The sequence below is a fragment of the Mucilaginibacter pedocola genome (assembly GCF_002013915.1).
GTDB classification, from domain to species: domain Bacteria; phylum Bacteroidota; class Bacteroidia; order Sphingobacteriales; family Sphingobacteriaceae; genus Mucilaginibacter; species Mucilaginibacter pedocola.
The window spans coordinates 57,672-115,342 of the sequence record NZ_MBTF01000012.1 but is presented as its reverse complement, the minus strand read 5'-3'; the positions used below and the strand labels follow the sequence as shown (position 1 = coordinate 115,342).

Here is a 57,671-nt window from a genome sequence, read left to right as displayed (position 1 = left end):
GGCGGCTGCCCTTAAAGTATTTACCCAGGAAGGATGAGTAATTAAGTTGGAAATAGTCCTCAACAAATTGTAGGGCGTCGCGGTAATTCTCGATCATCTTTTTGGCATACTCGCCTACAATGTGTATCTGTTGCCTGCGATTTTGATAGAACTGTTCAAGCTTTTGATAGTCTTCAGCACGATACCTGCGCTTGTTATCAAGTTCCAGCCGTTCAACGGTTAGCTTATTGTAAACCACCAAAAAGCCTCCCTCGATCTTAATGGCTTCTATCCTCGATAAATAAAACAAAGTATCCTCAACATCGGCGATAGTGATGCTTTGTTGAAACATGTTGATGCGTTGCTCGTACGCGTACTTTAATTCGTGCACCGAAAATTCTACCAATATCTCCGGCTTGTCGTTATCAGCAGATGTCGACTGTTCTACTTTTTTATATAAATACTCTACAATAAACCTGGCCAGTTCGTGCCGGGCTGTTATTTTCTCGTTTAACAGATCAGGGGTTAACTGGCTATGGATATAGATCTGGTTTTTTGAAACCTCTGATACCTTTCGCTTTACCCAATTTTTAATTGCCCAAAAGTTGATGGTGGTTTTTATTTTATTGGGCGTAACATCCGCACATCCGCTGTTTTCTATGTGCTCGTTAAGTTCTTTTAATTGCAGGTTGGTTGGTGTTTCGCTAACAGTTCGTGCCAAACATTTTTCGATCTTGTTGAACGTTTCTACTATGGCGAGCGATCGGTTTTTGTTCTCGCCTCGTTTTATAAAGGCGGTAAGGTCTTGGTTGTCGGCAAGTATGTTCTCTTCGCGCAGCAAGTTGATGATGTTGATAACATCTTCTTTTACAATGCCCAAATGGTCACTAATGTAGTCTACTCTCGATTCACCCGCTTCATCGGTCAGCTGTTTACGGCCTTTGCTCGAAAATAGTTTTTTAATGATCCTGATAGCTTTTTCCTTCTGCTTATCTACAAACCGGTCAGACCTCATTATCTTCTCAACGGCCTCATTGGCACTTTTTGCCAATATGCTATTGGCAAATATCCTGGGCGAATTTTGGCCGCGTTTTAAATAGCCCGCGTCTTCCAATGCGGCAATAGCAGTAGTTACGCGGGTCTCTATTTCGGCAACGTTATCATCCCAGCCGGCTATGCGGGCAATTTCCAGCGCGGAGTTGGATACCGTGGATCTAAACCTGGTCAACTCTTTTATTGCCTTCCAAACTTGCTGTATTTCTTTAATAGATAGCTTGGTTTGGTTCAGCATAATAAAATGTTTGTCCAGATCATCGTTATGGAACAATACATAACAATCTGCATTGATATTTTCGTCGCGCCCGGCGCGCCCCGCTTCCTGTACATAATTCTCCAAAGAATCAGAAATGTCGTAATGGATCACCACGCCCACATCTTTCTTATCAACGCCCATCCCAAAGGCTGATGTGGCAACCATTACATCAACCTCGCCTGCCAGGAAAGCGTTCTGATTAGTGGTTTTGGCTTGCGGATCCATTTTGCCATGGAAAGCCTTCGCATTTATACCATCCTCCTTCAATCTTTTGGCAAGCATTTCTGCCCGTTTGGTGCGCGATACATAAACTATGGTGGGGCATTCTTTGTCGGTGATAATATTCCTTACCGTTTGATATTTGGCTTCCTCATCACCTTTAGGCAATACCCTATACTGTAGGTTTTTGCGCGCTGCGCCCGTAGTGAACCGTTCAAGCTGAAGCCCAAGCTTCTGTTCAAAGTAGTCACAAATATCTTCGATCACTTTTTGCTTGGCGGTGGCCGTAAAGCAAGAGACCGGGATAGGCTCGGGTTGGCTTTTTGCCATTTGCAATTGTTTAATAAAATCGCCTATGTAGAGATAATCTACCCTGAATGCCTGCCCCCAGGCCGAGAAACAATGCGCTTCATCTATTACAAAACGTGCAATGGTGCGCCCCTTTAATAGCTTCTCTATGGATCTTGACCGTAGAGACTCGGGCGAGATGTATAGCATGTTAGCCGAGCCATCTTCCACACGTTCGAATGATTTTGCTCTTTCAATGGGATCTAAAAGCCCGTTTATAGTAACCGCAGTGGTAATTTGGTTTTTCTCCAGGTTATCTACCTGGTCTTTCATTAACGATTGTAGAGGGGATATAACAACGGTTAAGGCGTTGGTATTTTCTCCCGCCATCAACGCAGGTACCTGGAAGGTAATGGATTTACCGCCACCTGTAGGGAATACAGCCAAGAAAGATTTGTTATTTACTGCTGCTTCAGCCGCTTTTTGCTGCAGCGGCTCGCCATCGTAAAGGCGGAATGAATTGTAGTTGAAGAATTTTTTCAACCCGAAATGTACGTTCCAGCCCATGTTGCAGTATTCGCAGCCTGTAATACATGGCTTGCTGCGTAAAAGATGTAGCACATTTTCAACGTACGGATAGTTACTTAAAACCCAGCCCGGTATAACATTACCGCGTGGGTTGGCATAAATAAGCGACAGGGCATAGGCGAACTCCACCGGATGGTTGGCTACTAACGAGTGGAGGTTGGCATTGAAGCAAATTTCATCTGCAAAAACTTCCCTGATTAAAGCCGGGAGGTTCGTAAAAAAAGCTTCGTAGTTGAGGTAATTAAAAAACCCGTTAAAGTGTTCGTCGTATTGTAGTAACAGGGAAAAGATCTGTTTCATCCTGTCGTCAAGCCTGTTAAAAGCCGCTACCTCATCATAAAATAACTCTTTAGCTTTAATGGAATCATTCAACGGATTGTTAACGTCGTCGTAATTCAGCTTCTCGTCCTTTATTAGCGCATGGTAGGGTTTTGATGGAAAGAGCAGAGGGGATAGGTACAGGGTATCGATATAGTTGCCCGGTGCGATACCGGCTTGGGCGAGCAAGCTGCCAATGTACTTTATATCGTGATCGATGATATTGTGCCCGCAAATAAATTCTGACCCGCGTATGAATTCTGAAAACGCAGTCGGTGAACGATCATGGAATGGCGCGCCATCTTCCTTTATACCTCCCATATCGAGCACCGCTTTGGTGTTCGGGTTGGTTTCAATATCTATAAAGGTGATGGTTTTCAAATCAGATCAATAGCTTAGGTCAACGGTATATAACTGCTGCCATAGCAGTATGTTAGCACGCAAAATACAATTTTTATTTAAAAACAAGTATTCGGCCCTTCTTTGGAGGAAGGAGAACTTAACTATAAACGCACACAGCCCCGATAGTCATCTACCGGGGCTGTGCCCTTTTAATAATTTTAGAAAAAGTTATTTCAACCCCGCTTTCAGTTTTGCGGCACCAGCGGCGATATCTTTTGGTAATATACGTTCGTTTGTAGCGGAGTCTTCGTCATCGTAGCGCAGGTATTTCCAAGTGCCGGCGGTGTTGGCATCTTTTATGGCTAACAGGTAGTTAATGCCTTTCATACGCACTTTGTTGGCACTAATCTTTTCTACTTTGTTACTGCCGCTTTTTGCTTTAACCATCATATCAAGCAGGGCTGAGTTGGTAGATTCCAGTATCATACTCTGATTATATTTACCCAGGCAAATGGTTCCTGTGGCGGTTTTGGTAACCGGGCTAAGCGTTAGGCCAATGGGTACCTCCTCGTAAACGGTTTTAATACCCATGCTGGTTAGTACACCTTTGGCCATGGCACTCATTTGGGCTTTGGGCATAATTTTAAAGATAGGAGGATAGGTCATGTCAAGCACCTTGTCTATCTCCAGTTTGCGGGTGTAGCCAATAATAGTTTGAAAATCTTTCTGGATGATTTGTGCGTCCTGCGCCATGGCAGTAGTAAGCGATAATGGCAGCAGCAGGCATAAAATGAGTTTCTTCATAAATATTGTTTAGATGTTTAAGGAGACAACGGGTAAAAGGCGGGTTTAGTTTGCGGACTTGCAGCAAAGCCGATATCTCTTTTAAAATTTGGTTACTTAACTTGTAATTAAAACGATTGGTTACAGCGATAGCTGTAACATTTCTTTATATTTAAGCCGTATGCAAATCCATCGGCACATATTAGCTTGTTGCATTTTTATATTGGTTTCTGCAATGGCATCGGCCAAAACTGCAGATCCGTATGCCGAGTTGAGTATAAGCGACCGTTTTCCGTGCAAGGGCCAGCCGGTAACATTTACAATTATCACCCATAATATTACCCCCGAAACTTATAAATGGAAATTGAATGATGTAGTGCAGGAGGCTACCGGTAGAACCTTTACTTTACGCAATAACAGTACTCATTATATTAACCAGGATGATTACATAGTTTGCATAGTTACTGATGCAATAATCAAAAGGGAAATAGCAGCGGTACTTACAGGGGTAAAGGCCTATGGCAACCAGGTAGCAAGTGCTCAAATTTCGTCAGCAGTACCAAACCTAACTTTTTGTAAAGGGCAGGCGCCACAATTTAGTTATAACATCATAAAGGAAGACGACCCCAATTTACGCTGGGAATTTACCTGGCAGGTAAACGGGGCAGATGTAGCTACCGGCACCGGTCCGGGCGCTGTAATTGACTTTCCGGCAAATTACGAATTACACGACGGCGATAAGGTACAGGCAAAAGTTAACTTTAGCGGCAAGTGCATTGTAGAAAATTTAAATTACTCTAACGAACTCACAGTTCACGTTATCGATCCTGCTTCCGCTTCCGTTAGCATTTCGCCGGCAAACGTTAATGGCTGCACGGGCGAAACGCTCACCTTTAAAGCCACTTTGAGAAATATAGGCGGAGTTACTTACAGGTGGATGGTAAACGGCCAAACGGTAGGCTCCAATAGCGATACCTTTGAAAGCGCCGGGCTTATTGATGGCGATAAAGTACAGTGTACGGTTACAAACAGCCAATGCGAAGCCATAGAAGCGCAATCTGAAGAAGTTACAGTAAAACTAATTACAGGTATCACAAACAGTGTAAATATCAGCTCATCGGCAAAAGATAATATTATTGAAAAGGGGCAGCCCATAACGTTTACGGCACAGGCGGCTATTGTTGCCGGTGTAACTTACCAATGGCAGGTTAACGGGATTGATGTTGGTGCAAACAACCCCGTATATACTACAAGTGATTTGAACCTGCTCGACCGCATTACCTGCCTGGTTACCACGCCCGGGAGTTGCCCCGAGGGCGTGCCGATAAAATCGAACGAGATAATAGTTTACAAGTTTGGTGCGATAGCTCCGCCAAATACGTTTACGCCAAATGGCGATGGCGTTAACGATACCTGGAGCATACCTGCGCTGGCCGGGTACCCAAAATGCCGTGTGGAGATATTTAACCGCTATGGCACACTGGTTTATAATTCTGTTGGGTACGCTAAGGCTTGGGAGGGCAAGTTTAACGGCGCGCCATTACCTGTGGGGAGTTACTATTACATTATTTACCCGGATGTTAAACAGCAAAAAATATCGGGGTCGGTGACTATTTTGAGGTAAGGGCTTAGTGCTACCGTACAGCAGGGGTTTTGTATCAATGCAAGTAACGATAAGTTTGGAACCATCGGAAAGAAACAACTATGCAGAATAATGCGAGGCCTATGTACGTCCAGATATGCTTTTTCAAAAAAGATGAATCGTTGTCTACGTATGTTGATGATACGGGCATGTAAATGAATTTCAGCCTGTGCGCATCCCAAATAAGCAAATAAATATTAGCAAACAGCATTAACGATGTGGTGAGCAATATATTAGGAGCATTGAACGATATAGTTATCACAAAAATATTGGCGATAAGTGGAAAGTAGGCCACAGCACCCAACGTGCTGAATTTTTGCGACATCATTAAAAAGCCCGCTATTAATTGCCCCCAACCAATAAAATGCCAGTAGATACCTGCTTGGTACATGGCTTCAAAAAAATGACCCAAAGTGTTCAACGGCGTGTTCTCATCGGGCTTTGGCATAAACCTAATGCCGGCGATTTTAAAAATACTTGCATACACAAAAGCAGCCCCAAGCAAATACCGCAGCCCTATGGTGAGGAGTTGAAGTAAGATATTCTGTTTTAGCCTTGATATCAATTTCTCCATTCGATATATCTTACAGTTAGATACTTGATAGGGCTAATATGTTACTCGTTAGTTTTGTTATTTTGCTGGGCTTTACAACTATCCATAAATATAATATGGCTAACTCTATTCAAAAACTAAGTTTGTACACAGAGAAATACAAAGAGATTATTGATCTGTTAGCATTGCCTATCGACGCAAACAAGCTGCCAATCGTAGGGGAGTGTAAAATCTTTAAATCTTCGGCGGAAAGATACGGGCATGTCATCATAAAGCTTGATTTGGAAACTGATGAAAATCTCGTAAAAGGGGCGTCTGCAGGCCATTATACTTACGAGTGGATGCCTGAAAAAACTTTTGCAGGCCGGGATAATGTTATTGTGCCATTGGACAAAGCTTTTGAGGCTGATATATTGAACGAGCTGTCGTTTTTTACAACCTTATTAGGAATGTTCGATAAAAGCACTCAGTATTTAAGATTTAGTGTAATTGGCGGAAGTTACAGAATCACAGAAAGGCCTTATTTCGCTGCAGCAACGGCGCAAGCTTTAATTCAGATAATGAGAAAGCTAAATGATAGCTAAATTGGCATCTGCTGTAAACAAAAAAGCCCCATCTTTCGATGGAGCTTTTTGCGTACCCAGAGCCGGAGTCGAACCGGCACGGTTTCCCACAGGTGTTTGAGACCAGCGCGTCTACCAATTCCGCCATCTGGGCATTTTGCCGGCAGCTATCTGCCGTAGCGGGCTGCAAATGTAGATAAACTCTCTTTAATTCGCAACAAATATTTTTGCCTGTAGTAAATATTTGCAACTTCATTTAGCCTGCTTTCTTTGGCTGTATCGTCTAAATCTTCATAACCATTTGTTAAAGTGGCAAGTTCGCTGTTTATATCACCCTCAATGGCAAGTACTTCTGTAGTAACTGACGCTAATTGCCCTTCATCTTCAATTTCCATAAGGCGTTCATTTATATCCATCATTTCCATTAAAAAATCTGCAGGTAATTGTGGTTTTGCACCCTCATTTACCAATCCGTGCTGTTTTAAAATGTATTCTGATAGCTTATTTGGGTCGGATAATGTTTGGTAGGCTTTATTATTAAGGGTAGAAAGTTCCAGTATTTCCTGTTGCTTTTCGTCGGCTTCGTTGGCAAAAAAATCGGGATGGTATTTTTTGCTGAGGGCATAAAACTGCTTTTTCAGCGCAGCAGCATCCGGGTGGAAGGTTTCGGGTATGTTATAAAATTCAAAGTAGTTCATGTCTCAAAATTAACGTTTTTAGTTAAGCGTGTGGTATTTGCAAGCCCATGCGTGTATTTTATGGCCTTTGGCAAAACATTTTTGGGCATCTTCGGTTAACACAGGCATCGTTAACTTTTGCATTTTAAGCATCATAATTTAGTATATATTTGTGCACTTGAACACGCTGCCGACAATATGTTTGATCTTCGCCAACATCAAATCGCCAACATTTTTGTGTATGCCTTTTGTGCTCATCAATGCATCTTTAAACCTAAACACGGCGTTATTTAGATCATCCTTATGAATAGATTAAAAATCTACCTGTTATTATTTTTTACAACAATTTGCCTGGCTTTAACGATGCCCGCAAGCGCGCAAAGCATCCCACAAAACCTGTCAAATGTAAACGTAAACGACCTTACCGACGCGCAAATAAAGCAGATTTTGCAGCAGGCGCAGGCTAATGGTTTAACGGATGCGCAATTGCAGCAAGCCTTGCAAGGCCGAGGGCTTTCGGCAGAGCAGAGTCAATTATTGCAAAGCAGGTTAGATGCAGTGCGTAAGGCTACAAACAATACTAATACAGCCACCACCCAGGCCGATGCCCAAGCCATAGCAGTGCCCCGCGGGCTTAACTATAAACCCGACACGGCCGATATCCCCGCTGTGGGCTCTTCGCGTATTTTTGGTGCAAACCTCTTTCGCAATAGTAATATAACTTTTGAGCCTAACCTTAAACTGGCCACGCCGGTAAATTATATTTTGGGCCCCGATGACCAATTGAACATCAATGTGTACGGTGCATCGCTGGTTAACTGGAAGCTCGACGTATCTCCCGAAGGGAATATTAATATCCCCGGCGTAGGCGTGCTAAATGTATCGGGTAAAACCATTGAACAGGCAACCGCTTCTATCAAAACCAAGCTGGCTGCAAACAACTACGCCATTGGCCGCGGCACCAGCGTGCAGGTAAGCCTTGGCAATATCCGTAGTATAAAGGTGATTTTGGTAGGCGAAGTTACTAAACCCGGCACTTATACTTTGCCGTCGCTCGCAACGGCGTTTAACGCTTTGTACGCCGCGGGCGGCCCTAATAGTAACGGCTCATTTCGTCAGATCGAGATCATCCGTAACAACCGCATCATCCGCAGGTTGGACGTTTACGACTTTTTAGTAAAAGGCGACCAAAAAGATAATATAGCCCTGCAAGACCAGGACATTATACGCGTACCCACCTACCGCACCCGTGTTGAACTGGCCGGCGAAGTAAAAACCCCCGCCTTATTTGAAGTATTGGCCGGCGAAACTTTACAGGATGTATTACGGTTTGCCGGGGGCTTTACCGACCAGGCTTACACCGCTCGTATTAAGGTATCGCAAATTAGCGATCAGCAGCGCCGTATCACTGATGTGCTTGAGGCTGATTATAAAAATTATATTCCACTACGCGGCGACAAGTTTACTGTTGATAAGATATTAGAGCGTTTTGAAAACCGCGTTACTATAAAGGGTGCAGTTTTCCGCCCGGGCGAATACGAGTTGCAAAAAGGGCTTACTTTATCGCAACTGATAAAAAATGCTGCAGGCTTAAAAGAAGATGCATTTACCGGCCGCGGTAGTATTACAAGGTTGAAACCCGATAACACTACCGAGCTTATCTCGTTTGACGTATTGGCGGTTATTAATAAAAGTGCGCCTGATATTACGTTGCAGCGAGAAGATATTGTAAGTATTTCATCGATATTTGACTTGCGCGACGAGTACATCGTTTCTATAAAAGGTGAGGTGCGTTCTGCCGGAAGTTTTGCATACGCCGAAAATATGAGCGTGGAGGACTTAATAATTAAGGCCGGTGGTTTTAACGAAGGAGCAAGCCCTAAACGTATAGAAGTAGCGCGCCGCGTATCAAACGGGGACCCTAACTCTACCGCTACCAGCCTGGCACAGGTTTTTACAGTTGATATCGATGCCGGGCTTAAAAATGCAGGCGGTGCATTTAAACTGCAGCCTTATGATATTGTATCGGTATACAGCCTTCCCGGTTACGAAAAACAAAGTACCATCAAAATAGAAGGCGAGGTGCTTTACCCTGGTTACTACACCATTAAACAAAAAAACGAAAGGATATCTGACGTGATTGCGCGTGCCGGCGGGTTAACCGCTTATGCCGATGCCGACGGAGGTACGCTTAAACGCGATAACTTTGCCATTTTGGGTATAAATAAAAACGGTATAGATACCAGCATGGTAGAAAAAGAGCGCCTGGCCAGGCTCAGCCGCCTAAAACAGGCCAATAAAGATTCTACAATAACAGATACCACGCCGGAGTTAAGGAATAATTTTGTAGGTATAGACCTGAAAAAGATAATGGAGAAACCCGGGACTTCTATTGACCTGAGGTTGGAAGATAACGATATAATACGTGTGCCTAAACAGCAACAATTGGTGCGGGTGAACGGCGAAGTTTTATACCCGAGCGCTGTGGTATACAGCAAAGGCAAATCGTTTAACGATTATGTGATGAATGCCGGCGGATACTCTGCACGTGCATCAAAAAAAGGGGCTTATGTGGTGTACCCCAACGGTACGGTACGTGGCACCGGCAAATTCCTGTTTTTTAATGTGCATCCTTCGGTTAAGCCCGGCAGCGAGATATACGTAACCAAAAAACCTGAAAGGCGCGGCTTATCCGCACCCGAGGTTATTGGTATTACAACCGGGCTGGCATCATTAGGCGCTATAATTTTGGGCATTATAAACTTGAGCAAATAATGCAGGAGAAAGTACAAAATAATAAAGCCGAAAACCAAGACGAGGTATCTTTAAAGGAATTAATAGGCTCGCTGAAAACGGATGTTGCTTACCTTCGTTCTAAATGGATGCTTATAATGGCGGTAGGTGTGGTGTGCTGTTTAATAGGACTGGGGTACTCGTTTTACAAAAAGCCCATCTATGTGGCCACATCAACTTTCGTGTTAGAAGAAGGTAATAAAATGGGTGGTTTAAGCCAGTATGCGGGCTTGGCTTCGCTTGCCGGCATCGACTTGGGGAAAGATGGAGGCGGCATATTCCAGGGCGATAATATACTGGAGCTGTACCGTTCGCGCGTGATGCTCGAGAAAACCTTATTGGCCAAAGTAAACATAGGCGGCAAGCAACAGCTGCTTATAGATAGGTACGTTAATTTTAACGAGCTCCGCGAGAAATGGAGAAAGAAGAATGATATCGATTCGATAACATTTGATGGCCCCCCGGCAAATTTTAACCGTACTCAGGATAGCCTTATTACTGATATTGTAGAAACCTTTAACAAAAAGGTGCTTAGTGTAAATAAACCGGATAAAAAGCTGAGTATTATAAAGGTTGAAGTTGCCACCACCGATGAGGCTTTTGCAAAAGAGTTTAATATAAAGCTGGTTGAAACCGTAAACGATTTTTACACCCAAACAAAAACAAAAAAGAGCGGGCAAAATGTTATGCTGCTGCAAAAGCAGGCAGATAGCGTAAAAGCGGTGCTAAACCAGTCGTTAAGCGGAGTTGCTTCTGCTATTGATGCTGCGCCCAATGCCAACCCTGGCATGACGTCTTTACGCGTGCCAAGCCAAAGGCGGCAGGTTGATGTGCAGGCGAGTACCGCCATTTACAGCGAAATTGTAAAAAACCTTGAAGTATCAAAAATATCGTTGAGGCAAGACACCCCATTGATACAACTGATTGATGAGCCGGTTTTACCTCTTGCGGTTAACAAATTGGGTAAAATAAAAGGCCTTGCAATTGGCTTTATTGCCGGAATATTTATAACTGCTGCGGGCTTGGTATTTAGGCGTATTGCAAAACGAATAATGGCTTAAACTTTAATTGATGCTTTTTCTTACCCTGAAAGTTGTTGAAATAAGGCGCGAAACGGATGATACCGTAACGGTAGCCTTTAAGCAACCTGCATTAAAAAAAGTAAAATACCTGGCCGGGCAATACCTCACCTTAACTTTCAGGATAAACGGGCGCAGGTACATCAGGCCGTATTCGTTTTCTTCGGCGCCGGGTGTTGATGCCAACCTCGAAGTAACTGTGAAACGAGTACCGGGCGGGGTGGTATCAAACCATATTATTGATAAGGTAAAGGTTGATGACCTGATAGAGGTAATGCCGCCCATGGGCGATTTTATATTGAACGAGGCCGCTATTACTCCTGATACTCACATTGTGCTTTGGGGCGCAGGGAGTGGTGTTACACCGCTGATGAGTATAGCAAAATATGCCTTGCACAAGAGCATGGGAGGGCACGTTACGCTGGTTTATGGTAACCGCAATGCCGAGTCGGTTATTTTTCAGGATAAAATAGATGCGTTATCGGCAGGCTTCAATAATTTTTCGGCCTGGCATTTTCATACGGCTTTAGCGGTTGCGTCCAATAACCCGCGCCTGGTGCAGGGGAGGATAGACCCCAGCAATGTTTTAGCCGTTATGCATGCCGAAGGTAAACTGGAGAATACGCTCCATTACATTTGTGGCCCCTCTGGTTTAAAGGAATCTGTAAAAGCAGCGCTTGCCGCTTTAGGAATTGAGGGTAAAAACGTATATTCAGAGGATTTTGAAGTGGTGCGCAACCCCACCGATTTTGAGGGCATTATAACCCGCTCAATTGGTATAACCAACAACGGCGAACGCACTGTGGTTGAGGCGGTAAAAGGTAAGAGTATACTGGAAGCCGCGCTTGATGCCGGCATAGATATGCCATACTCCTGCCAAACCGGAAATTGCCTGGTTTGCAAAGGCAGCCTGTTAAAAGGCGATGTGAAAGTGATTGGTGTGGACAAATTACCTGCGGAATTGCAACCCAACCAACGCTTATTATGTTGCAGTTTCCCGCTTACCGATGATGTAGAGATACAAGTTGATCAATAAAAACGATATATGAAGGTTGTATTATTAGCCGGTGGATTAGGTACCCGCCTATCAGAAGAAACCGTACTAAAGCCAAAGCCAATGGTAGAAATTGGCAGCATGCCGGTGCTTTGGCATATCATGAAAATATACTCGTCCTTCGGCTTTAACGATTTTGTGGTTTGCCTGGGCTACAAGGGCTATGTGATAAAAGAGTACTTTGCTAATTACTTCCTCCATAAGTCTGATGTTACCATCGATCTTAGTGACAACTCTATAAAGGTTCACGATTCGCAGGCTGAACCCTGGAAAATTACTTTGGTTGATACCGGTAACGATAGCATGACCGGCGGCCGCATAAAGCGCATACAACCCTTTATTAATAACGAGCCCTTTATGCTTACCTACGGCGATGGCGTGGGCAATATCAATATAAAAGAACTGGTTGATTTTCATAAAGCCGGCGGCAAGCATTGCACCGTTACATCTGTACAGCCATCGGGGCGTTTTGGTGTGTTGAATATTAACGAAAAGAACGAAGTACTCAGCTTTTTTGAGAAACCCAAAGGCGATGGCTCCTGGATAAACGGCGGCTACTTTGTATGCGAGCCACAGGTTTTTGACTACATAAAAGATGGCGACAGCACCATTTGGGAAAAGGCCCCGATGGAAAGCATTGCTGCCGATGGCCAAATGGATGCTTACCGCCACCATGGCTTTTGGCGACCGATGGATACACTGAAAGACAAGCACGACTTAAACGAAATGTGGGATGCGGGCAACGCGCCCTGGAAGATATGGTAAACATGCTGCAAAAGCTTACAGAAGTTTATAAAGGCAAAAAGGTTTTTTTAACCGGGCACACCGGCTTTAAAGGCTCGTGGCTGCTTAAGATTTTTAGCCTGCTTGGTGCCGAAGTAAAAGGGTATGCTTTGGCTCCGCAAAACGAGCTGAACCTGTACAGTGTTATTAGCGGCGATGCATCATGCCAGTCGGTAATTGCCGATCTGCGTAACCGTGAGGCATTGAACGAAGCTGTAGCTAGTTTTCAGCCCGATTTTATTTTTCATTTGGCGGCGCAGCCATTGGTAAGGTTATCTTATGAGATACCTTCTGAAACTTTTGAGGTTAACGCAATTGGTACAGCTAACGTGCTGGATGCTATGGCTAAGTTAAATAAGCCATGTAACGCCGTTTTAATTACTACCGACAAGGTTTACCACAACAACGAGTGGGCATACCCTTACCGCGAAACCGACCGCCTTGGCGGTTACGACCCTTACAGCGCCAGCAAGGCCTGTACCGAGTTGGTTATCGATTCGTATCGAAATTCGTTCTTTAATACCAAGGCCTACGATAAACATCAAAAGGCAATAGCCGTAGGCCGCGCAGGCAATGTAATAGGAGGGGGCGATTGGTCTAAAGACAGGCTGATACCCGATATTGCAAGGGCGCTATCGGCAGGCAAAGATATAGAAGTGCGCAACCCGGCATCCGTACGCCCCTGGCAGCACGTGCTGGAGCCTTTATTGGGTTATTTGCTTTTGGGGGCTAAACTTGCCGAATCGCCGCAGGCTTATTCACAAGCTTACAACTTCGGCCCCGATGTTAATGATGCTTTCCCGGTAAAGCGCATGGTAGAACTGGCTATTGAGTGCTGGGGCAGCGGTAGTTACTACACAAATGTAGACCCCAATCAACCTCACGAGGCCGGCTTGCTGAAACTGGACATCAGCAAAGCCATCGATGAATTAAAATGGAAACCTTTATTTAACGCTACCAAGGCTGTACAATACACTATAGACTGGTACAAGGTTTTTTATACGGATAAGGATGAGGCTGCGGCTTATACCGAAGAACAGATACTGGCATTTTTAAACAGCACGGATGACGGGCAATAAAATAGTACTGGAAGACCTGGAGGCCATACGCACATCGGCTGTTGATTGGCAACGCTTTGCCGGTAAAACAGTGCTTATAACAGGTGCTAATGGTTTTTTGCCTGCCTACATGGTGGAAAGCCTGTTGTATGTTGCCGAAGTGGAAGCACTGGATATTAGGGTTATCGGGTTGGTGCGTAATCTCGCGAAAGCAAAAAAACGCTTTGCCAATTATGCAGATAATATCAACCTTAGTTTTATAGAGCAGGATGTAAGCGCACCCGTAGAATTGCCCGGCAATATAGATTTTATAGTACATGCCGCCAGCCAGGCTAGCCCTAAATATTACAGCACCGACCCGGTGGGTACATTAAGCGCTAACGTGTTCGGCACGCTTAACCTGATGAATTTAGCGCGCGAAAAAAACATCGAATCGTTCTTGTACTTTAGCTCGGGCGAGGTGTATGGGCAGGTTGATGATGAGCATAACCCTGTAAAGGAAGATTATTACGGCTACCTGGACCCAATGCAGGTGCGCGCATGCTATGGCGAAAGTAAGCGCATGGGCGAGAATATCTGCGTAAGCTATTATAAGCAATATGGCATTAGTACCAAAGTAGTGCGCCCGTTTCATACCTATGGCCCGGGCATGCTGCTTGACGACGGGCGTGTATATGCCGATTTTGTTGCCGATATTTTGGCCGGGCGAAATATAGAAATGAAGAGCGATGGCTCGGCAAGGCGTGCCTTTTGTTATTTAAAGGATGCCACCATCGGCTTTTTTACCGTATTGTTGAATGGCCAACCAGGCGAAGCATACAACGTAGGCAACCCACAGGCAGAGCATAGTATTTTAGAACTTGCCGAAACTGTAGTAAAACTTGGCAGCGCGGGCCTTAAGGTTATTAAGGTTGCACCGGTCGATACGAATGGCTACCTGAAAAGCCCCTTGCTGCGCAATACCCCGAATGTAGATAAATTACTAACTTTAGGCTGGCAACCGCAAACCGATATAGCCACCGGCTTTAAACGGACAATTGACAGTTACCTTGCTTAATACCACTAATACTATCCATGAAAATAAGTGACTACATAGCCAACTTTTTAGAAGAAAAAGGAATAAAACACGTTTTTGGTATCATTGGTGCCGGCAACGCGCATATATTCGACTCAATATTTAGTAAAGGCTATACCGAAATAGTTTGTGTGCACCACGAGCAAGCGGCCTGTATGGCTATGCAAACATACTACCGCCTTGCCGGCAAAGTTACCGCCGCCGTGTTAACTACCGGCGCAGGTTCTACTAATGCAACCACAGGCGTAGTAGGGGCCTGGGCCGATTCTATCCCCGGTATTGTTATCTCGGGTAACGAAAACTCTAAGTTTATCGATTTACACAAAGATGTGCGTATGTGGGGCGTACAGGGGTACGATAGCTCGCTGATGGTAGAGAAAGTAACCAAGTATGCCGGCCGTGTACTGCAGCCTAAAGACATTAGCGTAGAGCTTAACAAGGCCTGGGATATAGCTATTGAAGGCCGCCCCGGTCCGGTATGGCTGGATGTGCCCATGAATATCCAGTCATCAGTAATTGATGAAAAAGATATTTTGCCCTATGAAAAACCCGCCGCTGCAACCCCTGCGCCAAGCTTGCCTGAGCAGGTTGGCAGCATAGTTGCCGACTTAAAGGCCGCTAAACGCCCGGTGCTTTGGCTGGGCCATGGTATTAGGCTGGCAGATGCTGTTGATCAGATACAACCCTTGCTGGAGCAATTAGGCAGCCCCGCGCTGGTTACCTGGGCGGGCATTGATATGGTAGATTCGGAGCACCCGCTGGTTTATGGCCGCGCCGGTACTTATGGCCAACGTTGCGCTAACTTTGTGGTACAAAATTGCGATTACCTGCTTTGCGTGGGCACCCGCATGGCCATACCGCAAATTGGCTACGAAATAACCGAACTGGCCCGCCATGCACAAATTGCCGTGGTTGATATTGATGATCACGAACTGGCAAAATATGCATCGCGCTATAAAACTACCGTAGTGGCCGATGCTAAAGATTTTATAACTGAGCTATTAGCACAAACAAAAGACATTGGTGCTGATTATAGCGAGTGGGTAGCCACCTGCAATAAATATCGCGAAGATTTTCCATGGGTGAACCCATTTGACCACCCGGATAAAGATGGCTTCATCAATTCGTACCCTTTTATGGAGAAATTGAATGCGCATTTAAAGGACGATCAAATCATAGTAACCGATATGGGTACCGCCCTGCTGAGCGGACACCAGGTGCTTAGGTTAAAAAAAGGCCAGCGCCTGATGACCTCTACCGGCTTGGGCGAAATGGGCTACGGTTTGCCTGCCGCTATTGGTGCGTCGTTCGCTACCAACCATGGCGAGGTAATGTGCCTCAACTGCGATGGCGGTATGATGATGAACCTGCAGGAGTTACAGGTAATGGCGCACCATAACCTGCCTATCAAGTTGTTCATATTTAATAACGATGGGTATTTAATGATCAAAAATACCCAAAAGGCATTGTTTAACGGCCGTGCAGCAGGTACCGACCAAAAATCGGGCGTAAGCTGCCCCGATTTTTCGGCGCTGGCCGATGCCTTTAAGTTCAAAAGCTTCCGTATACGCACCTGGGAAGATTTTGATGAGGTATTACCGCAAGTACAAGCCCACAACGGCCCGGTTATTTGCGAGGTGTTTACGCATCCGCATCAAACCTTTGTGCCGAAGTTGTCTCTCGCGATTCAAAAAGACGGTACGCTGATATCGCCGCCATTGGAGGACCTTTCGCCTTTTATACCGCGCGAGCAATTGAAAGATATTATGCTGGGTGGGCTGCACCCTAAATCGGCAGCTATAGAGGCTTAACACAAAAACAGGATGAGTAAACTAAGGGTAGCCATATTGGGCAGTGGTAACATTGGTACCGATCTACTGATTAAAATACAACGTTCGGAGTACCTCGAGTGTGTGTTATTCATTGGGCGTAACTTATCGTCGCCGGGTATGGCGAAGGCCATTAGCCTGGGCGTAAAGGTATCCGACCAAAGCATTAACGCCATTGTGAAGGATCCCGATTGCTGCGATCTGGTTTTTGATGCTACATCGGCCCGCGACGCCCAGCACCATTGGGCCATCCTGAAAAAGCTGGGTAAAATTGTGGTGGATATGACACCCGCAAAAGTTGGTGGCTTATGCATCCCCGCTGTAAACCTTAACGATTCCATAGCGCAGCAAAACGTGAATATGGTTACCTGCGGCGGCCAGGCATCTATCCCTATCGCTTACCTCATTGGGCAAACGCACCCGGATATCGAATACATTGAAGTAGTTTCCAGCATTGCATCGCGCAGCGCAGGCCCTGCTACACGCCTCAATTTAGATGAGTATATAGAAACTACCGAAGAAGGGGTAAAGATGTTCTCTGGAGCTAAACGCGCCAAAGCTATTTTGAATTTAAACCCGGCTAACCCCTGCATTGATATGCAAACCACTATTTTTGCCAAGGTGGCCGAGCCGAATATAGAAGCACTTGCGCTGGCCGTAGAAGCCATGGTGAAGAATATCAACTCCTATGTGCCTGGTTATCAATTATTGGTATCGCCCATTTACGAGAACGGGCGCATTGTAGTAATGGTGAAAGCACAGGGCCTGGGCGATTATCTGCCCAAATATGCAGGCAACCTTGATATTATTAATTGCGCGGCCATTGCCGTTGCCGAGGAGTATGCCAAAAAAGCGGCTAACCCGGGCGCTGTTACCTTTTTAGCAAATTAATGAAGCAACATATACTCATCAGCGACCCAACCCTGCGCGACGGTAACCACGCCGTGGCTCACCAGCTATCTGCAAAACAGGTGGCTGTGTATTGCCAGGCTGCTGATAAAGCAGGTGTACCTATTGTAGAGGTAGGGCACGGTAACGGACTGGGGGCATCATCGCTGCAGGTAGGCGAGAGTTTGGAGTCAGACGAAGTATTACTTACAACAGCCCGCAAGCATTTAGGCAACAGTAAACTGGGTATACATGTTATACCCGGCTTTGCCACTATACAGCGCGATCTGCGTATGGCCATTGATTGGGGGGTAGATGTGATACGCGTAGCATCGCATTGCACAGAAGCGGATATCACCCAAAGGCACATTGGCTACTCGCGCGAAAAAGGTAAAGAAACCTATGGCGTACTGATGATGACGCACATGGCCTCGCCGGAATTGCTGGTTGAGGAAGCGCAAAAAATGGAACTTTACGGCGCAGAAGGCATTATTATAATGGATTCGGCAGGGGCGTATTTGCCTGCTGATGTTACTGAGCGCATTGCTGCATTGGTTGATGGATTGGCCATACCAGTGGGCTTCCATGGACACAATAACTTGGGGATGGGTATTGCCAACAGTATTGCTGCAATTGAGGCTGGCGCAACCATGTTAGATGGTACGGCACGTGGCTTTGGTGCCGGTGCGGGCAATGCACAACTGGAAGTACTAATAGCCGTGTTAGACAAAATGGGCTACAGCCACGGCGTAGACCTTTATAAGATATTGGATGCGGCAGATATAGCCGAAAAGGAAATTATGCCGCTGGTGCCGGTCATCAAGTCTGAAAGCGTAGTGAGCGGTTTGGCGGGGGTGTTTTCGGGTTTCTCTAAACACGTAAACCGTATCTCTAAAGAATATAATGTTGATCAGCGCGATGTTTACTTCGAATTGGGGCGCCGTAAGGTAGTAGCCGGGCAGGAGGACCTGATTATAGAGGTTGTATTAGATATTGTTAAACGCCGGAGTTAAAAATGAAAAAGGAAGCAATAGACAATATAAAGGCCGATTGCAGGCAGAGTTTGGCCGGCTACACCGCCTCGCTGGAGTGCCTGCACGGGCAAAGTATTTTGGTTACCGGCGGCACTGGCTTTATTGGTAAGTGGCTCACCGAAGTTATTTCGGTACTAAACGATGAAGAAGGCTTCGGCATAAAGCTTTACCTGCTGGCTCGCGATATGGAAGACTACCGCGCCGAAGTGCCGCACCTTGCTGCCTTAAAATATGTTACGCTGATTGAGCAGGATATACGCAACGTGAGCGTATTACCCGATGATATACGTTGGATAATACATGCCGCCGGTTCGCCCGATAACCGTACGCACGTTACCAATCCGCTCAAAACCATCGAGACCTTTTACAAGGGCACACAGGCGCTGTTGGATGCCTGCTTGCGTTTGCCGGGATTGAACAAATTTGTGCACCTTAGTTCTAACACTATTTACGGGCATCCTGTAAAGATCGTTGAAACCGGTATAAAAGAAACAGAGATAGGTATATCAGACAGTAATAGCGTCACCGCCGCCTACAGCGAAGCCAAGCGTATGGCTGAAACCGTTTGCGCCGTGTACCGTAACCAGCAAAAGTTACCGGTGGTTATAGCCCGCCCGTTCTCTTTTATTGGCCCGTACCAGGGGCTGGAGAAACCATGGGCAATTAATAACTTCATCAGGGATAGTATCCTTAATGGCCCGATACGTATTTTGGGTAACGAGAATACGGTGCGCAGCTACCTTTACGGGAGCGATGTGGCCTGCTGGCTGCTGATGGCGCTGGCTAAAGGCAAAACAGCAGCCACCTATAACATAGGCGGCGATGAGCCTATTAGCCTGAAAGACCTGACAGGTAAAATAACCGCGAATTTCCACAACAAGATAGATGTGCTGGTGAAGTACTCCAAAGCATACCCCGCGCAATCGTCAATCTCTATACCCGATACGTCGGCTATAAAAGAAACCCTTGGCGTAAAGCAGCAAATAGGCTTTGAGGCGGCGTTGAAGAAGACCATTGAGTGGTACAGGAGTTAGAGGACGGAGATAAGAGGTTGGAGTTTAGGAGAAATTTTAAAAATAGAGTTTAGCATTTCGGATTTAGATAAAAATATGACGCACCCCTACAAAAATATTGATGCAGGCGTACAAAGCCAGTTGGCCGCAATTATCAAAAAGAACACTACCCGCGAGATAATTCCCGGCAAAAACTACATTGCGGTAACCGGCAAGGTAATGGATGAGGAAGATATTTTATACGGGGTAGATGCTGCTTTGGATGGCTGGTTGACAGCCGGGCGTTTTGCTAACTCATTCGAATACGATTTTGCCAAATACTTTGGTGCGCACAAAGCTTTATTGGTAAACTCGGGCTCATCGGCAAACCTGGTGGCTTTTTATGCCTTAACCTCACCCAAACTTGGCGACCGTGCCGTAAAACCCGGCGACGAAGTGATTACAGTTGCCGCAGGTTTCCCTACCACGGTAAACCCCATGATACAGTTTGGCGCTATCCCCGTATTTGTAGATGTGGATATCGCAACGCATAACGTACTCTCTGCAGATATTGAAGCCGCCGTATCACCTAAAACAAAGGCCATTATGATAGCCCACTCGTTGGGTAACCCTTTTGACCTGGATGAGGTGATGCGCGTAGCAAAAAAGTATAACCTGTGGGTGGTAGAAGACGATTGCGATTCGCTTGGCGCAACCTACCGCGGGCAAAAAACCGGTACATTCGGAGATATTTCAACCTTCTCTTTCTACCCGGCTCACCATATCACCATGGGAGAGGGGGGCGCAGTTTTAATAAACAACCCTGAGCTGGCCAAAGTTGCCGAAAGTTTCCGCGACTGGGGTCGCGATTGCTATTGCGAACCGGGTAAAGATAACACCTGCGGCTGCCGTTTTTCGCAACAGTTGGGCACTCTGCCCTTCGGGTACGATCATAAATACACTTATTCGCACATTGGCTTCAACCTTAAGGTTACCGATATGCAGGCCGCCTTTGGCGTATCGCAACTAAAAAAAGTGGATCATTTTGTGCAGCGCCGCCGCGAAAACTACGCAGCTTTGTACGAGCGCATGAAGGAGCTGGAAGAAATATTCATTTTGCCGGAGCCAACGCCTCACAGCGAACCATCGTGGTTCGGTTTCCTGCTCACCCTGCGCGAAGGCGATGCTGCCGACAGGCACATGTTGGTGCAGCACCTCGAAGAAAAAATGATAGGTACGCGTTTGTTATTCGGCGGTAACCTGTTGCGTCAGCCTGCTTATGCCAACATCAACCACCGTACGGTAGGCAATTTGGCCAATACCGACACCATCATGAACCAATCTTTCTGGCTGGGTGTATGGCCGGGCTTGAATGAAAGCCATTACGATTATATCCTCGACGTAATTAAAGATTATATAGCATAACAACATAGCCGGGCCTGCCACCGTAAATATCTCATTTTACAGTAGCAGGCCTTTCTGTATCACTGCGCCTTCAAAATAATTTGTATCTTCGCGGCCCCCAACCCGTCTACACGGGTATTTTAAACATTGGTATAATTACCGGGCCCGGCTGCCGTTATATGGCAATTGACTTACCCTGTGCAAAAATAATATTCACTATTTAATCGAAATTTCTAAACAATTTGCTTGTTTTTACATTATCAGTCTGCAAATAAATTATCGAACCATCACAAATGAAAAAAGCGTTAATAACAGGTATTACAGGGCAGGACGGCGCGTACTTAGCCGATTTTTTACTCAAAAAGGGCTATGAGATACACGGCATAAAAAGAAGGAGCTCGTCGTTCAATACCGATAGGATTGATAATTTATATAAAGACCCGCACGAAAGCGATGTCCGCTTTAAATTGCATTACGGCGACCTTACAGATTCTACCAACCTTATCCGCATCATACAACAGGTACAGCCGGATGAAATATACAACCTCGGCGCAATGTCGCATGTTAAAGTAAGTTTCGATACGCCCGAGTATACGGCCAATGCCGATGGTATAGGTACCCTGAGGTTATTGGAAGCCCTTAGGATATTAGGCTTGGAAAAAAAGACTAAGATATACCAGGCATCAACATCGGAGCTTTATGGGCTGGTACAAGCAGTACCGCAATCTGAGTCTACACCGTTTTACCCGCGTTCGCCTTACGCCGTGGCTAAGTTGTATGCTTACTGGATAACCGTAAACTACCGCGAGGCTTACGGCATGTTTGCCTGCAACGGTATTTTATTTAACCACGAAAGCCCGCTGCGCGGCGAAACATTTGTTACCCGCAAAATAACACGCGCCGTAGCCAAAATAGCGCTCGGCTTACAAGAAAAGTTATTCCTTGGGAATTTGAATGCACAACGCGATTGGGGCCACGCCAAAGATTACGTAGAAGCAATGTACCTGATACTGCAACAGGAAGTTGCCGAGGACTATGTAATAGCAACAGGCGTTACCACAGCAGTACGCGAGTTTGTGAGGCTTGCTTTTAACGAAGTAGGCATTACAGTTGATTTTAAAGGTGAAGGTGCTGATGAAAAAGGCTATGTTGTTGCCTGCTCTAACCCCGCTTACCAGGTTGCAATTGGTACCGAGGTGGTTAGCGTTGATCCGCGTTACTTCAGGCCTACAGAGGTAGAGCTTTTAGTGGGCGACCCTACAAAATCATTCGAGAAGCTTGGCTGGAAACCTAAGTATGATTTGCGCGGGCTTATTGAAGATATGATGCAGAGCGACATAAATTTATTTAAGAAAGATGCGCTTTTAAAAGAGCACGGCTACGTAGTAAAAAATCAGTTCGAATAAGGTATTTGTCCACTATTTGGAGCCGGTTGTTAACTAACAAAATAAATAAATTGAGCCTATATTTGTTCCCATTATAAAGCCGACAGCTTTATAATGGGGGCAATTTTTTATATGACCGATACTACTAAAAAGGCGGGTAAGTTCCTGGTAATTATTAACGTAATAAGCTCGGGCGGGCAGGTTTTGCTTATAGGGCTTGTTTACTTTTTTCTTTACCGCATACTGTTAAAATCCCTGGGGGTTGAATTGTTGGGCGTTTGGTCGGTAGTATTATCAACCTCATCGTTGGCAAACCTTGCCAATTTTGGCGTGGCCGATTCTGTTATCCGTTTTGTTGCCCTATACTCTAAAGAAGGCGATAAAGCCAAAATGCGCGAACTCATTTTTACCGCTTCACTATTTTTGTTAGGCTTGTTTTTGCTGATAGGGTGTATTATATACCCTTTTGCCGGGCTTATACTAAACCACATGATACCGGCAAAGTATATTGCCGATGCCATGCTTATACTGCCATACTCGTTACTGTGTTTGGTTATTAATGCGGTTAATGGCGTGTTTTCGTCGGTGTTGGATGGCTTGCAAAAAAATTATATCCGCAGCTTGCTGTTTAGTTCATCATCGTTGTTACTGCTTGGCGCAACCTATTTTTTAGTACCGCATTATGGCTTGCAAGGTGTGGCATTTGCCCAGGTAGCGCAATCGTTATTTACCCTAATAACGTGTATGTGTTTTGTAATTGCCCAAACGGCCTACAACCCTTTACGTTGGGGCTGGAACAAAGCTATTTTTAAGCAAATATTCAGCTACGGAATGAAATTTCAATTTATTTCGCTGGCCAATATGCTTAATGATCCTGTTACCAAAATACTTTTAGGGAAATTTGGGGGGATGGCATTTGTTGGCTATTACGAAATGGCCAACAGGCTTATAATGCAGGCAAGAGGGGTTATTATAAACAGCACACAATCGTTAGTGCCGGTTATGGTTAACCTTGATAACGATGTTGAAGGGGTACAAAAATTCTATAAAAGGATCTTTTCTAACGTGCTGTTCTTTTCTATGGCGAGTACCGCGGCTATTATATTAGGCGGGCGCATTGTTTCTGCTTTATGGATAAACAGTTATCAGCCTGTGTTTTACTATACGCTGGTAGTTTTGGCTCTAAGCCTGCTCATTAATTTATTTACAACGCCGGCATACTTTTATTATATGGCCAAAGCAAATTTGGGCGTATTAATAACCAATCACCTTATTTTGGGTTTTACTAATGCCGCCGCTGCCGCTGTGCTCGGGTTTTATTTTGGCGGTGCCGGGGTAATTGCAGGTTGGGTAATTGCTATCGTGCTCTCAACAATTTATATGCTGCAGCACTTCAATAAAATTTATGGCTTAACCTACGGCAGGTTAATTTTCCGGCGCGATGTAATGTATGCCATCGTTTTGTTTGTGTTAATGGCTTTTGGCGTAGGCAACTTTGTAAAGAGCAATGTTATAATAACCGATATTGCTTTACTTGTTTTAGCATTTGCAACGGTAGCCATCTATTTTGTGAAATTTAAAGTAAAAGATATTTTACGATCGGGCGATGTATAGCCTCAAGTCAAAACTATGGAATTTAAAGTTTACTGCTACATTTGCAACTAATTCCTAACCCGCTTAACACAAGTAATGGCCATTAATAAAACAGGAAAGAAGCTTAGCACAGGTGCCGGTATAAAACCGGGCTTGCTAAAACTAATGCATAACAAACCAATTGCATGAAAAAATTAGCATCGTTATACTATTACCTCTTTTCGTATTGGTGTTATAAACTTATGCTGGGGGCACTTGGCCATAAAGCCCGCATTTACAGGGGCTTAAAATTAGATGGTGGTAAAAACATATTTATAGGTAACAATGTATATATAGGCAGGTTATCGTGGCTTGCTGCAAGCCCTTTAACAAACAAGCAAAACTGCAAATTGGTAATAAACGAAGGGGCTTACATTGGTAATTTTGCCCACATTTACAGCACATCAAGCATCACCATAGGCAAAAAAGCGCTATTGGCAGATAAGGTATATATTACCGATAACCTGCACGGTTATGACGATATAACCTTGCCTTATATAGAGCAGCCCATTAAGCAATTAAAGCCGGTTTTAATTGGTGAGGGCTGTTGGATAGGCGAAAATGTTTGCATTATTGGCGCCAACGTAGGCAAGCAAAGTATTATTGGCGCAAATGCAGTAGTTACCAAAGATATCCCCGATTACTGCGTTGCGGTAGGCTCTCCGGCCAGGATCATCAAACGTTATTGCGAGCAGGAAAAAATCTGGAAAAAAACTACTCCCGAAGGAGTATTCATCAACTGAAATGAAAGTACTTATAACCGGAGGTGCAGGCTTTATTGGCAGCAACCTCGCTCTACATCTGTTAAAACACAACCATCAGGTTACCGTATTAGACAACTTGTTACCCCAAATACACGGTAACTCTCCCGCAGATACATCGCCGCTTTACCAATCTATCACCGGTAAAGTAAACTTTATTGAAGGCACGGTTACATCTAAGGCCGATTGGGAAAAGGCAATTGCCGATAACGAAGTTATTGTACACTTCGCTGCGGAAACGGGTACCGGCCAATCGATGTATGAAATTGAACGTTATACCAACGTAAATATACAAGGTACCGCCATAATGCTCGATTTGCTGGCCAACTCAAAGCACCAGGTAAAAAAGGTACTCATCGCATCTTCACGCTCTATTTACGGCGAGGGCAGGTACTATTCTGAAGAGTTAGGTTATGTATACCCCGGGCACCGCACCCAGCAATTAATGGACGCAGGCGATTTTGAAGTACACTACCCGGGCTGCAGCAAGCCATTGAAACTGGTTGCGACCGACGAAGAATCGAAAATACACCCTTCATCGGTATACGGTATAACCAAGCAAAACCAGGAGCAGATGATCATGACGGTTTGCCCAACAATAGGAATAGCGGCGGTGGCCTTGCGTTTTCAAAACGTTTACGGCCCGGGGCAATCGTTATCAAACCCGTATACCGGTATCCTGTCGATATTTTCTACCCTCATCAAAAACGGAACACCGATAAACATTTTTGAAGATGGTTTAGAAAGCCGCGATTTTGTTTTTATTGACGACGTGGTAGAAGCTACTTATCTGGGCATTACTAAAGATGAAGCCAATAGCCAAACATTTAACGTAGGTACCGGCGTTGCAACTGATGTACTAACGGTTGCTAACACGTTGATAAGCAAATACGGAAAAAGTGTACCGCTTACCGTTACCGGCAACTACCGCCTGGGCGATATAAGGCACAATTATGCCGATATTACAAAAATAGGTAAAGCACTTGGCTTTAAGCCGACTGTAGATTTTGAAACAGGTATAGGCAAGTTTACGGCCTGGGTGAATACACAGCAAATAGGGGCGGGCCGCTATGAAGATTCGCTTGCCGAAATGAAAGAGAAAGGCTTGTTTAAAGGATGAGCCAATTAGGTTTAGTTACTGTACTATTTAAGGCTGATGACGTACTGGAAGGTTTTTTTGAAAGCCTTTCGATACAGAACTTTAAAGATTACCATTTGTATTTGGTGGATAATTCGCCAAATGAGGGTACGGATAAGCTTATACAAACGCTTTCGGCGAAATTTGGCGTAACTAACTACACGCATGTTAAAAATGCAGGTAATGAGGGAGTTGCGCGCGGAAACAATATTGGTATAGAACTATCTGTGAAAGATGGTACCACGCATACCGTTTTGCTGAATAACGATATTGAGTTTTCCCAGCCCGATTTACTATCAGATATGCTTCGGTACGCCATTGAGCATAACGAGCCCATGATAGTGCCGAAGATATATTTTCATGATAACAGGAAAGTGTGGATGGCTGGTGGTGAGTTTTTGCTTTACAAAGGGCTAACCACCCACGTAGGGGAGGGCGATAATGATGGCACTAAATATAGCCGCGAAGCCTATTTTGATTATGCGCCAACATGCTTTATGTTGATAGACAACAAAGTGTTTGAGAAAGCCGGCCTAATGGACGAAAAATACTTTGTTTATTATGATGATACCGACTTTATTTTCCGTACCAACAAACTGGGCTATAAAATAAAACTTCTCCCCAACCTGCATATCTACCACAAGGTAAGCAGTATAACCGGCGGCAAAACCACGCTGTTTTCTATTTACTACGGCACGCGCAACAGAATTTATTTCATCAGGAAAAACCTAAGCGGATTGCAGTACTTTTGTTCGATGGGTTTTACTTTGTTTGCGCGTTTGCTACGTTACCTGCAATTTGATAAAGAGCAGAAAGCAAAGTTGGTAACCGGTTTAAAAGACGGGTTTAAGTTGAACCCGGCGGGAACAAGCCCACTCAAACCATAGCTACACAATGTTATGCAAGGGATACTGATCTTTCTGTGCAGCTCGATCTTTTTGATTGGGCCCTATCTGGTTTGGCCCAGCAGGTACAATATCCTAATGCACTTAAACGTATCATTTATTTTCCTCGCCTACTTTATACCGGCAATTGTTTTAAATGAACAGGAAGATTACCAGGCAGATATTGTAAGCCTTTATGTTATCCTGCTAACCGTAGGTGCCGCTTGCTACGTTGCGGGGTTATTTCTTGGCTTCAAAATAAAAGCGGTAAAAACCAATTTTTCTTTTGAAATTTTGCCACTCGAAAACTATGAAGCTCGTGTAGCCCGTGTAACAAAAATTTTTATTACCGTTGGTATATGCGGTATGGTTACGGGTTATATGATGATGGGCTTTGTACCTATGTTTGCTGCCGATCCGCTGGCGGCAAAGTTTTTCAGGAACCAATACCAGGTGCCATTTTACACTTCCATTATCTACCTTACGTCCTTTTTTATACTAAGTTCCATTATACCAATAGCTTTTATGGTATGGTATAAAAATAAGGCCAAGGTATATTTTCTATTCGCTACCATTACCGCAATTGTTTTGCTGGCCATGTCTTTAGCACGCGGTTCGGCGTTTACAGGCATCTTGTATGCTATTTTGATCATCATGTCTTTCCGCAGCCGTACGTCTTTCGCGGTCGCGCTAATTTTCCTGGTGTTTATTTACAGCTTTAGTTCGGTTTTCTATTTTATTATTGGCGTTAGGGACATAACCGACTTGACCGCCGGAGCTAAAACTGACCATATGTTTTGGCGTGTTTTGTCGTCGGGTACGGTTGATGTAACCGACCAATTGAGTTTTTTGCAAAACTTTGAAAGCTCCCCCATTTGGACTTATGGCCGAACCATTTACGGCGGGCTTATACCAAGCCACTATGAGTGGAACCCTGCGGTATACACTTTAAAGGTGATGAACCCTAATGAAGACGTTACCACCCTTATAAGCGGCGGGTTACGGCTACCTGCGCCTATTTGGGGATATGTATCGTTTCAATGGCCGGGGGTGGTGATCTTTTGCTTCCTGAGCGGCTTTATTAAAGGGGTGATCTTTAAGTACCTTAAAACTTGGATATTTAAATACAGGTCTATATTAACCTCCACCGTGTTGATATTAATATGCCTTAACGTGTTCGAGCAATTTGCTAACTTTTATACGCTGTCGATATACTCGGTTCCGCCGGTGTTTATTTTCATTTTTTATTTGTATCGAGTAAGATTAAGGCCCCGGGTTGATAAAGAAGAAGTTGCTGTGCACGGAAGTTGATAAGGTACGGCGTAGTTAGTAACTATTGTTAAACATCCATTAGTAATTTATAAATGCTCATATTAAATAGCAGATTTTTAACCCAAAACTTAACCGGTGTACAACGCTATGCCTATGAATTATTTAAGCAAATAAATAAACATAGCAGCGGCGTAGAGTACGTATTGCCAAATGAGGCTGTGCTCGATAAGTACGCATTGCCTTTCGGGTTGCCACTGCGTAAAACAGGTAAGTATAAAAGCCATATATGGGAACAGGTTGATCTGCCGGCCTATTTGAAAGGCTTGGGCTCCCCGCTGCTTTTAAACCTTTGCAATACGGCTCCGTTATTTTACAAAAACCAAATAGTAACGGTGCACGATATTGCTTATTTAAGAGGTAATTGGCATAGCCGTGCCTTTAAAACTTACTACAAGTTTGTAATACCCCGGGTTATTAAAAATAGCAGGCACGTTATTACCGTTAGCGAGTTTTCTAAACAGGAGCTGATAGATACCTATAAGGTGCCGAGCGATAAAATATCGGTAGTATATAACGCACCTTTTATTGATGTTGATGCCGGTGCAACTATCAACCTTAATTTAAAAACGCCATATATTTTGTCGGTAGGGTCTATAGATCCGCGCAAAAATTTAAAGCGCTTAATACAAGCCTTTGTTAACTTAAAACAGCCGGGTATAACGTTGTATTTAACCGGTACTTATAACTCAAACTTTAAAGCGGATAAAGAGCTGGATGCCCTGATTACCGCCCATTCCGAACAAATAGTGTTTTTAGGCTACCGCACCGATGCCGAATTGGTTTATTTATACCAAAACGCATTGTGCTTTGCTTACCCATCATTATACGAAGGTTTTGGACTACCGCCAATTGAGGCTATGGCAAACAATTGCCCTGTTATAACCAGTAACATATCAGCCTTGCCCGAAGTATGTGGCGATGCCGCTTTATATTGCGATCCGTTTGATGTTGCAGATATATCAAACAAATTAGCTGCAATGATAAACAGCCCGCAAATGCGCGAAGATCTTATACTGAAGGGGGCCGATAACGCAAAAAGATTTTCTTGGGAGCTCTCAGGAAAGTTGTTGATGGATGTTGTAAACAAATACTTATAACAGTCAAAAATTATTAATTATAAACAGATAGCGATTTATACACGGGCCTGCTTAAACCGTTTGCTTATCATGTTAAAAAAATAAAAATAAATGGGAAAAATAAGAACGCTGCTTGCTTTATCTGTTGTGATGTACCATTGTGGTTCTATTTTCGGCATAACCCTCATAGGCGGTGAACTTGCCGTACAAGCGTTTTTTATCATCTCGGGTTTTTACATGTCAATGGTGCTTAACGAGAAATACGTGGGGGCAAATAACTCTTACAAGCTTTTTTTAAGCAACAGGTTGCTAAGGCTTTATCCTATATACTGGGTGGTGCTTATTTTGACCGTGTTAGGAGGTTTGCTATTGGCGGTAAAAGCACATACAATACATATCGAAAAGTTTGAAGGGTATTTTGCCCTGCAGGGTTACGTGCCTTCAATTGCGTTTATGATAATCAATCAAATTATCATTTTCGGGCAAGATCTGGTGTATTCCTTTGCCATCGACCTATCAAACGGGCATTTGTTTTTTACCACCCTTGCCGAAAACGGAAAACCGCCACTAACCACCTTATTAATGGTACCCCCCGCTTGGACACTGGGCGTAGAGTTAACATTTTACCTGATAGCACCGTTTATATTGCGCCGTAAGCCGGCCATAATAATTTCGCTCATCGTATTGTCGTTTTTTTTGCGTGTATTTTTGCTTTACAAATTTGGTTCGGCGGTAGAAATTTGGATGTACAAGTTCTTCCCAACTTCGTTAATGTTCTTTTTGCTGGGGTATGTATCTTATCGAATGTACCTGCGGTTTAAAAATGTAAAACTGAACGATAAATTGGGCTACATAGTGCTGTTTTTATTACTGGCTGAAACGTTTGCTTACCCGCTTCTGCCCAATTTTAAATCGAACTATTTCCCGTTTTCATTTCCGGTTACCCTGTACCTTACGTCGGTTACTTTGGCCGTGCCGTTTTTGTTTATTTATTTCAAATCGAGCAAGCTTGATAACACAATAGGCGAATTATCTTACCCTATTTACATATGCCATAAATTGGTGTTCTATATTTTAAAAAGCGTACACTTTTTAGCTGGCCCGCTTTTTGGCTTATACGTTGTTATATGCACAATTGTGTTTGCAATACTGTTAACCCGGCTGGTTGCTGTGCCGATTGAAAGGTACCGGCAATCGAGGTTGGTGAAGCAAAAAGCACAACGCTTAGCGTAATTGCCCGGATGAGCATAAATTTAAAGCGGATATATATTAATGAACTAACGGACTTTTAAATACGGCACTAAATAAGAATGAGGATATTAGTTATAGATGAACTTTGCCCGCCGCAACTGGGCGGGATACAGGTTAGGTTTAAGGGGCTTGCTACGCAATGGGCCGCAATGGGGCACGAGGTACATATAACCGCTATTGACCACCTGGGCACATCGCCTGAGGAAGAGGTGATAGACGGTATAAATTATCACCGTATACTAAAAGATACCGAATATTATAAAAACGGGCCTTTCGGCAGGAAGATAAGTACTATATTTAGCTACACCTTTAAGCTGAAGCCTTTTTTTAAACAGCAGTGGGATGTTATCATCTTTTGCCAATTCCCGGTGCTGCCGCAAATTTTTTATAAATTGTTTTATAGGAAACGCGCAAAAACAGCCATCGATTTTGTGGAATACCGCGGCTCTAAACTTTGGAAGGTTATCAATAACATCATCCTAAACGCAGCCGACGAGGCCATATGCATCAGCAACCACGTCAAGCAATGCGTGCTGGAGCATAGGAAAGACCATTTGCATATCATACCCAGCTTTGTTGATACAACGGATGCAGTTTCGGTGAGTAAAAGCAATTACATATTTATGGGCCGTATGGTGGAGCATAAGCACCCCGAGCATGCTGTGCAGGGCGTTTTAGCTTACAATAAAACTTATGGTAAAAATATGCCGCTGCAACTGATGGGCGGCGGCGGTATGCTGAATGATTTGAAAACAGAATACGCAGGTGATGGTTGTATTACTTTTTTGGGTAGCGTTGATGATGACGTAAAACAGCAAGTATTGGCAAACGGCCGTATATTGATATTGCCATCTGAGCGGGAAGGCATGCCTATTGTTGTGATAGAGGCAATGGCCTACGGCGTGCCCACCATCACAACAGATTACCCCGGCAATGGCACGCAGTTTTTTGTTGCCGAGGAGCAATTTGGCAAAGTGGCGCAGCCTGATGTAGACGATATAGCTAAAAAAATAAAGGAAATTGAAGATAATTATGAGGCATACGTAGCGCGCTGTAACGAAATAAAAAGCAACTACGACACCAAAGTTATCGCACAAAAATATTTAGATATCTTCCGCTAAGCCGCGGGAGTACAATAAATTAACCGGTTATAAATTCAAACAGCTCATGAAGATTTTAATTATTGGTTCGATGGGGTTTATCGGCTCGCATGCATACAAATACTTTTCGGCCAAGCACCAGGTTTGGGGTGCCGATGTAGTACCCAACCCCGGCGCCGATAATTATTACCAGCTCGAAAAAACCGATACCGATTACACCCCGGTTTTTAACAAGCACACCTTTGATATTTGCATAAACGCAAGCGGTAACGGCAGTGTGCCTATTTCTATTAATAAACCTGTGTTCGATTTCGAGCTTAACGTAACCAATACCATTAAGCTTTTAGATGCTATACGTATACACAGCCCGGCCTGCAAATTCATCAACATGTCGTCGGCAGCGGTATATGGTAACCCGCCAAGCTTGCCCGTTACCGAAGACCTGCCTTTGAAACCCATGTCGCCCTATGGCTGGCATAAATTATACGCCGAGCAAATTTGTAAGGAGTATTATTACATGTACAACCTGCAAACTATTAACCTGCGCCTGTTTTCGGTGTACGGTGAGGGCTTAAAAAAGCAGCTGTTTTGGGATACCTATCAAAAATGCCAATCGGCCAAAGAGATTGAGCTATTTGGCTCGGGTAACGAAACCCGCGATTTTATATACATAGGCGACCTGATGAAGGCGCTTGAATGCGTGGTACACCGTGGCTTATTTAACGGCGAAGCCATCAACGTATCATCGGGTATCGAAACCACCATAAAAGAGGCTGCTACTATTTTTTGCGCAAGTGTTGATGAGAAGATAAAGCTGAAGTTTAATAATATCGTAAAACCCGGCGACCCATTTCACTGGCGGGCAGATATAAGCACTCTTTGCGGATGGGGGTTTGCCCCGCACACCACCATACAAGATGGGTTGAAGAACACAGCCCAATGGCTTAAACAGTATCACGGTGCATAAGCCTGCTATGTAGGGCCTCCAAAATTCTGCTATATTTGAGGCGTATTACGGCAGCTGCCGTTATAAATTAGCTTAAATGGGTTTCGAAATAAAAAGTGGTATAAAAGTACTGGTGGTTGGCGATGTAATGGTAGATCATTACATATATGGCAACTGTAACCGCATATCGCCGGAGGCCCCGGTACCCGTTGTGGAAATAACCCGGGAAGCCTATACACTTGGCGGTGCCGGCAATGTGCTGAAAAACCTTATTGCCTACCAATGCCATGCAAATATTGCCACTGTTGTAGGCCACGATGATAATGCAGCTATAGTACTAAATGAGCTTGCTGAAAATGGGCTAACCAATGCCGGTGTTGTAAAAGATGCCAATAGGTGCACCATCATGAAAACGAGGGTGCTGGTTACCAATCATCAACTCATTAGGCTCGACAGGGAAATTTCTACACCGTTAAGTGCCGAAAAAGAGCAGGAGATATTGGCCTACTTTAAAAAAGAAGTACCCGGGTACGATTTAGTGCTGGTATCTGATTATAACAAAGGCATGCTTACGCCCGGTTTGTTAAGCGGTATTTTTGCCATTTGCCGCCAGTTGGGTATTACCACAATAGTTGACCCTAAAGGCACCGATTTTAGCAAGTACAAAGGGCTAAATATAATTAAGCCAAACCGCAAAGAAGCGGTTATTGCTTCGGGCATTAACATAACCAATACCGAAAGTTTAACGGCCGCCTGCCAAAAATTGCAGGAGATTACGGATTGCGATAGTGTGGTGATCACCATGTCAGAAGAAGGCATTGCAATGTACACTGCAGGGCAACTCACCATTATACCTACCAAAGCGTTGGGGGTTGTTGATGTAACAGGGGCAGGGGACACGGTATTGGCCTCGTTAGGAGTAGCAATTGCGTCGGGTTATTCATTATACGATGCCTGTAATTTTGCCAACCATGCTGCCGCCGTGGTAGTAAGTAAAGTAGGTAGCGCTACCGCAACGCTCGAAGAAGTAAACAGCCAGATTTTTTAATTCGGTCGGCTGTATAATTTAGCTTTAAAGCAAACATGAAAAATAATATAACCTCTGTTTTTGAAGACCATATAACTGTTGCACAAAAAACTCTGGAACAACTTGCGCCGGGCATTGCTGCAGCTTGCGAAGCTATTGTGGCTTGCAGCAAAAACGGTAAAAAGGTATTGATATTTGGCAATGGCGGCAGCGCGGCCGATGCTCAGCATATAGCCGCCGAGTTTACAGGCCGCTTTGTGAAAGAGCGCCGCTCGTTACCGGCCATAGCACTAACTACTGATACTTCCGCCTTAACCGCCATTAGTAATGATTATGGTTACGATCGTGTTTTTGAGCGACAGGTAGAGGGCCTTGCCGCAGCCGGTGATGTGCTGATAGGCATATCTACCAGTGGCAATAGCCCTAACGTTATAAAAGCCCTGCTTAAAGGTAAAGAGGCAGGTTGCACCACCATAGGCCTGTCAGGCCGCGACGGCGGCCAAATGAATAGCTGCTGCGATATTAATCTGGTGGTGCCCTCTGATGTTACCGCCAGGGTGCAGGAAATGCATATACTAATAGGCCACATTATTTGCGGCGCTATAGATGATGCTTTTTAATAATACTCCGGTTTTAATTTAACATTAAGCCCCTGCAAAATGCCCCACAGCGTTGCAGGGGCTTTTTAGTATTTTGGCATCATTATGGTAATATTATTATTAACAATTATTAATAAAGCCAATTTTTGCAATAATGTGTTATAAAAAATGTACTTTTGCAACACCTACCAGGAATAGATACCTATGACAACACGCTACTCTAAGCACCTACCGGGTTTTGTTTTTCTGAGTGATCTGCTGCTGTTAAATTTTGCTCTTTACAGCTCTCATTACATTAAGTTTAACACATTTACGCCAAGCGAAACGGCAATTACCTTTATTTTACTCGTAAATATTGCCTGGGTTGTGGTTTCTGCCCTGTCGCGCAGTTTTTATGTGTTCAGGCCTATGCAGCTTCGCGATAATATCAACAAGTTTCTCTTAACCCTTATTTACCATTTGCTTTGCGTTTTTGGCATTATATACTTCCTCAAAATCGCCAATATTTCGCGGGCAGAGGTGATGCTGAGTTATACACTGTTTTTTTTGTTTGTGGTTTTTCAGCGGTCGGTACTGTTCTTTTTTCTGGACTATATTCGTAAAAAAGGATACAATCATCGCCAGATAGTAATTATTGGCGACCAAAATATTGCCGAGCGGCTTGTAAAATCTTTTGAGCAGCACCCCGAGTATGGTTACGACCTTACAGATTTTATTTCTGAAGAGCAAATGGCTGCAATGGCCGATGATGAACTTGTACAGGCACTGATAGAAAGGGCACCAAACGAAGTATTTATTTGCTACAAGCAAATGAATTACGAATTGCTTAACCGGTTGGTAAAAATGGGTGATACCTACCTCATTAAAATAAAAGTAGTATCAGACCTTATACTTCACAATAACTATGCACAGTTGGTTAATTACCATAATGTGCCGGTATTGCAGTTAAACTCAAGCCCCGAAATTGGGCTGAAGATAAGGATACTGAAACGCGGCTTCGATGTTATTTTTTCATCACTTGTGATGGTAGCGGGTGCCCCTGTGTTTTTTATGCTTTTGATTGTTACCAAGCTCACCTCAAAAGGCCCCGCGTTTTTCCGCCAGGAACGTATAGGCCAAAACGAGAAGCCTTTTTATATTTACAAATTCCGCAGCATGCGTGTGAATGCCGAGTTGGCAGGCCCGCAGCTTTCTAAAGAGAACGACCCTCGTATAACAAAATGGGGTATGGTGATGCGCAAAACCCGTTTAGATGAGTTGCCGCAGTTTTGGAATGTGTTGAAAGGCGATATGTCGGTAGTTGGTCCACGCCCCGAACGCCAGTATTATATCGAACAAATATTAGAGAAAAGCCCGAGCTATAAAAAGTTACTGCGCGTTAAACCGGGGTTAACATCAATAGGGCAGGTGCACTACGGCTACGCCGAAAATGTTGACCAAATGTGCGACCGTGTACGTTACGATTTATTGTACCTGCAAAACATCAGCCTAAACTCCGATCTGAACATCATCATGAAAACAGTTAAAGTGATGGTACAGGGGAAAGGGAAATAAATAGTAGGATACACCGCCTAAAGTGTATTGCCGCAATAATATTAAAAGTTCTGCCCCGGGCAGGGCTTTTTTTATTTCATAGCACCGCTAAAAAATTGGCTATCTTATGTGCATGATCGGCCGCGGTAATTTATCTTAGCTGCAAACTAAATACTTATCATGACAGCTTTAGGATTTAAAGAAAAATGGATAGCGGCGGCGGTAGTTAAGAGATGGCTCGAATTTGATAGTGAGAAACTGGAAGCCGCGCCTGTTAACCACGCCACAAAGGATTTTTTAAAAATAGGTTTTGCGAGTAGCGGTGCGCCTTTCGTTAACTTCAATAACGACTTGTTAAGCCTCTCCGATTATTATGGTTACGACCATCCTGGTAATAGATATTTGGTTTTAGGGACCGATGGCGGTGGCAACCCGATCTGTTTTGATACGGATAATAACGATATTATCGTTCTGCTCGATCATGAACAAGCTTTCGAGTTGATGGGTACAATGAATAAAAACATTTCAGAACTTGCCGAATGCCTCCTTTTGTACAGAGGCTTTATATCTAAAGTGCAGGCCGAAAACGGTGAGGATGCTTTTTTAGACGGCGATATTACTGATGAACAAATAGCCTCGCTAAAAGAAGGTCTTTTAAATGTTAATGCCAATATATTTACAGAAAGCGATTTTTGGCGTAATGAAGTTGAATATGTAAGGGGATAAAAAAAGCCGCTAACTTATTCAGTTAACGGCTTTAAAATTCAGTGCGGAAGAAGGGACTCGAACCCCCACGCCTCGCGGCGCCAGATCCTAAGTCTGGTGCGGCTACCAATTACGCCACTTCCGCGTTTGGTTTTTAAGAGAGTGCAAAGATAGTATTTACGGCCGAAAAATAAAACCTGTTTTTAGTTTTTTATTTATCTGCCTCATTTGCTACTATTTAATTTTTGCCTGACGAAGCCCCTCTGGAAATTTAGACGAGAATTTGTAAGAAAATACAGCTTTTTTAATTTTCGCTATTGCTGTTTTGTTCTTCAATATACTTTTTGAGGTCATCCTCGTTGAAAATTTGCTTATGGTTTGGAAGCGGTTCGAAGGATGTCTCATTTAAGTCTTTTAGTTTTCTGTAATCATCCTTGTCCAACCACCAATCCATTTGCATCTCTTTTATGTAAGACTGTTTATTAAAATAATGTTTAAAGCTTGGTGAATTGCTGTCCCATATAGGGTTGTAGCAGTACTTGCATACCCCCAGGTGCACGGCCTTATAGCCGCAAATTTCACAGCCTTTTAAGCCCGAAAAGAACCGCTCAAGGTATAATCGATCTTCCTCCTCAATTTTCAACTTTGGGATGACTTTCAATAAAGCATAATAATTGATATCCGGGCTGTTAAACGAGGCCTTAAGTTCTTCCCGGCCTAATCCTAAAAAGCCACGGGCATAAAGGTTAAGCTGTTCGTAATCGTGCTCGAACTCAACTCTAAAAACCTTATTGAAATTTACTGCCGAGACGTTTATAATAGAGTATCTGTCTAAAAAATGATTGGTGCAAAGTGTTTGTTCCCAAAAATTGATTACACGATGCTTCCCGGCATCGCCGCAAAGTTCACACACTGTTTCCGATATGGCCTCATATTTATGGGCAATTTCAAGCATTGGCTGATTGAGGTTATTACCAAACGATATTCTTAATTTACCAAACTTTTCTTTCCCGTATATCTGAGTCTGTACCGGCCAACCAGCTTCAATCATTTCGCTTAAAAACGATTTAATCAATTCATGCCAACCTTTGCCACAGTTAAAATTTGAGAGATTTTCAGTGATAAAAGCATGTTTATCAATACCGTCGGCAGGGTTTAGGTTCTCCATGTTGCTATTCTTGGGCAATTATCAATTATAGTAAAAATACAGCTAACGTTATTTGTTTATATCGCTTTCAATCTCAAACGGATGTAGCTATTTTGCCGGGTGCCGTTTGTTTCCCCAAAGCAATAATTTAACCAACCATTAACACTTTATTCATTTTGGCTTAATTTCGCGAACCTTTACGCCATTAAGCCCCAAAATGAACGCCAACTTTCGTCTCACCGAGTATAAAGCACTGCTTTACAGGCTTTTTTTAGCCTATGCCTTTTATTTTGTAGCGCGTGTTTTGTTCTTTGTTTTCAATACACATTTACTGGCAGTTGATGGTGTAGGAACGCTGCTAAAATTGTGCTACTACGGTTTGGCGTTTGATACGGCAGCTTTGCTCTACATAAATTTATTATTTATAGTGCTTAGCCTGCTGCCGTTGGCCGTTAACACCAGGCCAGGGTACCAAAAAGGGCTTTCTATATTATACTTCGCTACCAATTTGCTGGCCTACGCTACCAGTTTTATCGATATTATTTATTACCGTTTTAGCCAGGTGCGCTCTACCAGGGCCACGCTTGATGTGATATCGCAAGAGAGCAATAAAGAAGCCCTTACCGAGCATTTTGCATGGGCATACTGGTATGTATTTGTTATTTACCTTGCTTGCTGTGTGCTTTGGGTGTGGCTGTATGCACGGGTGAAGGTTAAGCCGGTAAAGGTTAAATTTAACTGGCCTTATTTCGGCGTATCGATGGTGGTGTTTTTGGTTGCGCTTACGCTTATGGTTGCGGGCATTCGTGGTGACCTTAACCGCAGTACGCGCCCTATCAATATGGTTGATGCCTATAAGCACGTAACCGTACCTAACCAGGGCGATGTGGTACTGAATACGCCCTTTGCTATCATTCGCACCTTTAGCAGCAACAATTTTAAGCTGCAGCATTTTACCGATGGTGCCTACATCAACGCTAACCTGAAGCCTGTTAAGCAATACAATGGGCATCCGGCTGCTAAACCAAACCTGGTTATTATCATTTTAGAAAGTATGGCCCGCGAGTATTGGGGCAGCATGAACCGCGATAGTCACATCCAGGGCTTTAAGGGCTATACGCCTTTTCTCGATTCGCTGAGCAACAGCAGCCTGATATTTACCAATGCTTATGCCAACGGGCGGCAATCTATACACGGCATGTCGTCGGTATTGGCAGGGATACCGTCCTTTCAAACGGCTTTTACTTCTTCGCCATACGCTAAGCAGAAGATAGCCTCCATAGTTTCGCTTTGCGATAGTTTGGGTTATCAAACCTCGTTCTTCCATGGCGCGGCCAATGGCTCCATGGGTTTTCAGGGCTTCGCAAGCATATTGGGCTTTCAAAATTACTACGGCCGTACCGAGTATAATAACGATAAGGACTTTGATGGCGTGTGGGGCATTTGGGACGAGCAGTTTCTGCAATATATGGGCAAAACTATTGGCGCGCAAAAAAAGCCTTTTATGGCTACCGTGTTTACCCTCTCATCGCACGACCCATACCAATTGCCCGAAAAGTATAAAGAGCGATTTAAAGGCGGCCCGTTGCCTATCCACCGTACGGTACAATATTCGGACAATGCCTTGCGCCAGTTTTTCAATTACGCCAAAACGCAGCCCTGGTTCGCCAATACCATATTTGTGATAACGGCCGACCATACCAGCCAAACCTTTTACCCCGAATACAGCAAACAGATAAACCGTTTTGCAGTGCCTATACTATTCTATAGCGCTAACTCGGCCTACGGCTTAGACGGCGTGCGCACCGACCTGGCTTCGCAAATGGATATTTACCCTACGCTGGCTGATCTGATAGGTTACGACAAGCCCTTCCGTAGTTGGGGGCGTAGCCTGATAGATACTGTGGCCAATGAAACGCCAAGGGTTATAAACTCTACCGGCAACATTTATCAGCTAATGCAGGGCCGTTACACTTACCTGTTCGATGGGAAAAACATTACCGGGGTATTTGCCGCTGCTGATAAAGGCTTGGAGCATAATCTGCTTACCCCAAACCCCGATGCCGAAATGCAAAAAGGTATGATGGATTGCAAAGCCTTTGTGCAGGATTACGCTGACAGGATAGTAAACCACAAACTCAACTCTACCCGATAGCCATTTGTTAACTGGTTTAAATTTTGTTATTCAATTGTTGACGGTTATATTCGCTACAGCCAATTGCTCTGGATTTTAAACCGGTAGAACATCATGGAGAACCAAAAACAAGCACCAATAACGCTGGGCGCTACCGATGGGCCAAACCTTTCGGTAATGGGCGGAAACTATCGTATACTCGCATCGGGTAAAGAAACCGGCGGTGCTTTTGCCACTATTGAGATGACTGTTCGTCCGGGTGGCGGACCCGGCCCGCATGCTCATGCCGATTTTCAGGAATCGTTTTATGTGATAGAGGGCGAGGTGGAAGTAAAGTCGGAGGCGGGCACTTACATCGCTACAAAGGGTGCTTTTATTAATATCCCGATGGGTGGCATAGTACACTGCTTTAAAAACAAAAGCGATAAGGTGGCTAAGCTATTGTGCCAGGTAGTCCCCGCAGGTTTAGAGGAGATGTTTTTAGAATTGGGAAAACCCGTTGCCATCGGCGAGTTTTTGCCGCCACCACCTATGGGCGACCCCGAGACGCTAAAAAGAATGGTGGCTACTATAGAAAAGTACGGCCAAAAAGTATACCCGCCCGACTATTTGGATAAGCCAACACAAAGCTAATATTACCCCAACATTGCGCTAACACCGCTTTGGTATTTTGCCTGTAAAAATTACATGAAAGTTTTTACAGTTGCATTGTTATTCGCAATGTTAGGCGCGGGCGTTGCCATTGCGCAGGACGTTAAATTGCCGGCACGCGAGCCGGAGGTACTGAAAGCAAAATTCAGTTTTGATTATTGGGGTAAGCTCGAGCTATCGGGTATCGTGAGAAGCAGGTCGGACAAGAATGTATTTTGGATACACAACGATTCGGGCGACCAGCCACGCGTGTTTGCCATTGATAGCTTAGGTAAATTTTACCAATCGGCCCGGTACCGTAATTACGAGGGTATTACAATTGCCGGCGCTACCGATGTTGATTGGGAAGATATTACCATGGACGATAAGGGCAACCTGGTAATTGCCGATGTGGGCAATAACTATAACGACCGCCGCGACCTGGTACTGTATGTGGTGCCCGAGCCATCGCCCATTGCCAGTAACACTACCTTCCTGAAGAAACTATTCTTTAAATACCCTGATCAGAAAGTATACAACGCTAAAACCAACTTTAATTTCGATTGCGAGGCGGTGTTTTTTGCAGATGGCAAATTCCACATGCTATCAAAAGACCGCGCCGATACCTTCACCCGCCTTTACCGCATGGACGCTGAGAAAACCGACGAAGTGAACACGCTAACGCTGCTGGATAAATTCAATATTGGCGGCAAAGTAACCGCTGCTGATGCTACCGAAGATGGCAACAGGCTGGTAGTAATAACCTACAAAGCCATTTGGATGTTCGAGCGCAAAGGCCCCGGTTCAAGCTGGCTTACAGGCGATGTATGGTGGTTACCCGTTAAAGCCCCGCAAATAGAATCGGTTTGCTTTAAAGATGATAGAACCCTTTGGCTACTGGATGAAGAAGCGGCAGTGCTTTACGAAGTGCCGGTGAGTAAATTGATGAAGGTTCGTTAGCTTTATTTAACCACAAAGGGCACAGAGATTTACACAGAGAAGCACAGGGCTTGTGTTATGGTTATTTTATGGATGCCTTAATACAGAAGATACCCCAATTGCCTCAATTTAATAGTTTGCAAGGCTCTGTGTACCTCTGCGGTTTTCTCTCTGTGTTCTCTGTGGTTAAATAGCGACTTCAATAATATGCTACCCCTTCATCACCTCCGCAAATATCTTATACGACCTCAACCTTGCCTGGTGATCGAAGATATGCGAGGTAGCCATTACCTCATCAACACCGGTGTAATTAATAAATGCTTCCATTTTTTGCTTCACCGTTTCCGGCCCGCCAAAGATGGCGTAGTGCAGCATTTGCTCTACGGCTTCCTGTTCAAAATAATTCCAGGCACCATCCATACTATCTATTGGTGGCGGTAGCAGTTCACGTTTGCCGGTTACCACGCCTTTTATAAACAACTGTACCGATGTGGCCAAACGTGTTGCTTCCTTATCGGTGTCTGCTGCTACCACGTTGATGCAGCTGAGTACATAAGGTTTATCTAAAAACTCCGAGGGTTTAAAGTCGCGGCGGTATATCTCCAATGCCTCCATAAAATGGGTAGGGGCAAAGTGGCTGGCAAAGGCGTAAGGCAGGCCTTTAGCAGCGGCCAAACGCGCGCTATCTGTACTCGAGCCTAATATCCAAATAGGGATATCCAGCCCTTCGCCCGGTATGGCGCGTACCTTGCTATCGAAGTTATCCTCCGAAAAATACTTTTGCAGTTTTTCTACGTCCCGTGGGAAATTGAACGCCGCATTCATGTTTTCGCCGCGAATGGCTAAGGCGGTTACCTGGTCGGTGCCGGGTGCGCGGCCAAGCCCAAGGTCTATACGACCAGGGTAAAGCGATGCCAGTGTGCCAAATTGCTCGGCAACTACCAGTGGGGCATGGTTAGGCAGCATTACGCCACCCGAGCCTACGCGGATGGTTTTAGTACCGCCGGCAACGTAGCCAATTAATATAGTAGGGGCACTGCTGCCAACGTTCATCATGTTATGGTGTTCGGCAAACCAGTAGCGGTTGTAGCCCAGTTTTTCTGCTAATTGAGCCAGTTCTAAACTTTTAGGAAAGGTATCGGCAGGTGTTTGGCCTTGCACAACGGTAGCCAGATCGAGTACAGAATAGGGTATGTTAGATAATGTAGATGCCATTATTTTAGATGTAAGTGTGCCCAAAAGTAGGGGATAACGCCTTTATAAATTGTCAGGAAAGTATAAATGACTTTTTATCCACATTCCATAAAAAATAACCACTGTTAAATTGTGTTTGTTTGACACTTTAACTACAAATGTTTATGTATCTTTGCAGCCTGATTTGGAGCAGCGAAATACAAACACTTCTGAAGTTAGGTTTACACATAGATGTACCATTATAAAATTGCTCTTTTCGCCGTTAAGCAACCCTTATCTCCGAACCGTACCAGTGTTTTATTCCATTAACCCCCGCCGGTGCAATTTTGCACGGGCCTAACAGTTGAACATTTTTATATGAGACAGCTAAAAATATCACAATCGATCACCAACCGCGAATCGCAATCGCTCGACAAGTACCTAACCGAGATAGGTAAAGTTGACTTGATAACGGCTCAGGAGGAGGTTGTATTGGCACAAAAGATCCGCGAGGGAGACCAGGCAGCTTTGGAACGTTTAACCAAAACTAACCTGCGCTTTGTGGTATCGGTTGCAAAACAATACCAAAACCAGGGCCTTACCCTGGGCGACCTTATAAACGAAGGTAACCTGGGCCTGATAAAAGCCGCCCGCCGTTTCGACGAAACTAAAGGTTTTAAATTTATTTCATACGCCGTTTGGTGGATCCGCCAGTCTATCTTGTCGGCCATTGCCGAGCAAAGCCGTATTGTAAGGCTTCCGCTTAACCAAATTGGCTCGCTGAGCAAAATACACCGTTCTGCCTCTAAACTGGAGCAGGAATTAGAGCGCCAGCCTACGCCGGAAGAATTGGCCGACGAACTGGAAACCACTTCTGAGCGTATAGCCGAATCGTTATCAAACTCGGGCCGCCAGATATCAATGGATGCGCCTTTTGTTGATGGCGAAGAAAATACCCTGCTGGACGTATTGCAAAACCCTGATGCTACTACGGATGCCGACCTGATGGTGGACTCGTTGACACAAGAGATCAAACGTTCGCTGAACATCCTGGCCGAGCGCGACCGCGAAGTATTGGTATTGTTCTTCGGTTTGAACAATAATGCACCACACTCGCTGGAAGAAATAGGAGAAAAATACGACCTTACCCGCGAACGTGTACGCCAGATAAAAGACAAAGCGCTGATGCGTTTAAGGCAAAACTCAAAAGCAAGCCTGTTACAATCGTACTTGTAAGCATCGCTTTTAAATAAATATCGAGAGCCGCAGTTTTAACGAATTGCGGCTTTTTTTTTGTGGTTAGCGATTTAACCACGGAGTTATTAGAGGTTACGCGGAGGTTCACGGAGAGAAAGAATTACTTCGAGTAATGACGCCGAGCCAAAAAAATAAGCAGAAAACGCTCTTGTTTTAAATTCGCAAAAATCGCCCTCTGCGAGCTATCAACTCTCATCTACATTAACACAATATAGGCCTCTGCGAACCTCCGCGTATCCTCTGCGCACTCTGTGGTTAAAAATAATAATCTATAAATCAATTACTTATTTTTATGAACTGATTTTTTAATTATATAACGTAAAAATTAGTTGTAAAACTGAAAGCTAAGTTATAGATTTGGTTTATGGAAGAGCTAACCCGTACCGAAGAACGCGTAATGCAGATATTATGGAAGCTGAAGAAGGCTTTTGTAAAGGATATTATTGATGCCCTGCCCGATGAGCCCAAGCCGCCTTACAATACCATATCGTCGGTAGTGCGGCTGCTGGAGAAGAAGGGCTACGTGGATTACAAGGCCTACGGCAAAACTTATGAATACTTTCCGGCCATTAGCAAAGCAGAATACCGTAAAGCATCATTCAAAAAAATGTTTACAGGGTATTTTGATAACTCGGTGGAGAGCCTTTTATCATTTATGGTGAAGGAAGAAAAACTGAGCGAAGACGACATTAAAAAGATCCAGGAACTCATCGATAAAAATACCAAGAAATGAAAGCATTCATCTACCTGCTGCAAGTGTCGGCCTGTTCCGGCATCTTCTATTCATTTTATTTCCTGTTTTTACGCAGGCTAACCTTCTTTACGCTTAACCGCTGGTATTTACTGGGGACTTTAATACTGAGCTTTGTGATACCCACGCTAAGCTTCGAGGTTGATACCGTGCAGCCATCACCTATAATGCAGCCTGTAATGTATGTACAGCAAATGCAGGCCTTGCCTGTTGAGGCACCGGTAGCAACCGAAACTAATGCAGTAGAAAGCCCATTTAACTGGATAGGCGCGCTGTATTGGGCCTACGTAGCCATTGCCGTGGTTTCGGTAATACATTTTGCCTTAGCGCTATTTAACTTTTACCGCCGTTTGCATGGGCAAAACCTGATGCAAATAGGGCAGGTGAGGGTACTTAAGGCAGATAAAAAGCAGGGCAACAGCTCCTTCCTGAACGTGATATTTGTGAATGATGATGAGTTGGAGCCTGCAGAAGTGCAGCAGATCATCGCCCACGAATTATTGCACATCAAGCTACTGCATAGCGCCGACAGGCTGCTGGCACGGTTGGCGCAGGTAGCATTGTGGTTTAACCCTTTTGTGTATTTATACATGCGTTCGATAGAAGAGAACCACGAGTTTGAGGTGGACCGCCTTGCCGCAAAGGATGATGAGAAAGGCATGTATGCGCAATTGCTGTTTAAGCTTGCGGTATCGGGCAGGGGCTACCTGTTCCACAGTTTTAGTAAAGTGCCACTAAAAAAACGGCTTGCCATGTTGTTTAACAAACCTACATCAAATATGAAAAGAATTATTTACTTGCTGGCGCTGCCCATGGTGGTGCTTAGCTGCCTGGCTTTTGCCAACCTGAAAGACGGACAAGACAAAAAAGTGAGTGCTATAACCGGGCTGGAACAGCTTGGCCCACATCCCTTAGTGTTGATCAACGGGAAACAGTATAATGATGATATCTTATACAAGATCAGTAACAAGTGCGTAAACGGAACGGGCATTTACAGGCCAACGGTTACCAGCAAGCAATACCAAAAGTATGGCAATAAAGTAAAAGATGGGGTAGTGGAGATAAGGGTGCTCGGTAAAATAACCTATATGACGCCGCTGGAACACGAGAATTTGGTTTTGGAAGCCGCCGTACCTAAGTCGCAATTTTACGCCCGCATCAAACAGAAAACTGCCGACGGGAAACTTTTGGATAAGATTATCATCAATATCCCCAAAGGAGGTGCCATGAGCTCGTCGGAGATAAAACCTACAGATAAAGCGGTTTTTATAGTAGAGGGAAAAGCTTACCCGGAAGCCGATGTAAATAAAGTGGAAGAGATATTGAAAAGCAAAAAGGCATCGTCGTGGTCGGTAGGTAGCGTTAATGCTAATCAGCATTGGGGAACCGAGGATATCAGTAGCTATAATGTTTACTTTAATATCCTATTGGCCGATGACAACTCGACGGGCAAAGGAAATATCAGCGGTGCCATAAATAGCGACGGTGCTGATACCCTTAAATACCGCCAAAAATTAAAAGAAACTAAAGAGCAAAAGAAAGACAGAGAAAAAGGCCGGCAAAAATTTGCGGAGTTTTTAAAGTCGGACGAGTATAAGCAAAAGCAGGAAGCAATAGCTGCTGTAAAAGGCAAAGTATCCGCATTTAAAGTATTGGGCATAGTTGATACTAACGCTGTCTTCAGCGGTAAATTTACAGCAGTAAGGGTTCAGCATGGCAACTACCAATACCTGGTAGGCAGCAAGTTGTTGAACGATGATATACTGAACAGCAAGTTGCAGCCCGGCGACGAGATAGAAATAAAAGTAAAAACCATACTATTTTTTAGGGGCGGCCCGCTGATCATTCAGCCCGAAACTGTAAGTAAAGGGGGCGTAGAATTATTCCGTGCCCCGGCCGAGCCAGCCCCTAATTACGCCTTCCTTTACGAAGCCAATAAAGTGCGCTTTGCCGACGGTAAGCTTAGCAGCGTAGAAAAATACGCCAACGGCAAGTGGAAGAGCGCCGTTATATTGGCGCCCAACGGCTCAAAAATTAAAGTGAACATCAAACCATCGGCCCCAGCTTTCGAAAATATTGCGATAGGCGAGGAGGTGCGCTTCCGTTTTGTGCACGAAGTAAAAACCGGTAACGATTATGTGGTGAATGATTGGGTATCGTTAACCAAAGGCTATATGGGCTATGGTACTATAAATCCGGAGTACTTTTATAAGTTTTACGAGAAGGTATAATGGTGAATTAACCACGGAGTTCGCAGAGGTTACGCGGAGGCTTGTTTAGTAGGCTAATTGAAAGATGCTTCAAATAAAAGCTCTTTGGTCAGTTTGCAAAGCTCTGTGTGACTCTGTGTTTTTCTCTCTGTGAACTCTGTGGTTAAAAATGGAGGTTAAATAACCACCTTTTATTGTCTACAAAAACACATAATCTCTTTTACCCTGTTAACAAGGCTGATAACCGGCGGCAGAATGTTTATTTTGCCGCCATTATACGCAGCTATGGATAACAACTCAAAAGCAAAGCCCCGCGTTTTAATTATTGGTGGTGGTTTTGCCGGTATACAACTCGCCAAAAGCTTAAAGCATGCCCCTGTAGAGGTAATGCTGTTGGATAAGCATAACTACCACACCTTTCAGCCCTTGCTATACCAGGTGGCCACCGGTGCCATTGAGGGCGACTCCATAGGCTTCCCCATCCGCCGCATTTTTGGCAGGCAAAAGAATTTTACCTTCCATTTGGCTGAGGTGCAAAAGGTAGATACCGAAGCCCGTGTAGTTACCGCCAATATAGGCGATATTCATTACGACTACCTGGTTATGGCTACCGGTGCCAATACCAATTATTTCGGTAATAAAGAGCTGGAGCATTATACGCTGCCCATGAAAAACATTGCCGAAGCCCTGAATGTGCGCAGCCTGATACTGCAAAACCTGGAGAAGGCGCTGGTTACGGTTGACGAAGCCGAACGCGAGGCGCTGTTAACCTTTGTGGTGGTAGGCGGCGGGCCAACAGGGGTAGAGCTATCAGGCGCTATTGCCGAGTTGCGCAAATTCATCCTTTGTAAAGATTACCCCGGCCTGTGCGATAAAGATATGCACGTGTACCTGGTAGAAGGAAAGGACCGTGTGCTGGGCGCCATGTCTGAACAGGCATCGGCTAAGGCCGGGAAGTTTCTGACCGAAATGGGGATACAGGTTTATAACGGCGTACACGTATCAAGTTATAACGGCGACATCCTGAAGATAGATAACGGCGTGGATGTAAAAACCCGCAACGTATTTTGGGCGGCCGGCGTGCGCGGCGAAATGCCCGAAGGTATGCCGGCCGAAACCATTGCTAAAGGCAACCGACTGCAAACCGATGATATTAACCGCGTTAAAGGTTACCAAAATGTATTTGCCATTGGCGATGTGTCGGCCGTATCCAGCGAGGCCAACCCTAACGGTTTCCCGGGCGTTGCGCAGGTGGCTTTGCAGCAGGGGAAACAGCTGGCCAAAAACCTGGTAGCCATTATCAATAACCAACCCACCAAACCTTTTCAATATAACGATTTGGGCACCATGGCCACCATAGGCCGCCACATGGCGGTTGCCGATCTGGGTAAGCTGCGTTTCCAGGGTTATTTTGCCTGGTTGCTGTGGCTGTTTGTCCACCTGCTATCGTTAGCTGGCTTCACCAATAAGGCCATTGTATTTTTAAACTGGGCCATTAATTACATTACCCGCAACAGCGATAACCGCCTGGTTATACATGCTTTTGACAGCAATACGATGATGACCGACCCGCAGGCCAAATAAAACTATTTGGCGCACACGGGGTTTTACTGCCATGCACCTGTTTTTGGTTATTGCGCTGCTGGTAATCGTAAGCGCCCTGTACTCGTACCTCAACGCCCGCTTTTTAAAACTGCCGGGTACTATAGGTATTATGGCATTGGCCATTTGCGGTTCGGTGCTTACCATTGTGGTAGATAACCTCGACCCCAATGCGGCCAAGTACCTAACTATGCTGGCCAAAAACATCAATTTTTCGTCGACCGTACTAAACATTATGCTGGGCTTCCTGCTGTTTGCCAGTGCTTTTAATGTGAATGTACGTAAACTTAAGCGCGAGGTTCGTCCGGTGCTGTTGCTCAGTACTTTAGGGGTTATTATCTCAACCGCCATTTTCGGTATCCTGCTGTATTATGTGGTGAGGTTGGTTGATGTAAAGATACCTTATGTTTATTGCCTGCTGTTCGGCGCGCTGGTTTCGCCCACCGATCCTGTGGCCGTGGGCGCTATCATCCGAAGTTCTAAATTGCCATCCAATCTGTCTACCATCATTTCCGGCGAATCGCTTTTTAACGATGGGATAGGGCTTGTACTATTCATCACCCTATTGGAAGTTACGCGTACCGGTTACGAGAATATCGATTTTGGCCACGCGGTGCTGCTTTTTGTAAGGGAAGTATTTGGTGGTGTGGCTTTGGGTGCAGCAACGGGCTTGTTGGCCTACAGGTTGATGTTCTCGATAAAAGATTTTCAAACCATAGTAATGGTTTCGCTGGCTTTGGTAATGGCCAATTCGCTAATAGCCGAAATGCTCGATTTTTCTATTCCTCTATCAGTAGTTACGGCGGGTTTGCTTGCGGGCGGGCGAAGCATCAATGCCGATAATAAAGAGCATTCGCATGAAGCGTTGGAGAAATTTTGGGAACTGATAGATGAGATGCTGAACACCATGCTTATAGTAATGATAGGCTTGCAAATGATAAACCTACCGTACATCAAAAACTATTGGATAACCGGTGCTATAGGTATAGCTGTTATTATTATAGCGCGCTGGGTGAGTATTGCGCTGCCGATGACGTTTTTGCGGCGTTCGCTCAATATGAGTTATAGTAACGTAAGTATCCTAACCTGGGCAGGGGTAAGGGGCGGCATTACTATTGCCCTAGCACTGGCCTTACCAGCTTCTCCATATCGGCACTTCATTCTTTCGGGAAGTTATTTTATTGTGATATTCTCCATTATAGTGCAGGGGTTAACGCTCAATAGGGTTATCAATGCAGCTTACCGCGAGAAGGCGTAGGGCGATGCAGTTCCTCTTTTTCGCGAAAATAGTGTGCCCAATCCCGGGCCCTTTGTAACAAACATATAGCATTAAAACACGCTTAAAACCGCTTTATCCGCCTTTATCGGGACAATTTGCTTGTTAACCGAGTCTTTGCCCCAAACGGTTCCGTTTTAGCTGATTTTAGCCGCAGGTATTTCGTTTAAGGCAACGCCACCCCTGCACCTGCCAAACGATGTTGCATTTTAATTAACATCAACCTTCACTTACATGATCGTACTACTTTGTGGCCTATCCGGGGCCGGTAAAACTACTTTAGCCCGCACTATCAAAAACAAGTTAGATGCCGACGGCACATCCGCCGAAATAATTGATGGCGACGAATACCGCGGCAATTTGTTTAAAGAGCTTGGCTACTCGCGCGAGGACAGGATGGAGAACATCCGTCGCATGGGTTTCATTGCAAGAAAATTCAGCAGGCAGGGCATCGTAACTATTGTTAGCGCCATAAATCCTTACGCGCAGGCTCGCGCCGAACTTTTATCGCGCTATCCCGATGTGTTTACTGTGCATGTAGACTGCCCGGTAGATGTATTGATTGGCCGCGATACCAAAGGCTTTTATGCGAAAGCCCTGCTGCCCGATGAACACCCCGATAAAATAAAGAACCTAACGGGGATAAACGACCAGTTTGATATACCCGCAACGCCCGATGTATACATCAACACCCACGTAAACAGTATAGACGATTGCAGCAATATGCTTTACAATTTCATTATCAACGCAAAAAAGCCGGTTTATGAATTCTAATACCTTAATTATTGCGGGCATGCACCGCTCGGGCACATCCTTAATAAGCCAGTGGCTCAATAAATGCGGATTAAATTTGGGTAATATGCTGCTTGGCGCCACCCCAAGCAACCGCGACGGGCATTTTGAGGATGTGGATTTTTACCGCTTCCATATGGATGTTTTGGCTTCTAACAACCTCTCGCAGGTGGGCTTTATTACCAAACCTGTAAAATCGTTGTCGGTTTATCAGAAGGAGAAGTTGAAGCGCATTATTGATTTTAAGAACCACATTAATGAACAATGGGGCTGGAAAGACCCGCGTACCTGCCTTTTTCTGTCGCACTATCGCGAGTTGCTGCCCAATGCCTATTACCTCAATATTGTGCGCGATTATAAGTCGACCGTAAGCTCAATGCTGCACCGCGATTTTAAAGACTATGAGGAGAAATATATGAAACGGCCGTGGCTATCTAAACAGGTTTGGCTTAAAATACGCAGGCCCCGCCAATGGAAAAGGTTCCATCGCGAGCATGCGGGCTTTTACCTGCAGGTTTGGATGCGCTACAACGAGGAGATCCTGAAAAACATTCAAACCCTACCCGAAGGCAGTTTTATGGTAGTTGATTATCAAAGTCTTTTCAGCACAGATAAGGAAGTTTTTGAAAAACTAAGGCACCACTGGAACTTCGACTTAACTTATCATGATTTTAACGAAGTGTTTAAAGGGGATTTGTTAAGCCGCGTTGCCGATGTTGATGCCTATATTGAAGATAAAAACCTTATAAAAAAAGCCAAAAGGTTAGAGGTGATGCTGAGGAATTATATATAATGGCTATAGGGGACCGGGAGTCCATTGGATTTCCGGCCCCCATAATTATCCATGGTGTTTATCAAACCAATGTAATTTCCATCTGCTTATTTACACATCTGCATATTTGCACATTAAATCCGTTTGCATATCTGCATATCTAACTGTATCTTTGCCCGGCAAATAATAACTCCAAAATAATTATTTGCTATGCAGTTAGACCCATCTAAATTTGTTGCCGAAGGATTAACTTACGACGACGTTTTACTACTCCCCGCTTATTCCGAAGTATTACCGCGCGAAGTTAACACCAGTACTTTTTTAACAAAAAGCATCAGGCTAAACATTCCAATTTTATCGGCCGCGATGGATACCGTTACCGAAGCCGAACTGGCCATTGCCATTGCACAGGCCGGTGGTATTGGTATACTGCACAAAAACATGACCATACAACAGCAAGCCGAAGAGGTACGCAAGGTAAAAAGGTCGGAAAGCGGGATGATACAGGATCCTGTTACGCTATTGGAGGACGCTGTACTTTCTGATGCTTTCAATATCATGCGCGAATACAAAATTGGTGGTATACCAGTTATTGATGCTGAGCATAAACTGAAAGGCATCATTACCAACCGCGACCTGCGTTTTCAAAAAGACTTATCGGTAAAAGTAAGCGAGGTGATGACTAAAACCAACCTCATTACCGCCCCGGAAGGTACCGACTTATTAGAAGCCGCCAACATACTGCAAGCCAACAAGATTGAGAAATTACCGGTAGTAAATGCTGATGGAATACTGGTTGGCCTTATTACTTATAAAGACATTCAGAAAGTAAAAAACTTCCCCAACGCTTGTAAAGATCAATATGGCCGTTTACGCGTAGGTGCTGCCGTTGGTGTTGCTGCCGATAATATTGACCGTGTTACCGCCCTGTACAATGCAGGTGTTGACGTAGTAACGGTTGATACCGCCCATGGCCACTCTAAAGGTGTAATTGATATGGTGAAGGCCGTTAAGGCACTTTACCCAACGCTACAGGTTATTGCAGGTAACATTGCCACCGGCGATGCCGCCATTGCCCTTGCCGATGCAGGTGCCGACGCTGTTAAAGTAGGTATTGGCCCGGGTTCTATTTGTACTACCCGTATTATTGCCGGTGTAGGCGTACCGCAATTGTATGCTGTTTACGAATGCGCCAAAGCCCTGGAAGGCCGCGGTATACCGGTTATTGCCGATGGTGGTATAAAACAAACCGGCGATATTGTTAAAGCTATTGCAGCAGGCGCAAGCTCTATTATGGCGGGTTCGCTGTTTGCGGGTGTGGAAGAATCACCGGGCGAAACCATTATTTACGAAGGCCGTAAGTTTAAATCGTACCGCGGTATGGGTTCGGTAGAGGCTATGGCTAAGGGCTCTAAAGACCGTTACTTTCAAGATGAAACCGATGTGGTAACAAAGCTTGTACCTGAAGGTATAGTAGGCCGCGTACCATTTAAAGGCAGCATGAGCGAAGTGATATTCCAATACATAGGCGGTTTACGCGCCGGTATGCACTACTGCGGCGCCGCTAATATTGAAGATTTGCAGAAAGCCAAATTTGTACGCATAACCGCTGCAGGTATGCGCGAGAGCCACCCGCACGATATTACCATTACTAAAGAAGCACCAAACTACACCAGCAGGGGGTAATTTAAGGGTGCTCTATTTCTAATAACAAAAAAGGGGATGCAAAATGCATCCCCTTTTTTGTTATATCATTTCCCCGATGTGGCGGCGGCTTTGGGTAGCAAGCTTTCGGTGGTTATAATTTTTAAAGCTTCTTCTTTAGTAAACCCCTCTTTAACCAGCGCATCATAATACTGTTTATTAAGTTTTGCTAACTCCGTTATTTTTCCGGGTTGTTTATAAAAACTCAGTTGCGCATCCATCATCGATTTTACCATGCTGGCGTACATAGGGCCGAAAGAGCTCATAAGTCCGCTTAGCCCGCTTGTATCTACCGGCACCGAATCTCCATCGATTTGTATTGTTGCAGGCGGCGGCGCCAATACCACTTCGGTTATTTTTACTTCTTGCGCACTTGCGTTTGAATGCGTAAGGTCTACACCGTAAAAATTGAAGAATGAGATGCCATCGTCGCGTTTGCCGGCATGTTCGATAATATCAATAGATTTTGTGCCCGCCGGAATCTTTTCAAAATATACTTTAAACGAAACTTTGTCGCCGGCTTTTGTAAGGGTATGCCTTGTTTCCGGCGCAACAGCAACACCTTCGGCTTTTATAAAATTGTAATGCTTGTTGCCGGCATCTGTTTGCAGGTAAATCTCCTTATTAAGCACCACCCACGAGCTATCGTGCGTAGCGTAATGGTCAAATGTTACAACGGTATACTGTTTACCGGTTTCCACTTTTTTTATAACAGTAACGTGGCTGTCTGCGGTATTAACACTCGGGAAATTGACAATTTGTGCAAGAGCACCAAGAGAAATAATAGTTAAAGCGAAAGAGAGGAATAGTAGCTTTTTCATAAAGGTTTATGGTTATCATTTGAAGTAAATGTAGCGTAGCCCGAATTTGCTTTAAATGGACAAAAGCCTAAATGTAATGGACTATAATCTTTTGCATGAGCTGCTTAAGGCAAGAAAAGGATATGCTAACTTTCTATATTTGCCGCCATGAAATCTATCTGCATATTCTGCGGTGCCAACTTTAACGGCGACCCTGTATTGAAGCAAGCCGTTGAACAATTAGCCGAAATTATGGTAGGACGCAATATTACTCTTGTTTATGGTGGCGGCAAAGTAGGAGTGATGGGCATACTGGCCGATGCCGTGCTGAGCCGTGGAGGCAAAGCTATAGGTATTATCCCGCAGTTTTTAATGGATAAAGAAGTAGGGCACACCGGCCTCACCGAACTACACGTGGTGGAGAATATGCACCAGCGCAAGCAAATGATGAACGACCTGAGCGATGCCGTCATTATGTTGCCCGGTGGTTTCGGCACGCTTGAAGAGTTTTTTGAAGTGCTTACCTGGCTGCAATTAGGCTTGCATAGCCACCCGGTAGGTATACTGAACGTAAATGGGTTTTATGACCTGCTGCTCCAGCAAATGGATGTAATGGTTGAGCAACGGTATTTAAAGCCAGCTAACCGCGCATTAGTGCTCACCTCTGCCGACCCGATTGAGCTTATTAGTTTAATGGATAAAGTTGAAATTAAACCGGATGAAGTTTGGTTTAAAGATAGAAACCTGATATAACACTAATTTTCGCTAATTATATCTAATTTCACGAAACTTGAGAGAGTGCGGAAGACGCAGAGAATAAAAAGCCTTAGTCTGCCAGTTCGCGTAAGTCCACCGGTACTACGCGGCTGATGCCTTGCTCTACCATGGTTACACCGTAAATAATATCTGTACAGGCAATGGTGCGCTTGTTATGCGATATGATGATGAATTGTGATTCCTTAGAGAATTTACGGATGATGTTATTGAACTTATCAATATTGGTATCATCCAACGGCGCATCTACCTCATCAAAAATACAGAAGGGGGCAGGCTTAAGCAGGTAAAGCGAGAATAGGATGGCCGTGGCCGTCAGCGTTTTTTCTCCACCCGAAAGCTGGTTGATGGATAGCGGGCGTTTACCTTTAGGCCTTGCGATGATATCTATCTCCGATTCCAACGGGTGGTTAGGGTCGGAGAGGGTGAGGTCGCAGCTATCCTCTTCGTTAAATAGCGAACGGAATACCTTGATGAAGTTTTCGCGCACCATAGTAAAGGCGGCCATAAACTTCTCTTTGGCAGTGTCGTCTATCTCCTGTATGGTGGCCAGTAACGATGCTTTAGCTTCGGCCAAGTCTTTCTTTTGGGCCTGAATGAAGCCATGGCGCTCGCTCATCTCGTTAAAGGCTTCAACCGCCATCGGATTTATAGCACCGAAATCGTCCATTTGCCTTTTCAGCTTTTCGGTACGTTCGCGTATTTCCGGCTCGCTTTCGTCGGAGTTTTCCTCGGTTTCGGGCAAGTCCGCAATATCTACATTGAACTCAACAGACAGGCGTTCTTTCAGCGCATTCAGTTCTATCTTCAGATTATTGCGGGCATCCTTCAATTCATTCTCTATCAGCTCGGCCTGGTCTTTATTACGGCGTAGTTGGGTTATCTCGTTTTCGCTTTCGGTAATATTGCTGCGCCATGCATAGTATTCGCGTTCGGCTTCCTGGGTGGCTTTCTCCAGGTTCTCCTTTTGCTCATACATGCTCAACAGGTCGTCGTCACTTTCGCCGGTTTGCTGCAGGTTCTCTTTTATCAGCGCCTTCACCTTTTCCATTTCGGCGGTGTTGTGCATCAGGCGGCCATCGAGGTTCTCCAGTTGCGATTCACGGTACTCCAAATCCTTCATCAGGCCTGATACCTTATTCTGCTGCTGGTGGAAACGGATATTCTCCTGATTATAGGCGTTAGATTGTACCGAAACCATCTCGTTCAGCTCGTTAAAGGCCTGTTGCTTTTCCAACATCAGTTCAGCCTGTGCCTGCTTTTGTTCGCGGTAATCTAACAAAGCGGGTTGCAGCGTTTGTATCTCTATTTTAATGCCGGCAATTTTATTGGCAATATCCTGTTTGCGGTTCAGGCTGTTCTCAATAAAGGCCTGGTATTGTTCCTGCTTGGTTTTAACCGTAACCAGTTCGGTATTCAGCTTGTTTAGGTCCTGCTGTTTTTGGCGTATTTCGTTGGCCTTGCCCGATGCTTTCAGCGCAGCTAAAGTGCTTTGCAACTCCTGGCTTTGGGTTTTAAAGCCTGCAATGCGGCCCTCGGCTTGCTTTATTTCTTTCAGTAGGTTATCCAGATTTTTGGCGCGGCCGATACGCTTACCCTCAAATAAGCCTACAGAACCACCCGCCATAGTATGGCGCGATTTATTGAACTTACCGCTCTTGCCTATCAGCACAACGCCATCGGGCAAGGGCAGGTTGTTTATGTCCTGCTCGGTATGGTCGTTCACCAAATAAACATTTTTAAGCAGGTGCGTGCAAAGCGGCATGTAGCGTGGCTCTACCTCCACAACCGATAGGGCGGGGATAGATACATTACTCAGGTCCACATCCGATGCGGGTGTTTCGGCTTTGTAATTATCCAGAATAAAAAACTGCGCCCGGCCCTTTGATGAATTGCTAAGCAGGTTGATGGCTGCAATGGCCTCGTCGTAGTTGTTTACTACGTAGTGGTTCATCAGCGGCTCCAGGTAATTCTCTATCGCTACGCGGAACTCCTCTTTACAAAAAAGTATATCGCTGAACAGCGTAATATTCTTCGCCCAGTTGGTATTCTTCTTCAGGAAACGGATCGACTCGGGAAAGCCCTCGAGGTTATCCACCATACTTTTGGTAAGGTTGTACTCGTTTTGTTTGGCATCCAGCTTACGGCCATCGGCAGCAATACTTTCGGTAACCGTTTTTAGCTGCGCCTCGGTAGATACTATTTGTTCCTGAAGCTTGTTTTCAGCATCTACCGCCAGTTCGTATTCGTTTTTGAGTGTTTCGGTACGGGCGTCCAGCTCTGCTACCACACTATTAAAGTGCGATAGTTCCACCTCTTTATTGCTGGCATCCTCCATATTGCGCAGGCTTTCCTGCTCCAGGGCTTGCTGCTGTATGTTCAGGATGTCGATATCCTTTTCGGTTTTGTACACCTGGTTTTGCAGGCGGTTACTCACCGAGTTCAGTTCGTTCAGTTCGGCACGCGCCTCGTTTTGTTCGGCACGTAGTTCATCAACGGCGGCCTTCAAGTCGGCCACGCGCGAGGTAATGGTTTGCAGGTTTTCGTCTTCCTGCATTTTTTCCTCGTTGAGGCGTTTAATATTATACTGAACGTGTTTATGTTGATTGGTGTCGCGTTCCAGCTCATCTTTCAAACGCGCTTCTTTATCCTGCTGATGTTTAAGCTGTTCGTTCTTTATACGCTTCTCGCTTTCGTAGGCGCGTATTTTAGAGACAAATTCGTTAGTGGTTTTTTGCTGAGCCGCGAGGTTCTTTTCGCGGGTAATGCTATCCAACTTTTGTTGCTGCAGGGCGGCTTCCAGCGTATCTATTTTGGTAGCAATGCCCGAGCGTTCGGTTTTTTGTTTTTGCTCTTTATCCTCTATCTCGGCTAATGTTTTGGTAAAGCCGGCAATGCGGAACGATGCAAGTGTGATGCTAAGCGCCTTATACTGATCGCGCAGGCGGTAATAGCGCTCGGTTTTCTTGGCCTGGTTCTCCAGCGTCTTCAGGTTCTTTTCTATCTCGAAAAGCAGATCCTCTACACGCTCCAAATCGGCTTCAGTATCTTTTAATTTATTGAATGTCTGCTTTTTACGGAGTTTGTA

The 57,671-nt window shown here is 44.7% G+C and carries 47 protein-coding genes and 2 tRNA genes (2 of these 49 cut by a window edge); 39 read left to right on the top strand and 10 right to left on the bottom strand.

Going from position 1 to position 57,671, the window contains the following annotated elements:
• Positions 1-3,085, bottom strand: the 5' portion of a protein-coding gene (locus BC343_RS12955; RefSeq protein ID WP_078348216.1) for a RecQ family ATP-dependent DNA helicase. 1,718 nt of this gene lie to the left of the window's left edge; the window shows 3,085 of its 4,803 coding nt (coding positions 1-3,085); the start codon lies at positions 3,083-3,085; its stop codon lies beyond the left edge, outside the window.
• A gap of 189 nt (positions 3,086-3,274) precedes the next feature.
• Complete coding sequence (locus BC343_RS12950) at positions 3,275-3,850, bottom strand: hypothetical protein (protein WP_078348215.1); 576 nt, start codon at positions 3,848-3,850, stop codon at positions 3,275-3,277.
• A 214-nt stretch (positions 3,851-4,064) separates the two neighbouring features.
• Here BC343_RS12950 and BC343_RS12945 point away from each other — a divergent pair, with 214 nt between their 5' ends.
• Positions 4,065-5,453, top strand: coding sequence for a gliding motility-associated C-terminal domain-containing protein (locus BC343_RS12945; RefSeq protein WP_162276864.1), 1,389 nt, complete (start codon positions 4,065-4,067; stop codon positions 5,451-5,453).
• A 34-nt stretch (positions 5,454-5,487) separates the two neighbouring features.
• On the opposite strand, the gene BC343_RS12940 is transcribed toward BC343_RS12945, so the two are convergent.
• Positions 5,488-6,045 carry a hypothetical protein gene (locus BC343_RS12940; protein ID WP_078348213.1) on the bottom strand — a complete coding sequence of 186 codons (558 nt, stop codon included), beginning with the start codon at positions 6,043-6,045 and terminating at the stop codon, positions 5,488-5,490.
• A 95-nt stretch (positions 6,046-6,140) separates the two neighbouring features.
• Here BC343_RS12940 and BC343_RS12935 point away from each other — a divergent pair, with 95 nt between their 5' ends.
• Positions 6,141-6,608 (top strand): hypothetical protein, encoded by a 468-nt coding sequence (locus BC343_RS12935; RefSeq protein ID WP_078348212.1) that lies wholly within the window; start codon positions 6,141-6,143, stop codon positions 6,606-6,608.
• A 53-nt stretch (positions 6,609-6,661) separates the two neighbouring features.
• On the opposite strand, the gene BC343_RS12930 is transcribed toward BC343_RS12935, so the two are convergent.
• Positions 6,662-6,741, bottom strand: a tRNA-Leu gene (locus BC343_RS12930).
• 13 nt (positions 6,742-6,754) lie between these two features.
• Entirely contained in the window at positions 6,755-7,285 is a 531-nt protein-coding gene (hscB, locus tag BC343_RS12925; protein WP_078348211.1) for a Fe-S protein assembly co-chaperone HscB, read from the bottom strand.
• Between the two features lie 282 nt (positions 7,286-7,567).
• Here hscB and BC343_RS12920 point away from each other — a divergent pair, with 282 nt between their 5' ends.
• From BC343_RS12920 to BC343_RS12800, 25 genes are all read left to right on the top strand, one after another.
• A complete protein-coding gene (locus tag BC343_RS12920) occupies positions 7,568-10,039 on the top strand; it encodes an SLBB domain-containing protein (RefSeq protein ID WP_078348210.1) in 2,472 nt (823 codons plus the stop codon).
• Positions 10,039-11,118, top strand: a complete 1,080-nt coding sequence (locus BC343_RS12915; RefSeq protein ID WP_078348209.1) for a GumC domain-containing protein — start codon at positions 10,039-10,041, stop codon at positions 11,116-11,118. The genes BC343_RS12920 and BC343_RS12915 overlap by 1 nt, the downstream gene beginning before the upstream one ends.
• A 10-nt stretch (positions 11,119-11,128) precedes the next feature.
• Positions 11,129-12,172, top strand: a complete 1,044-nt coding sequence (locus BC343_RS12910) for a ferredoxin--NADP reductase (protein WP_078348208.1) — start codon at positions 11,129-11,131, stop codon at positions 12,170-12,172.
• Between the two features lie 9 nt (positions 12,173-12,181).
• Positions 12,182-12,955 carry a glucose-1-phosphate cytidylyltransferase gene (gene rfbF / locus BC343_RS12905; RefSeq protein ID WP_078348207.1) on the top strand — a complete coding sequence of 258 codons (774 nt, stop codon included), beginning with the start codon at positions 12,182-12,184 and terminating at the stop codon, positions 12,953-12,955.
• Positions 12,949-14,052 (top strand): CDP-glucose 4,6-dehydratase, encoded by a 1,104-nt coding sequence (rfbG, locus tag BC343_RS12900; RefSeq protein WP_202909785.1) that lies wholly within the window; start codon positions 12,949-12,951, stop codon positions 14,050-14,052. The genes rfbF and rfbG overlap by 7 nt, the downstream gene beginning before the upstream one ends.
• Complete coding sequence (locus BC343_RS12895) at positions 14,039-15,088, top strand: NAD-dependent epimerase/dehydratase family protein (RefSeq protein ID WP_078348206.1); 1,050 nt, start codon at positions 14,039-14,041, stop codon at positions 15,086-15,088. Before rfbG ends, BC343_RS12895 begins: the two co-directional genes overlap by 14 nt.
• A 17-nt stretch (positions 15,089-15,105) precedes the next feature.
• Positions 15,106-16,917, top strand: coding sequence for a thiamine pyrophosphate-binding protein (locus BC343_RS12890; RefSeq protein ID WP_078348205.1), 1,812 nt, complete (start codon positions 15,106-15,108; stop codon positions 16,915-16,917).
• Positions 16,918-16,929: 12 nt separating this feature from the next.
• Positions 16,930-17,826, top strand: coding sequence for an acetaldehyde dehydrogenase (acetylating) (locus tag BC343_RS12885; RefSeq protein ID WP_078348204.1), 897 nt, complete (start codon positions 16,930-16,932; stop codon positions 17,824-17,826).
• Entirely contained in the window at positions 17,826-18,836 is a 1,011-nt protein-coding gene (gene dmpG, locus BC343_RS12880; RefSeq protein ID WP_078348203.1) for a 4-hydroxy-2-oxovalerate aldolase, read from the top strand. The genes BC343_RS12885 and dmpG overlap by 1 nt, the downstream gene beginning before the upstream one ends.
• 2 nt (positions 18,837-18,838) lie before the next feature.
• Positions 18,839-19,891, top strand: a complete 1,053-nt coding sequence (locus tag BC343_RS12875; RefSeq protein ID WP_078348202.1) for an NAD-dependent epimerase/dehydratase family protein — start codon at positions 18,839-18,841, stop codon at positions 19,889-19,891.
• 75 nt (positions 19,892-19,966) lie between these two features.
• On the top strand, positions 19,967-21,274 hold the full coding sequence (gene rfbH, locus BC343_RS12870) for a lipopolysaccharide biosynthesis protein RfbH (protein ID WP_078348201.1): 1,308 nt from the start codon (positions 19,967-19,969) through the stop codon (positions 21,272-21,274).
• Positions 21,275-21,546: 272 nt separating this feature from the next.
• The gene (gene gmd / locus BC343_RS12865) at positions 21,547-22,659 is read left to right on the top strand and encodes a GDP-mannose 4,6-dehydratase (protein WP_078348200.1); all 1,113 of its coding nucleotides are present in this window, start codon (positions 21,547-21,549) and stop codon (positions 22,657-22,659) included.
• A gap of 111 nt (positions 22,660-22,770) precedes the next feature.
• The gene (locus BC343_RS12860) at positions 22,771-24,252 is read left to right on the top strand and encodes an oligosaccharide flippase family protein (protein ID WP_162276863.1); all 1,482 of its coding nucleotides are present in this window, start codon (positions 22,771-22,773) and stop codon (positions 24,250-24,252) included.
• Between the two features lie 164 nt (positions 24,253-24,416).
• A complete protein-coding gene (locus BC343_RS31575; RefSeq protein WP_078348198.1) occupies positions 24,417-25,013 on the top strand; it encodes an acyltransferase in 597 nt (198 codons plus the stop codon).
• Position 25,014: 1 nt separating this feature from the next.
• The gene (locus BC343_RS12850; protein ID WP_078348197.1) at positions 25,015-26,151 is read left to right on the top strand and encodes an NAD-dependent epimerase/dehydratase family protein; all 1,137 of its coding nucleotides are present in this window, start codon (positions 25,015-25,017) and stop codon (positions 26,149-26,151) included.
• The gene (locus BC343_RS12845) at positions 26,148-27,056 is read left to right on the top strand and encodes a glycosyltransferase family 2 protein (RefSeq protein WP_078348196.1); all 909 of its coding nucleotides are present in this window, start codon (positions 26,148-26,150) and stop codon (positions 27,054-27,056) included. The genes BC343_RS12850 and BC343_RS12845 overlap by 4 nt, the downstream gene beginning before the upstream one ends.
• 96 nt (positions 27,057-27,152) lie before the next feature.
• Positions 27,153-28,364 carry a hypothetical protein gene (locus BC343_RS12840; RefSeq protein WP_078348195.1) on the top strand — a complete coding sequence of 404 codons (1,212 nt, stop codon included), beginning with the start codon at positions 27,153-27,155 and terminating at the stop codon, positions 28,362-28,364.
• 53 nt (positions 28,365-28,417) lie between these two features.
• Positions 28,418-29,482 (top strand): glycosyltransferase family 4 protein, encoded by a 1,065-nt coding sequence (locus BC343_RS12835; RefSeq protein ID WP_078348194.1) that lies wholly within the window; start codon positions 28,418-28,420, stop codon positions 29,480-29,482.
• A 90-nt stretch (positions 29,483-29,572) separates the two neighbouring features.
• Positions 29,573-30,694, top strand: a complete 1,122-nt coding sequence (locus BC343_RS12830; RefSeq protein WP_078348193.1) for an acyltransferase family protein — start codon at positions 29,573-29,575, stop codon at positions 30,692-30,694.
• 77 nt (positions 30,695-30,771) lie between these two features.
• The gene (locus BC343_RS12825) at positions 30,772-31,833 is read left to right on the top strand and encodes a glycosyltransferase family 4 protein (RefSeq protein ID WP_078348192.1); all 1,062 of its coding nucleotides are present in this window, start codon (positions 30,772-30,774) and stop codon (positions 31,831-31,833) included.
• 46 nt (positions 31,834-31,879) lie between these two features.
• Complete coding sequence (locus BC343_RS12820) at positions 31,880-32,779, top strand: NAD-dependent epimerase/dehydratase family protein (protein ID WP_078348191.1); 900 nt, start codon at positions 31,880-31,882, stop codon at positions 32,777-32,779.
• A 76-nt stretch (positions 32,780-32,855) separates the two neighbouring features.
• Positions 32,856-33,806: a D-glycero-beta-D-manno-heptose-7-phosphate kinase gene (rfaE1, locus tag BC343_RS12815; protein ID WP_078348190.1), complete on the top strand. Its 951-nt coding sequence runs from the start codon at positions 32,856-32,858 to the stop codon at positions 33,804-33,806.
• Positions 33,807-33,841: 35 nt separating this feature from the next.
• A complete protein-coding gene (locus BC343_RS12810; RefSeq protein WP_078348189.1) occupies positions 33,842-34,405 on the top strand; it encodes a D-sedoheptulose 7-phosphate isomerase in 564 nt (187 codons plus the stop codon).
• A 183-nt stretch (positions 34,406-34,588) separates the two neighbouring features.
• Positions 34,589-35,938, top strand: a complete 1,350-nt coding sequence (locus tag BC343_RS12805) for a sugar transferase (protein ID WP_078348188.1) — start codon at positions 34,589-34,591, stop codon at positions 35,936-35,938.
• Positions 35,939-36,097: 159 nt separating this feature from the next.
• On the top strand, positions 36,098-36,643 hold the full coding sequence (locus BC343_RS12800) for an SUKH-4 family immunity protein (protein WP_078348187.1): 546 nt from the start codon (positions 36,098-36,100) through the stop codon (positions 36,641-36,643).
• Positions 36,644-36,685: 42 nt separating this feature from the next.
• Here BC343_RS12800 and BC343_RS12795 read toward each other — a convergent pair.
• Positions 36,686-36,767, bottom strand: a tRNA-Leu gene (locus BC343_RS12795).
• Positions 36,768-36,926: 159 nt separating this feature from the next.
• Positions 36,927-37,790 carry a hypothetical protein gene (locus tag BC343_RS12790; protein WP_078348186.1) on the bottom strand — a complete coding sequence of 288 codons (864 nt, stop codon included), beginning with the start codon at positions 37,788-37,790 and terminating at the stop codon, positions 36,927-36,929.
• A 196-nt stretch (positions 37,791-37,986) separates the two neighbouring features.
• Between BC343_RS12790 and BC343_RS12785 the strand changes: the two genes are divergently transcribed.
• The 3 genes from BC343_RS12785 to BC343_RS12775 all read left to right on the top strand — a co-directional run bounded on the left by BC343_RS12785 (position 37,987) and on the right by BC343_RS12775 (position 41,493).
• Complete coding sequence (locus tag BC343_RS12785) at positions 37,987-39,924, top strand: LTA synthase family protein (protein WP_078348185.1); 1,938 nt, start codon at positions 37,987-37,989, stop codon at positions 39,922-39,924.
• 93 nt (positions 39,925-40,017) lie between these two features.
• Entirely contained in the window at positions 40,018-40,536 is a 519-nt protein-coding gene (locus tag BC343_RS12780; protein ID WP_078348184.1) for a cupin domain-containing protein, read from the top strand.
• A gap of 54 nt (positions 40,537-40,590) precedes the next feature.
• A complete protein-coding gene (locus BC343_RS12775) occupies positions 40,591-41,493 on the top strand; it encodes a hypothetical protein (protein WP_078348183.1) in 903 nt (300 codons plus the stop codon).
• A 189-nt stretch (positions 41,494-41,682) separates the two neighbouring features.
• On the opposite strand, the gene BC343_RS12770 is transcribed toward BC343_RS12775, so the two are convergent.
• Positions 41,683-42,687: an LLM class flavin-dependent oxidoreductase gene (locus BC343_RS12770; protein WP_078348182.1), complete on the bottom strand. Its 1,005-nt coding sequence runs from the start codon at positions 42,685-42,687 to the stop codon at positions 41,683-41,685.
• A gap of 336 nt (positions 42,688-43,023) precedes the next feature.
• Here BC343_RS12770 and BC343_RS12765 point away from each other — a divergent pair, with 336 nt between their 5' ends.
• The 8 genes from BC343_RS12765 to guaB all read left to right on the top strand — a co-directional run bounded on the left by BC343_RS12765 (position 43,024) and on the right by guaB (position 52,991).
• On the top strand, positions 43,024-43,881 hold the full coding sequence (locus tag BC343_RS12765) for a sigma-70 family RNA polymerase sigma factor (RefSeq protein WP_078348181.1): 858 nt from the start codon (positions 43,024-43,026) through the stop codon (positions 43,879-43,881).
• Between the two features lie 385 nt (positions 43,882-44,266).
• Positions 44,267-44,635: a BlaI/MecI/CopY family transcriptional regulator gene (locus BC343_RS12760; RefSeq protein ID WP_078348180.1), complete on the top strand. Its 369-nt coding sequence runs from the start codon at positions 44,267-44,269 to the stop codon at positions 44,633-44,635.
• Positions 44,632-46,884 carry a M56 family metallopeptidase gene (locus BC343_RS12755; protein WP_078348179.1) on the top strand — a complete coding sequence of 751 codons (2,253 nt, stop codon included), beginning with the start codon at positions 44,632-44,634 and terminating at the stop codon, positions 46,882-46,884. The genes BC343_RS12760 and BC343_RS12755 overlap by 4 nt, the downstream gene beginning before the upstream one ends.
• Before the next feature lie 264 nt (positions 46,885-47,148).
• Entirely contained in the window at positions 47,149-48,447 is a 1,299-nt protein-coding gene (locus BC343_RS12750; protein WP_078348611.1) for an NAD(P)/FAD-dependent oxidoreductase, read from the top strand.
• Between the two features lie 31 nt (positions 48,448-48,478).
• A complete protein-coding gene (locus BC343_RS12745) occupies positions 48,479-49,723 on the top strand; it encodes a cation:proton antiporter (protein WP_078348178.1) in 1,245 nt (414 codons plus the stop codon).
• Between the two features lie 252 nt (positions 49,724-49,975).
• Entirely contained in the window at positions 49,976-50,515 is a 540-nt protein-coding gene (gene cysC / locus BC343_RS12740; RefSeq protein WP_078348177.1) for an adenylyl-sulfate kinase, read from the top strand.
• Complete coding sequence (locus BC343_RS12735; RefSeq protein ID WP_078348176.1) at positions 50,505-51,326, top strand: sulfotransferase; 822 nt, start codon at positions 50,505-50,507, stop codon at positions 51,324-51,326. Before cysC ends, BC343_RS12735 begins: the two co-directional genes overlap by 11 nt.
• 189 nt (positions 51,327-51,515) lie before the next feature.
• Complete coding sequence (gene guaB, locus BC343_RS12730; protein ID WP_078348175.1) at positions 51,516-52,991, top strand: IMP dehydrogenase; 1,476 nt, start codon at positions 51,516-51,518, stop codon at positions 52,989-52,991.
• A 65-nt stretch (positions 52,992-53,056) separates the two neighbouring features.
• Here the strand turns inward: guaB and BC343_RS12725 are convergent, their stop codons facing one another.
• Complete coding sequence (locus BC343_RS12725; RefSeq protein WP_078348174.1) at positions 53,057-53,830, bottom strand: hypothetical protein; 774 nt, start codon at positions 53,828-53,830, stop codon at positions 53,057-53,059.
• Positions 53,831-53,977: 147 nt separating this feature from the next.
• Here BC343_RS12725 and BC343_RS12720 point away from each other — a divergent pair, with 147 nt between their 5' ends.
• On the top strand, positions 53,978-54,562 hold the full coding sequence (locus BC343_RS12720; protein ID WP_078348173.1) for an LOG family protein: 585 nt from the start codon (positions 53,978-53,980) through the stop codon (positions 54,560-54,562).
• Between the two features lie 73 nt (positions 54,563-54,635).
• Here the strand turns inward: BC343_RS12720 and smc are convergent, their stop codons facing one another.
• Positions 54,636-57,671, bottom strand: partial view of a chromosome segregation protein SMC gene (smc, locus tag BC343_RS12715; protein WP_078348172.1) — the 3' portion only. 507 nt of this gene lie beyond the right edge of the window; 3,036 of the gene's 3,543 nt are visible here — the last part of the coding sequence; the start codon falls outside the window, past its right edge; its stop codon occupies positions 54,636-54,638.

Coding starts and splice junctions, on each gene's coding strand:
- BC343_RS12875 (WP_078348202.1), top strand. CDS start 18,839: ATGAAAAAGGAAGCAATAGACAATATAAAGGCCGATTGCAGGCAGAGT.
- hscB (WP_078348211.1), bottom strand. CDS start 7,285: ATGAACTACTTTGAATTTTATAACATACCCGAAACCTTCCACCCGGAT.
- rfbG (WP_202909785.1), top strand. CDS start 12,949: ATGGTAAACATGCTGCAAAAGCTTACAGAAGTTTATAAAGGCAAAAAG.
- BC343_RS12840 (WP_078348195.1), top strand. CDS start 27,153: ATGCACTTAAACGTATCATTTATTTTCCTCGCCTACTTTATACCGGCA.
- BC343_RS12750 (WP_078348611.1), top strand. CDS start 47,149: ATGGATAACAACTCAAAAGCAAAGCCCCGCGTTTTAATTATTGGTGGT.
- BC343_RS12850 (WP_078348197.1), top strand. CDS start 25,015: ATGAAAGTACTTATAACCGGAGGTGCAGGCTTTATTGGCAGCAACCTC.
- gmd (WP_078348200.1), top strand. CDS start 21,547: ATGAAAAAAGCGTTAATAACAGGTATTACAGGGCAGGACGGCGCGTAC.
- BC343_RS12915 (WP_078348209.1), top strand. CDS start 10,039: ATGCAGGAGAAAGTACAAAATAATAAAGCCGAAAACCAAGACGAGGTA.
- BC343_RS12790 (WP_078348186.1), bottom strand. CDS start 37,790: ATGGAGAACCTAAACCCTGCCGACGGTATTGATAAACATGCTTTTATC.
- BC343_RS12950 (WP_078348215.1), bottom strand. CDS start 3,850: ATGAAGAAACTCATTTTATGCCTGCTGCTGCCATTATCGCTTACTACT.
- BC343_RS12920 (WP_078348210.1), top strand. CDS start 7,568: ATGAATAGATTAAAAATCTACCTGTTATTATTTTTTACAACAATTTGC.
- guaB (WP_078348175.1), top strand. CDS start 51,516: ATGCAGTTAGACCCATCTAAATTTGTTGCCGAAGGATTAACTTACGAC.
- BC343_RS12860 (WP_162276863.1), top strand. CDS start 22,771: ATGACCGATACTACTAAAAAGGCGGGTAAGTTCCTGGTAATTATTAAC.
- BC343_RS12825 (WP_078348192.1), top strand. CDS start 30,772: ATGAGGATATTAGTTATAGATGAACTTTGCCCGCCGCAACTGGGCGGG.
- BC343_RS12890 (WP_078348205.1), top strand. CDS start 15,106: ATGAAAATAAGTGACTACATAGCCAACTTTTTAGAAGAAAAAGGAATA.
- cysC (WP_078348177.1), top strand. CDS start 49,976: ATGATCGTACTACTTTGTGGCCTATCCGGGGCCGGTAAAACTACTTTA.
- BC343_RS12725 (WP_078348174.1), bottom strand. CDS start 53,830: ATGAAAAAGCTACTATTCCTCTCTTTCGCTTTAACTATTATTTCTCTT.
- BC343_RS12830 (WP_078348193.1), top strand. CDS start 29,573: ATGGGAAAAATAAGAACGCTGCTTGCTTTATCTGTTGTGATGTACCAT.
- BC343_RS12910 (WP_078348208.1), top strand. CDS start 11,129: ATGCTTTTTCTTACCCTGAAAGTTGTTGAAATAAGGCGCGAAACGGAT.
- BC343_RS12745 (WP_078348178.1), top strand. CDS start 48,479: ATGCACCTGTTTTTGGTTATTGCGCTGCTGGTAATCGTAAGCGCCCTG.
- BC343_RS31575 (WP_078348198.1), top strand. CDS start 24,417: ATGAAAAAATTAGCATCGTTATACTATTACCTCTTTTCGTATTGGTGT.
- BC343_RS12810 (WP_078348189.1), top strand. CDS start 33,842: ATGAAAAATAATATAACCTCTGTTTTTGAAGACCATATAACTGTTGCA.
- BC343_RS12775 (WP_078348183.1), top strand. CDS start 40,591: ATGAAAGTTTTTACAGTTGCATTGTTATTCGCAATGTTAGGCGCGGGC.
- BC343_RS12845 (WP_078348196.1), top strand. CDS start 26,148: ATGAGCCAATTAGGTTTAGTTACTGTACTATTTAAGGCTGATGACGTA.
- rfbF (WP_078348207.1), top strand. CDS start 12,182: ATGAAGGTTGTATTATTAGCCGGTGGATTAGGTACCCGCCTATCAGAA.
- BC343_RS12820 (WP_078348191.1), top strand. CDS start 31,880: ATGAAGATTTTAATTATTGGTTCGATGGGGTTTATCGGCTCGCATGCA.
- rfbH (WP_078348201.1), top strand. CDS start 19,967: ATGACGCACCCCTACAAAAATATTGATGCAGGCGTACAAAGCCAGTTG.
- rfaE1 (WP_078348190.1), top strand. CDS start 32,856: ATGGGTTTCGAAATAAAAAGTGGTATAAAAGTACTGGTGGTTGGCGAT.
- BC343_RS12735 (WP_078348176.1), top strand. CDS start 50,505: ATGAATTCTAATACCTTAATTATTGCGGGCATGCACCGCTCGGGCACA.
- BC343_RS12780 (WP_078348184.1), top strand. CDS start 40,018: ATGGAGAACCAAAAACAAGCACCAATAACGCTGGGCGCTACCGATGGG.
- BC343_RS12805 (WP_078348188.1), top strand. CDS start 34,589: ATGACAACACGCTACTCTAAGCACCTACCGGGTTTTGTTTTTCTGAGT.
- dmpG (WP_078348203.1), top strand. CDS start 17,826: ATGAAGCAACATATACTCATCAGCGACCCAACCCTGCGCGACGGTAAC.
- BC343_RS12755 (WP_078348179.1), top strand. CDS start 44,632: ATGAAAGCATTCATCTACCTGCTGCAAGTGTCGGCCTGTTCCGGCATC.
- BC343_RS12765 (WP_078348181.1), top strand. CDS start 43,024: ATGAGACAGCTAAAAATATCACAATCGATCACCAACCGCGAATCGCAA.
- BC343_RS12800 (WP_078348187.1), top strand. CDS start 36,098: ATGACAGCTTTAGGATTTAAAGAAAAATGGATAGCGGCGGCGGTAGTT.
- BC343_RS12940 (WP_078348213.1), bottom strand. CDS start 6,045: ATGGAGAAATTGATATCAAGGCTAAAACAGAATATCTTACTTCAACTC.
- BC343_RS12885 (WP_078348204.1), top strand. CDS start 16,930: ATGAGTAAACTAAGGGTAGCCATATTGGGCAGTGGTAACATTGGTACC.
- BC343_RS12895 (WP_078348206.1), top strand. CDS start 14,039: ATGACGGGCAATAAAATAGTACTGGAAGACCTGGAGGCCATACGCACA.
- BC343_RS12935 (WP_078348212.1), top strand. CDS start 6,141: ATGGCTAACTCTATTCAAAAACTAAGTTTGTACACAGAGAAATACAAA.
- BC343_RS12945 (WP_162276864.1), top strand. CDS start 4,065: ATGGCATCGGCCAAAACTGCAGATCCGTATGCCGAGTTGAGTATAAGC.
- BC343_RS12835 (WP_078348194.1), top strand. CDS start 28,418: ATGCTCATATTAAATAGCAGATTTTTAACCCAAAACTTAACCGGTGTA.
- BC343_RS12720 (WP_078348173.1), top strand. CDS start 53,978: ATGAAATCTATCTGCATATTCTGCGGTGCCAACTTTAACGGCGACCCT.
- BC343_RS12760 (WP_078348180.1), top strand. CDS start 44,267: ATGGAAGAGCTAACCCGTACCGAAGAACGCGTAATGCAGATATTATGG.
- BC343_RS12770 (WP_078348182.1), bottom strand. CDS start 42,687: ATGGCATCTACATTATCTAACATACCCTATTCTGTACTCGATCTGGCT.
- BC343_RS12785 (WP_078348185.1), top strand. CDS start 37,987: ATGAACGCCAACTTTCGTCTCACCGAGTATAAAGCACTGCTTTACAGG.